The sequence below is a fragment of the Jiangella asiatica genome (assembly GCF_004349065.1).
GTDB classification, from domain to species: Bacteria; Actinomycetota; Actinomycetes; order Jiangellales; family Jiangellaceae; genus Jiangella; species Jiangella asiatica.
This window is the reverse complement of record NZ_SMKZ01000043.1, coordinates 1-57671: the sequence shown is the minus strand read 5'-3', so window position 1 is coordinate 57671 and position 57671 is coordinate 1. Positions and strand designations below refer to the sequence as shown.

The window sequence follows — 57671 nt, the reverse complement described above, 5'->3', positions numbered from 1 at the left end:
GGCCCGGTCGCTGCCGAGCTCCGCGACGAGGACGGTCTGCTCGGTCGACCAGGTCTCCCCGCCGTCCTCGCTGACCACGGCCATCACGCCGAACGGCGCACGCTGGTGACCGTAGGTGGCGAGTAGGCGACCATCGGCCAGGACGAGCAGGTGCGGCGGGCGGCCCCAGACCTCGGTGACGACCGGAAACGTCCAGGTGCGCCCGCCATCGTCGGACCAGCTCGAGAGCAGGCGCCCGTCACCGCCACGCGTGCTGTCCGCCCGCATCAGCATGACGACGCGATCATCACCCACATGAGCCACCGCCGCTTCGCTGCCGGTGAGCCCATCGATGTCCCGCGGTACCGGGAAGATCCGGACGAGGTCCGGCTGGCCAGGCGTGATCCGTGCCGCAAGGAAGCGGCCGTGGCCACCGTCCCATGAGCGCTGCCGCAACGGCAGCAGCACGGTGCCGTCGGCCAAAGTCACATCGCGCGGCAGTCCGAGAGTCCAGCCGGCCGGCGGCAGGTCGATCTCACGCCGAGTCCACGTGAGACCGCGGTCCCAAGATCTCTGGATGAACATGGTGTTGGTTCCGACCCCGATGTGCCCGGGCGCGGGTGTCGTCGGCGTGACGAACCGGTGTTCGGCGACAGCACGTTCACGCTGCTCTTCGGGCCACAGCTGCCAGCCGACCACTCCGGCCGCCCACCAAGTGCCGTCCGGGAGCACACGCGTGGCGCGGTCGTGCCGCTCCCGCGTGGACGACGCAGGCCAGGCGAACGGCACGGTGTCGTCGTCGCACAGCTCCCAGGTCCGGCCGTGGTCGGCGGACGTCTTGACGACCCAGTCGCCGCCCGCGAAGTAGTCGGGGTTGACGTTCTCGGCGAACCCCGCGGCCAGTCGGCCGTCGGCGAGAACTTCCAACCGTGGGTACGCGGCGCTGGACCCGTCGCCGGACAGGACGACGTGGCTCACGTCGACCGGCTCGACGAATTCTCCGGCTCTTGTCATGGCCATATTCCATCAGCCGGAGACCTCCTTCGGCAAGACATAGCAAAGTGTTCCATGTTATTCCCCAGTGGCGGCCGATCATCCGCCGAAGGGTTGACATCACGTGCGCGGCAACCCGAGTATTGCGTGGCATGGCACGAGATTCCGTTTTCCGATTCGTGAATCGCTGCCGCCAGCGCCCCGGGTGGCTCGTGCATCCGACGCCCCGTGATGCGACACAGCTGTCTGGGTCGCCGGGCATTGTCAGCTCTCCATGCGATTCGACGGGAAGGAGCTTTCGGTGATGCGAAAGTTCGTCCGGCGCTCGGCGCCATTGGCTGGAATCGTCGCCACGGTTGTTCTGGTCGCCGCGGGCTGTGTGAGCGACCCCACCAGCAGCGACGACTCCGGCGGCGACGCGACAAGCGCGCTCAACGTGTACCTGTACCAGAAGCCGACACCGAACTTCGGGCCGCTCGCCCAGGTGGCGGGCGGCGACTACGTCCCCAGCACGTTGATCTTCGACTCGCTGGTGGCCTGGGACGCGGACAACAAGCTGGCGCCTCGGCTCGCCGAAGACTTCAGCATCTCCGATGACGGGAAGACGTTCACCTTCACCCTGCGCGAGGGACTGGAATGGAGCGATGGGGAGCCGTTGACCTCACGTGACATCCTGTTCACGTTCAACCTGGTGGCCAATCCCGCGGCCGGGGCGAGCGTGGCGCCCAACTTCGCCGCCGTCGAAGGGGTCGACGCACTGGCGAGCGGCAGCTCCGAGGTGGCGAGCGGGTTCTCCGCGCCCGACGACCGTACGTTCGTCGTCACGGCGTCAGAGCCCAGTATGGGCCTGCTGTCGCTGATCGGGACGACCCTGATCATCCCGGAGCACGTACTCGGCGACATCCCGGTGGAGCAGGTGGCCGACGACGGCTACTTCTCCAGTCCGACGGTGAGCAGCGGTCCCTACGAGTACGTCAGCTACGAGACCGACCAATATGTCGAGCTGACCGCGAACCCGCACTACTACGAGGACGTCTCGGTCGACACGTTGTACCTTCGGACGCTCACCCAAGACGTGGCGACCGCCCAGCTCGGTTCCGGCGAGATCGATCTGGTCCAGATCTCCTCCACGGACCTGGCGTCGGTCGAGCGCATGGAGAACGTCGCTGTGACGTCGGCCGAGGACCCGGGATTCACCAGGCTCGCCGTGAATGTGGAGCAGCCGCGCTTCCAGGACCCACGAGTGCGGCAGGCGATGCTCTACGCCATCGACCGGCAGGGCATCGTCGACACCGTCCTCGGCGGTCACGGAACGGTGGTGAACAGCCCGTTCAAGGGCGAGGCCGTGGCCGACGACCTGAACCCGTACCCGTACGACCCCGACCTGGCACGACAACTGCTCCAGGAAGCCGGTTGGGACAGCTCTCGGCCGGTCACGCTCAGCTATGCTCCCGGGACCCGCGACAGGGACACCACCGCCACCATCGTCCAGGAGAACCTGTCGGCGGTGGGCATCGACGTCCGGCTCTCCCCGGTCCCGCCGGCGGAGAACCTAGCCCGGATCCAGTCCGCCGACCCCGACGACTTCGACATGACCCTGTACGGGGGCGGCAACTACAGCGACCCGGCGAATGTGATCCCAATCGTCAGCTGCGCCACCAAACAGCCGGCGGGCGCGAACAACGGCCGCTTCTGCAGCGAGGAGCTCGACGCCGTCATGGCCGAGGCGAACCGACTCGAGGACGAGTCCGGGCGCACGGCTCTGTATCAGGAGGCGTCGCGCATCGAGAACGAGCAGGTATCGCAGATCTGGCTGTACGAGACGGAGATCCTCTGGGCCCACAACACCAGGTTCGAGGGCTTCGTCCCCGGCGGGGACCTGAGCAGGTCCTCGATGTGGAACGCGGCGCAATGGCGGATGGCCGACTGAGATGGCCGCCTTCGTCGCGCGGCGCCTGGGGATCAGCGCTGCCGTCTTCCTACTGATCAGCATCGGCATCTTCGTCCTGGTGCGGGCCGCGCCCGGTGATCCGGTGAGCATGATGGTCAACCCGGAGGACACGCTCGACGGCGGCCAGCAGTTCGTCGAGGCCAAGCGTCGCGAGCTGGGCCTGGACCAGCCAGTTCCGGTCCAGTACCTGGCCTGGTTGCGCCACGCGCTCACCGGCGATCTCGGATACTCCTACGTCAGCGACCGGCCGGTGCTGGGCGTCCTGGCCGAGCGCCTCCCGCCGACCGTGGAGCTCATGGGGACAGCCCTACTCATAGCGCTGGTGATCGCCGTGCCGCTAGGCATGCTGGCGGCCGTGCGGCGTAACACCGCCGTCGACTACATGATCGCAGCGCTGAGCGTCACCACGATCTCCATCCCGAGCTTCTTCCTCGGCATCGCCGCCGTCTACGTCCTCACCCTCAAGCTCGGTGTACTGCCATCGGCAGGCATGAGCACGCCGGGCCAGGCCGGTGTGCTCGATGCGGTGCGCCACCTGATCCTGCCCGCTCTGATCCTGTCGCTCACGATCGCCGGACCGTTCGTCCGGTACGTCCGCAGCGGCCTGATCGACGAGCTCGATGCCGACTACGTCCGCACCGCGGAGGCGAAGGGCGCGACGACGCTGCGCGTGCTCAGCCGGCACGCGCTCCCGAACGCGCTCATCCCCCTGGTGACGGTCGTCGCGCTGCGGATCCCGCACCTGCTGGCCGGCGCCGTCGTGTTGGAGCAAGTGTTCGCCTGGCCGGGAATGGGACAGCTGGCAGTCAGCTCGATCGGCCGGCAGGACTACCCGGTGATCATCGGCTTCGCGCTCTACGTCGCGGTGCTGGTCCTGATCTGCAATTTGGCCGCCGACCTCCTCTATGCCGTCGTCGACCCGAGAGTGAGGCTGACATGACCGTCGAAGCGCAGGCGCCACCCGTGGCGACATCCAGAGCCACGGTCCACCGGTCGCCCCGGCAGCTGGCGTGGCGGCGGTTCCAGCGGAACAAGCTGGCCGTCATCGGAGCGGCCGTGCTGATCCTCGTGGCGCTCGCGGCGTTGCTCGCTCCGTGGATCGCCCGGCACAGTCCGACGGCGGTCGATCTGACCCAGTTCCGCCAACCGCCGTCCGCGGAGCACTGGCTCGGCACTGACTCCGCCGGCCGCGACGTCTTCGCGCGCCTGCTCCATGCCGGGCGGATCTCGCTGTTCGTCGGGTTGCTTGCATCCGTTCTGGCCATCGCGCTCGGTACGGTTCTCGGTGCGCTGGCCGGGCTCGTGGGCGGCTGGATCGACATGGCGGTCATGCGCTCCGCCGACATAGTGCTGGCGTTCCCGTCGCTGGTGGTCATCGTCGTGTTGGCCGGTGTCATCGGCCCCAGCGTGACCGTCCTGGTGCTGGCGATCGCCGCGTTCGAGTGGCCGACCTCGGCCCGCGTCGTGCGAGCCGTCACGTTGTCTTTGCGAGAGCGGGAGTACCTCCAGGCGGCCAAGTCCGTCGGCGCCAGTCGCTGGTGGCTGATCCGCCAGCACATCATCCCCGCCGCGCTACCGCCCGTGGTCGTCGTCGGTACTGTGACCGTCGCGTCGGCGGTGCTGCTGGAGGCGGCCCTGTCCTTCCTCGGTCTCGGCGTTCCACCACCTCAGTCCAGCTGGGGCAACATGCTCAACGATGCGCAGAATCTCACAATTGTCGAGACGATGCCGTGGCTGTGGCTGCCGCCTGGCATCGCCGTCGCTCTCACGGTCCTGGCCGTGAACTTCGTCGGTGACGGGTTGCGTGACGCGGTCGATCCGCGGCAGCGGACGGCGGCCGGGTGAGCGTGCCCGCGCCCGGAGAACGGGCAGCTGACAGGGGGACGGGAGGGTCTGGCGAGGGCGCGCGGCGGGCCTGTCCGCACCCGAAACGCATCGCCCTGGCCCCGCAGCGCAACCGGGGCGCGCTGAGCCACCTCGGCACGGACGCAGGCGAGGTAGCCGCTGAGCAAGGCGTTCCCCCTTAGACCTGCTCACGCCGGAGCCTGGGAAGGTGCAAGCGCGCCGCCCGGGTTCGGCAACCCACGCTCCGAACCGCCGCTATGAGCCCGGCTCCGGGGCCGCAGGCCCCGCTGCGCCCGCCGCCGAAGTGCACCGGCTGTCAGACGAACCTTGTCGCGTGGGGTCGACTACTGCTACGGCTGCCTGCCCGGCGGCCCGTTCACCCCGCCGCCGTGCACCCGGTGTGGCTCAGCCGACTACTTCAGCCAGGGACTGTGCCCGCGCTGTCATCCGGGCAGTCCCCAACGGCGCGGCGTCTGCAAGGGCTGCCTGGCGTGGGGTGTGTATCGGCGGCACAACTGGATGTGCTGGTCCTGCCGCTGGTGGATCACCCACTACCCGGAAGGCGTCTGCGACTACTGCGGCCGCACTACCCGCATCGGTGAGCAACGCGCCTGCCGGCTGTGCCTGGAGCAGGCCCGGATGCTGCAAGAACCCGGCCGCGCCCTCGACCTGCAGGCAGCGAACCGGCACGGCCAGCAGCTGTTCTTCGCGAACATGCACTTCCACCGCCGCCGCACTCGCCGGCTGGAGCCCGAGCACCGCGGAGTGGGCGGCCCGCCCAAGACCCGATTCGATCCCTCCCAGTGGATGCAGCCAACGCTCATCGACGTCGACCCCGACCCTGAGCTCGTCCGCCAGCGCGCGCTCGTCGAGGACAGCGAGCTCACCCGATACTGCGCCGGAATCGTGCGCGAGCACGCCGAGCGGTTCGGGTGGAGCAAGCGGCAACGCAACGACGTGATCCGCTCCCTGCGGCTGCTGCAGACGCTGCGCGAAACTCCCACCGCGATGATCCACGCCAGCGACGTGCTCCAACTGCCGCGTTACGACGGCAACATCGTCTCCACCCTCGACGTGCTCGACGCCGCCGGCTTGCTCATCGACGACCGGCCGACACGGATCGAGAACTACTTCACCACCACGACCGACGCTCTCCCGGCCGTCATGAGGCAGCAGCTCGAGATGTGGCTGCGGGTCATGCTCGACGGGGCCACCACCGCGCCTCGGCACCGAGCTCGCGACCCGTTGACCGTGCGGATTCACGTGATGGGTATCGCACCGATCCTGCAAGCCTGGGCCGACGCCGGTCACCAGTCCCTGGCCGAGATCACCCCAGCCCAGATCCGCACCGCGCTGCCCGAGAACGGCTCCCAACGCAACTGGGCCGAGTACGGGCTGCGCTCGCTGTTCAAAGCCCTCAAGGCCCGCAAGCTGATCTTCGCCAACCCGATGCGCGGCATGCCGACCACGCCCGTCGCGAGGAACCTTCCGCTGTCGCTGGACACCTCGCTCATCCGGCAGGAGTTGAACTCTCCCGTGCCCGCCGTCGCTCTCGCCGTCGCGTTCGTCGCGTTCCATGCCCCTGACCGCCAAGCAAGTCGCCGACCTGCAGCTCACCGACATCGTCGACGGCCGTCTCACCCTCAACGGCCGCTCCCTCCCGCTGGCCGCACCCGTCCGAGTCCGCCTGGCCGCATGGCTGGACCACCGCGCCCGTACCTGGCCGAACACCCCGAATCCGCACCTGCTCGTCAACCAGCGCACCGCGCCCAAGGCTCCTGCCCGTCAGCGCCCGCTACCCATGGCTGCGCACCACGATCCGGTCACAAGCGCTGCGCGAGGACCGCATCCTCAGCGAGATCCACGCCGCCGGCGGCGACATCCGCCGCATCTGCCACCTGTTCGGCCTCAGCGTCGGAAGCCGCCACCCGCTACCGCGACACCATCGAGCACCCCGACTTCACCATCGACGGCGAACGACAGAACCGAGTTCGAGCGCAGCTTTGCGCACCGTCGCGCAGGTCCATCTGCCAACGGACCAGGGTGATCAAACATGATGATCGGCTCCGTTCCTTCCTCGCGGCCCGCCGGGGCGGGCCAAAGGTCTTGACTCCGTACCTAGGTCCGGGGTCCAGGATTGGGTCATGCGATCCAGCGAGCTGGCCGAACGTGCCAGCGTGAATCCCGAGACGCTGCGCTACTACGAGCGACGTGGCCTGCTGCGGCCGCCACCGCGGACACCCGGCGGGTACCGCGACTACCCGCCCGTTGCGGTCGAGTTGCTGCGGTTCATCAAGCGGGCCCAAGAGCTCGGCTTCACCCTGGAGGAGGTCGAGGAACTGCTGCACCTCAACGCCGGAGGACCCGACAGCTGTGACGCCGCCCGGGAGCTGGCCGAGTCCCGTCGAGCCGACCTCGAGGCGCGGATCGCGGACCTGCAGCGGATGCACGACTCCCTTACCGATTTGATCGCCACCTGTGAGCGCCCCACCGCCGACCGGGCCTGTGCGTTGCTCGAAGCGATCGCGAACCCACCCTCATCGACCACCGGGAGTCCAAGGTGACCGGCTCGAACGAACAGCCCGGCGTGACCATCGAGGTCATCCACGTTCCCGACTGTCCCAACCTGTCGCCGATGCTCCAGCGACTGCGCGAGGTCACCGAGATCCCCGCGAGCACGCACGAGGTCAGCACTGAAGCCGAAGCAGCTACCCTGGGCATGGCGGGCTCGCCAACCCTGCTTATCAACGGCGTCGACCCGTTCGCTCAGGGTGAGTCCTGCGAGTGCGGTATCGCCTGCCGGCTGTATCGAGACGAGAACAACCAGATCGTGCCCGCCCCATCAGCCGACCAGTTGCGGGCGGCCCTGGCCCGGGCCACCGGCCGCGAACAGCCCGAACTGGCCGATCGGTGCGGCGCCACAGAACGGGACTCCGCTGCGGCCGACCTGAGCACGTGGCGGGCCCGAGCGGTCCCCGTCGAGCCCCTCGAACGAGCCATGCACCAGGCCATCTTGCGTAGCTTTGCTGCCAACGGCTTACCTCCTTCCATCGACGACCTGCACCGCGAAACCGGAGCGAGCCTTCGCGCGGTCGCAGATGTGCTGCGCAGGCTGCACGACAGCGACACCATCCGGCTCGACGCGCAGGGCGCGATCGTGGTCGCCTATCCGTTCTCTGCCAGGCCGACCCGGCACCGCGTCCAGATCGGCAACCGCATCGAGGTCCACGCCATGTGCGGCATCGACGCTCTGGGGATATCGGGAATGCTGGGCGAGGACGTACGTATCGACACCACCGACCCGGTCAGCGGAGATCCGATCACCGTTACGAGCATCGACGGACGGGCAACCTGGGACCCCCGTAGCGCCGTGGCGTTCGTCGGTGCCGGCGCCGGCGGCGGCCCGTCCGCAGACTGCTGCTGTGACTACCTGAACCTCTTCACCAGCAGGGCCACCGCGGACGACTGGGCATCGGCCCACTCGAGCATTCCCGGGCAGGTCCTCACCCAGCCCGAAGCGGAGGATCTCGCTACCACACTGTTCGGCGCCATCCTCACGGGCAACGGCGCGGTGCGACGATGAACCCGTGAGCAAGCAGCAGCGGTTCCGGGCCACGGTCGCGGTCGACCGGCGCGGCCGCGCGCAGGTCCTGATCCCGTTCGATCCCGCCCAGACCTGGGGCGTCAAGACCCGCCACCCGGTCACCGGATCGGTCGCCGGCCACAAGATGCGCGGCCGGGGACCGTCTTCGCCGCCCACGGACACTCAACTTGATCAACTGAACTGACGAATCAGGCACGATCAGCAAGTCGCCGGACAGGCCGATCCACGGGTCTTGACTATCTCTCGCGCGACGTCATATGGAATGGGCCGTGCCCAGCACGCCGCCGGCACATGACGAGTCAATGCAAATACTCCGTACTGGCTCGTCTCCGGGGGTCGACACCATTGGATTGCGGTGGTGGGATGTGTGCCGGGTCTCTTGGCAGCTTCCCGAGCGAAGAGCCTGTGGGAGGCATGAAAGTGGGGGGCGTCTCGATGGCTAGTTCTGCTCCGATCCAGGTTGTTCTCCTGGCTGTGGGGAACACGCAGATCTTCAACCTGGCCGACGGCAGTACGGTGATGGTCGTCGCCGTGCCAACCGGTGCAGGTACCGGCGGCGCTGGGCCGAGTGGTGGCGACGTGACTTCCAGCACGGTGCCACTCGACCCACCCACCATCCCAGGAGGCCACATTGCCGCCGTCGTGGTCATCGACCCGATCGATCCCCGCGATGTCCTCGCGACGGACTCGCTTACCTTGCGGTTCGAGCCGTCCGACGCCGCGGAGGCGGCTCCTGGCGTACGCATCGTGAGCGAGGACATCGTCCGAGCTCTACTGAGCGATGGGTCGAGTGAGGTCGTCGTGCGGCCCGACGCCATCAGCGGGGAGCTGTGAGCACCGAGTCGACCAGTGAGGTCTACACCAAGGCCGCGGAACGCCTCCGCGACACTCTCAAGTGGTTTCTCACCTCGCTGGCAGCTGTGGGGGCCGTGCTCATCGCCGGACTGTCGCTGAGCAACATCGGCGAAGCGACCGGGGCGCGGCTCCTCGCGGTGGCGGTGGGTTTGGTTGTGGCGATCGCCGCAGTGATCAGCGCTGCCGCCGTATGTGCGAGCGTGCTCGGCGAGGGAGTGAACCTGTCGGTCTACAACATGCCGACGGATCCTGATCTCACTCGCGACATCTCGCAGGACACCGCCCTGGTGGCGGCGATCGGTGATGGCGGCGTTGCTGGCCTCGGTGAGCAGTTGACGCGGGCGGTCAACGAGCAGCAGGAGGCGTTCAGGGAACACCAGAACGATCCTCAGAACGAGACCAAAAAGGCGGTCTACCGGGCCAAGGACCTGGAAGTTGCTCGTCTCAATGGCATCGCCGACACCGTCGTACGGATGGCTGCCTACCGCTTGATGCGCCAACGGTTCAACGCCGGCGCCCGATGGGTAGCAGGCCTGAGCGTGGTCGCCGGTGTTGGCATCTTCTTGTTCGCTTGGGGCGCCAACGCACCTGACGAGGCCGTTGGCCAGATCCCTGCGGTCGTTGAGACGCCGACCGACGTTGAAGTCCACCTCGACCAAGCCGGTCGGGACCGGCTGCAGGACGAGCTCGGCGAGGCTTGCGTCGCCGACGTCATACCGGCCGTCGTGCTCGAGGACCGCGGCGGCGGCGAGTACCGGGTCGCCGTGGCGAGCACCGATGACTGCGATGCAATTCTGGTTGATCTCGGACCCGCTGACGGTGCCGTCGCGCTACCCGCGGAATGAGGGCGACCCCTCGGCAGCCGCCTACGGCAACATACGCGACCCGATCTCGGCGTCGCGCGGGTGTCATGATCGTGTGTGATTCGTGACGATCTTGCCTGCAAGGCTGGGTCAGACGGGGTGAGGGCGGGTCATGTCGTGCTTTTGAGCTGCGGTGATGCGAGTCCACTTCGGCCGTCGGCGTGTAGGTTCGTTGTTCACACCGAAGAGGTCGCCAGATCCGTGCGCGGGCGATCACGGAGTGTGTGGCTGGGCCCGGCGTCCGTCGGCCGCTCCGCCTTCCCGTCGCCAGGCATGACCTCGGCGGCAGAACCGTGCGAGAGAAGGGCGTGTCACCTCCCATCGATGACGGCGATGCCTGCCGATAGTGATGCCTGGCCACGTGGCGCGGAACGCGCATAGTTGTTGCGGATAGTGCAGTTGGAGCAGATGGGTAGCGGCGATGACTGAGATGCTCGCTCGAGATGTCGAGGCTGTGCATCGTGCTCTGGATGCCGGCGGCGAGGAAGTGCAGGTGTCGCTCTCGCGGGAGACAGCCGAACTGCTCGCGCGCGTCGTCGACCCGCGTGCTCGCGGTCAGCAGGGCTGGTCACACGTGGGCACGCTGAGGTCACCCCAAGCGAGGCGGCGGAGCTGCTGGGGATGTCGCGGCCGCAGGTTCGCAAGCTGATGGACCAGGGCGTCCTCGACTTCCGCAAAAGTCGGTGCTCATCACCGCATCCGGGTCTCCTCGATCCGGGCGTTCCTCGATGCCGAGCGTCCCCGGCGTCAGGCAGCCCTGGAGGATCTTGCCAATCTTCAGGATGAGCTGGGCCTCACGGAGTGACCGAAGGGGATCGACCTGCCCGGCATGGTCCGGGTCGTACTGGTCGACGCCAACGTCCTGTACTCCGCGTCCTGCGTGACTATCTGCTCTATGCGGCTCATGAGGAGATCATCGCCATCGCGTGAGTCGAGAGATCCTCAACGAGGTGACCGAATACCTGGTCGCGAACGTCGCCGGCTTCACCGTCGAGTCCGGTGCGCGCCTTGCGGCCGCGATAGCGCGTTCCCATATGCCGAGATCGAGCCGCCATCGCTGCGACCGCCGTCGTTGTTATCGATCTCGCGATGGGCAGCCCAACTCGTCCCCGTAGTCGCCGTCGAGGCCGTCATCGCCTGGCTCGATGCCGGCCCGGCATCGCGACTGCGGCGCAGTGCGGTGCGGCATGCGATCGGCGGCGTCGTGGCCGCCGCCGAGTACCGGCCGCACGCGATTGGAGAGTAGCTGGGGAAGCGCACGACCACGCGCGCCGGGGGCGACGAGTCGCCCCCGGCGCGGACGCAGGGTCGGTTCGGCGTCAGGGTCGTTCCGGCGCCGGTGCCGGAAGGCTGCTGGCCGGCTGGGTGGCGAGCAGCCGCAGGCGCCGCATGAACCGGCGGCGCCACGGTGTACGGGCCGCGAGTGCGGAAGCGAGATGGCGCCGCTGCGGTGTGTTCCACTGCTGGATCCGCAGCTTGTGTTCGACCGTCACCGCGTACAGTGTGTTCATGATTCCTTCTTCCAGGTGGTGCTGTTCGGTGCGGTACCTGGGAGGGTCAGCCGGGACCGCGGCCGGTTCGGGCTAGTCGGTGGTGACCTCGATGTCGACCGGAACCTGGCCGGTGAGGACGTCGTAGACGGCAGACCGGGCGCGGGACTGCTCGACGAGTTCGCGCAGCTTCGCCGCGGGCGCGTCACCTTTGACGGTGAACCGGACGGCGATGCGCTGGTAGCCGTTGCGGACCCTGGGGTCGAGCCCGAGGATGCCGTTGAGGTCGATGTCGCCGGTCACCGTGGAGCGCACCTCTGTGAGCCGGATTCCGCGGGCGGCGGCGATGTTGGCCAGGCCCGCGGTGAGGCAGGCGGCCAGGGCGTGCAGGACGAACTCCGCCGGTGTGGGCCCGTTGTCCTGTCCGACGAGCACGGCGGGGTGGTCGGCGTCGAACTGGAAGGTGCGCTCGTGGGCGCGTTCCTCGCCGGCGCCGAAGAACCCGTTGATGGTGCCGCGGCTGTGCGTGCCCGAGACCCACTGGTTCTCGGCTCGGAACTGGAAGGCGGCCGCCGGGGGTGCGGCCTTGACCGCGTCGAGCGTGGCGAACAGGGCGGCGGTGTCGACTCCGTTGCGGACGGAGCCGTTGACGTCGGTGGTCATGGTTGTTCTCCTTCGATCGAGCACTACGCGGGTGCGCGGTGCGGACGGGTGGCTCGCACTCGACGGCGAGCGCTTCAGATCCGGGCGAGCTTCCGCTCGCCGGGAACGGGGCGTGCGGCCATGTCGGCCGATTGGGCGTCGATCGCCCGGCCGAGCTGCTTCTGCATCTCGACGAACTCCGGAACCGGTGGGTAGGTGGCCAGCGCGCAGGTCAGTTCGAAGACGTCGCGGAAGGCAAGGTCGCGTTCTGCCTGGTAGCCGGCTAGGGCGACCTGCTCGTCCAGGTCTTCGGAAAGGGCGTCGTGCAAGGCGGCGGCGAGCAGTTCGGCGTCCCGGTAGGCGTCGCTCATCCCGTAGCCCGTGACGGCGTCCCGGTGGACGGCGGCGTCTCCGACGAGTGCCCAGCCCGGCCCGTACGTCTGGCGCACCATGTTGGGCATACGGAGCATGCCGGTCACGGGCGAGGTGCGGCGACCATCGCGAAGTCGCACCGCGAGCTCGGGCGCGGCCCGGCTCAGTAGCGCGGTGTAAGCGTCGGCGTGGGCGGATGACCGACGGCGTGAGGCCCGGGCTTCCGTCGTCGGTGTACACACCCAGACACAGGCCTGCCCGTCGTGGGTCGGGAAGACGCCGGCAAGGGCGCGGTCGGCGGCGACGAGCTCGATGCCGGTCCACGGCAGGCCGTCGAAGTACGCGTACTGCGCCGCGCCGGCGTGGTGGCGGCGCTCGACCAGGCGCGCACCGACCGACCGCGCCAGCCGGGACCCCAATCCGTCCGCGCCGATCACGAACCGTGCGTCGATCTCGAGCGCAGCGCCGGTGCGGTCGTGCCCATACACTCCGACGGCGCGTCCCGAGGTGTCCAGGCGCACGCCGTCGATGTTCACCCCGAGCCGCACGTGGGCGCCCGCGGCTGCCGCCGCGTCTGCCAGGAGGCTGTCCAGGATGTAGCGTCGCGGCGCGACCAGGAGGTCCACGCCCGCCTTGTCTTTGACGGATCGGGTGACGGACTCGGCTGCCGCGGTGAAGGTGACCTGGCGGATCGCCGGCGCCCCTGTGGCCAGCACGTCCGGGAGCAGGCCCCACCGATGCAGCGCCAGTACGCCCGTTCGGGCGAGCTGATGCGTCGACAGTGTGTCCGCTGGGAAGACGGCGCGGTCGACGACCACTACGTCGTGGCCGAGCCGAGCGAGCAGGAGTCCGACGGCCGCACCGGCGGCACGCGCGCCGACGACGACCACATCGTGGCGGTGACGGTAGATCGGCATGGCGGTGAGGCCCTTTCGGTGGCGCCGTCGGCGGCTGCTGGCGGCTGCGGCTCGTCTCACCCAGCCTCTGGGGTGCCGGGCGGGAACTCATCCGTGCGATCCACGGGTCTTTCCACGGACGCCGCGTCAGTACCGGAGAACGCCGAGCTGACGCACAATGCGTAGATGGCACGTCAGGACGGCGGCCTCGCCGAGCAGCTGGCTCGCAACGGCGTCACCGAGCGTGAGGCCGAGGTGCTGTCGGCGGTGTCCGAACGTCTCCGCAACCGCGCGATCGCCGAGCGGCTCCACATCTCGGTGCGGACCGTGGAGAGCCACGTCGCCGCTCTCATGCGCAAGTTCGGTGTCACCGACCGGGCGGCCCTCGGGGAGATCGGCGTGGAATTGCGCCGCAGCGCCGTCCTCGATGTCACGCTGCCCGCCCCGCTCACCAGTCTTGTCGGGCGGGCGGATGAACTGGCCGAGCTCACCGTGCTTGCCGGCGCCCATCGCCTGGTGACACTCATCGGGCCGGCCGGCGTGGGCAAGACCCGGCTCGCTCTTCATGTCGCCTCACAGCAGGCGGCTTCCACGCCCGACGGTGTGCGGCTCGCCGACTTGGCGCCGGTCGGGCCGGAGCTGGTGGGCGACACGGTGGCGCGAGCGTTGGGTGTCGTGCCGCAGCCGGGATGGCCGCTGCGTGACGTCCTGCGCGAAACGGCCGGCGCGATGCGCTGCCTGTTGGTGGTGGACAACTGTGAACACGTCATCGCGGAGGCCGCCGAGATCGTCAGCGACCTCCTCACCGCGGGCAGCCGCCTTCGCGTGATCGCCACCAGTCGCGAACCGCTCGGTGTGCCCGGTGAGGTTACCTACCAGGTGCACCCGCTGCCGGTGCCCGACCCGCCGGCCGCGCGCTCAGCCGGCACCGCGGGAACCTACGCAGCCGTGCGGTTGTTCGCCGACCGTGCCGCTACGGCCGCACCCGGGTTCGCCCTCACCGACGCCAACGCCGCCAGCGTCGCCGCGCTGTGTCAGAGGCTCGATGGGCTGCCGCTCGCGATCGAGCTGGCCGCCTCCCGCGTGCGCAGCTTCGACCCGGCGGCGCTGGTGGAGCACCTCGACGAGCGCTTCGAGCTCCTCTCCGCCGGTACCCGTACCGCCCTGCCGCGGCAGCAGACGCTGCGTGGTGCGATCGACTGGAGTTACCGGCTGCTGGACCACGACGAAAGGGCACTGTTCGACCGGCTCGGGGTGTTTCCCGCTGACTTCGACTACGCGGCCGTCGCGGTCGTGTGCTGGGTGGACGCCCCCAGTGCTGCGGCCGTGATCACGCTGCTACCGGCGTTGGTCGACAAGTCTCTGGTGAGCGCCCTGGGTCGCGATGCACGCCGTTACCGGCTGCTGGAGACGATCCGGTTGTACGCGGCCGAACGTCTGACCGCGTCCGCCAGCGAGGCCGTCACCAGGCAACGGCACGCCACCCACTACCTCGCCTTCGCCGAAGACGCGGCCGAGCGGCTCCGGACCACGGAGCAGCGCGCCTGGCTCGACCGATTGACCACCGAGCAGCCGAATCTGCGTGCCGCGCTGGACCGCTGCATCGTCGACGGCGACATCGAGTCCGCCTGGCGATGGATCGCCGCGTTGGAGCGGTTCTGGGACATCAGCGGACAGCGCCGTGAGGCTCAGGAGTGGGTCCAGCGGGCGCGGGCTCTCGGCCATCCGCCCGCCACCCGTCAGGTCGTCGCGGGAGTCGCCGCAGCAAGCGCGCTCCTGCAACCCACGGACGCTCGAGCCGCGTTCGACCTGGCGGACCAGGCCGCGGACCTCGCCGTGGACCTGGACGACCTCACCCGTGCACGGGCCGCGCGCGCGGTAGGGATGGGCGCGATCTGGGTCCAAGGAGAGCTGGTGCTGCCCGCGTTGAACGATGCCCTGGCCTTTCTCGGGGAGGATCACCCGTGGGAGGCCGCTCTCATCATGCAAGGCCTCGCGCAGGCGTCCCACAACCTGCCGGAAGCGCTCGACTGGGGGCGGCGGAGCGTGGCGTTGTTCCGCAGCGTGGGCGACCAGATGTACGCGGCCAACGCGCTGTTCATCATGGCGCAGCGGGCGATGTACGCGGGCATCGCCGACGACGAGGTGGAGGCGTGGCTGTCCGAGAGCCGGGCGCTGGCCGGAGCGGCCGGCAGCGAGGGCGACGAGGCACACGCGGCCGTGGGATTCGGGCAGCTCGAATGGCTCCGAGGCAACCACGACCGCGCCACCGACCTGATGGCGGGCTGCCTGCCGACGCTTCGCCGGCTCGGTGACCAGCGCTGCACCGGGCGAGCGCTGTACGTGCTCGGCGCGCGAGCCTACGAGCGCGGCGACCTCGGCGCCGCGGAGCAGCACCTTGCCGCGAGCGTCGACGCCATCGCGGTGGCCGGCCAATCATTCGTCCTCGTGAGAGCGCTCGAGAGCTTGGCCGCTGTCCTCGCCGACCAAGGTCGCTGGCGACCTGCAGCGGTGCTGCTCGGCGCCGCCCACACCGCTCGCGACTCGGCCAGCACCCACATGCGCCCCACTCAGGCGCCCGACGACGACCTGCGTCGCTCGCTCGTACGACACCTCGGCCGAGCCGGCTTCGAGGCGGCCAACCGCGAGGGCGAGCGGCTGACCCCGACGCAGGCACTCCAGGCCGCCTCGTCCGGCCAGCGCGACCTCCCCGCACGCGGCGGGGCGTGACCGTGACCCGAACGTGTGCCACGTGATCGTGGCGTCGAAGCCGGCCCCGGCGAGGAGGTTGGTCGCGCCATCGAGCGCATCGACGACGCGCTGGTGGAACGGACTGGTCGGGCGGCGCGGCGAAGAGGCCGAGGAGATTACCGGCGGTCGATCGCTGCCAGGCCGACGGCATCGACGCGCTGGGCCCGCTGCCCGTCCGCCGAGACCGCGTTCTCCTGGCCGGACGCGGCGGCCACGACCGCATCGTCGCCATGGACGATCAGGGCCGAGCCCGTCGCGAGCGAGGTGGGGATGACCGATCGGCTGAACGCAGGCGAACGGCTGAACGCGCGCGATCGGCGCCGGGCCATCGCCGACCTCGCCGACGCGCGAATCTGCTGGACGCGATGGGCGATGACAGCGCAGGCGCCAGGACCGTTCAGTGGGCTAGAGCCGCTCAGCTTGCCATCAGGACCGCTGGGTACTCGCTGACCAGCAGGTACCTGGCGGGCGCGTCCTCGTCCAGCGTGGGGTAGCGCGGCGACGGGTCGAGGAAGAGGTTGTCGTGAACGTCGTCGTTGACCGATGAGACCTCGCCGGCCAGCACCACGCCGCCGTCGGCCCAGAATCGGTGGTAGACGCCGGCCCGCACCTGGATGCTCTGTCCTGGATCCAGCCGTACCGGCTCGCCCGCGCGGACCGACCGCTCGAACCCGTCGACCAGGGTCACGACGGCGTCGGTGTCGCCCTGCTCGGGCCGCAGCTCGACGACCAGCGCCGCGCCGCCGCGGTTGATGATGTCCTCGGTCTTGCGGCGGTGCAGGTGCATGGGCGTCTCCTGGCCGTCCTGGGCGACCAGGAACTTCTCGGCGTACGTCTGCCCGACGGCGCGGTCGCGATCGGCGAGCGTGCCGTTGCGCAGTGTGCACAGCACCAGGCCGACGCGGTCGAAGTCGCCGCGACCGAAGTCGGTGACGTCCCAGCCCAGGCCGCGCTCGAGCGCCGATCGGGCCCGGGAAGCGTTCGCGTGCCACTCGTCCCGGCTCCAGGCGGTGAAGCCGGGCAGAGCGATGCCCGAGTTGGCGGCGAGACTGCGGGCACCGTCTATGGCGGCGTCGACGTCGGATCGCTTCACGTCACTCTCAATCGTGTCTCGTAGGGCAGGCGGGAGCGGCGGCTACCGTGGGCTCGGTGGGGCGGTGCTGTCGCGGACCAGCAGCTCGGTCGGTAGCGCGGTGTCGTGGTCGGCCGGGCCGGCAGCGGGGACGCCGGTCCGGGCTGCCTCGATCTGCTCGACCAGTTGGCGACAGGCCAGCCGGCCTATCTGGCGTGTCGGCTGCGACACCGTCGTCAGCTTGGGCCGGGTGAGCTCGGCCCAGGGCACGTCGTCGAACATGACGACGGAGATGTCCTGCGGGATCGCCAGCCCCAGCTGGTCGGCGGCGAGCAGCGTGGCCTCGCCGAGCAGGTTGTTGGTCGCCAGGATCGCGGTTGGCGGGTCGGGTTGCCGGAGAAGTTCGAGGGCGGCTTCGGTTCCGTGCTCGCGCTTGTACGAGTTCGAGACGACCAGCCGCGGGTCGTAGGCGATGCCGGCGTCGTGCAGCGCGAGCCGGTAGCCCTCGAGCCGCTCGCGGGCGGTGCTGATCTGCGTCGGGCCGACCAGCGTTGCGATGCGGGTGTGGCCGAGCTCGACCAGGTGCCGCACGGCGGTCCGGGCGCCGTCGACGTTGTCGACGCGGACGATGTCGACGTCGTCGAGCCCGGGGACGTCGCGGTCGATGAGCACGACCTTCGCTCCGACATCGGCTACTTGCTGCCAGGCCCGGGTGTTCGCGCCGGTGGGCACCGCGACGATGCCGTCGGCCCGCGACTCCATCAGCAGGTCGAGGCACTGCCGCTCCAGTGCCGGGTCCTCGTCGCTGGCCAGGACCACGACACGGTAGCCGGACTCGCGCGCGACCTCCAGCACGCCGTCGGCCACGAACGAGTAGAACGGGTTCGTGATGTCGGCGATGATCAGCCCGATCGCATGAGTGCGCTGCAGCCGCAGGTTGCGGCCCATGACGTTCGGCTTGTAGCCGAGTGCGCGGGCCGCCTCGAGCACGCGGTCGCGCAGTTCCGGGCTGACGTAGCCGTCGCCGTTGAGCGCCCGGGCCACCGCCGACTTGGACACGTCCGCGAGCCGCGCGATGTCGCGGATGGTGGGCGGCCTGCGGGTCCCTGCCGGCTTGCCCGCGGTCCGGTCATCTGGGTTCGTCGACGCCATCCTCTGCACCTAGCCCTTGACGGCGCCCTGCATGATGCCGCGAACGAACTGTCTCCGAGCGATCAGGTACGCGACAAGAGGGATGATCGTAGCAATCGCGAGGGTCGCCATCTGCGGTCCCCATTGCACACCCTGCCGGCTCTGGAACGACAGGATACCGATGGGCACGGTGAGGTCCTCGGTTCGCTGGAGGTAGACCAGTGGATACACGAAGTCGTTCCATACCCACAGGAACGTGAAGATCGTGACGGTCGCGATGCCCGGCCGCGCCAGCGGCAGCAGCACTCTCGTCAGGATCTTCCAGTGGCTGGCGCCGTCCATGCGGGCTGCCTCGATGATCTCCTTGGGGACGGCGTCGAAGAAGCTCCTCATCACCAGGATGCCGAACGACGACCAGCCGCCGTAGGTCAGGATCAGCGCCAGGATACCGCCGATGCCGAGCACGCTGATCCACTTGAAGCCGGCCACCACGAGCGCGTGCGCCGGCACCATCAGCCCGACCAGCATGAACACGAACAACAGCTCCCGGCCACGGAACCGCAGCTGCGAGAACGCGTACGCGGCCAGCGCCGAGACCACCAGGATGATCGCGAGCGAGATTCCCGTCACCAGGACGCTGTTCTTGACCCAGATGAGCATGTCCTGCAGCACCGCGTCGAAGTTGCCGAAGTAGAGCGTGGTCGGCGGGGCGAACACGTCGCGCAGGATGTCCTGGGTCGGCTTGATCGAGCTGTAGAGCATCCACAGCACCGGGAAGATGGTCGTCAAGGCGACCAGGGCCAGGACCGCGTACGTCACGACGCCTCCGACCCGGCCGGCCGCGCGGCGGGAGCCGCGTGCGGTGGGCGTGCTCGTCGGTGCCGGGCTAGGCGAGGTCATTCTGGGCCCTCCGGTTCGAACGGACCTGCAGCACCGACAGCGCGAACGTGAGCAGCAGGAGCACGACCATGATCGCGCTGCCGTAGCCGACGTTGTTCGCCGAGAAGGCCTGGAAGAAGCCCCAGGTCGACAGCACTTCGGTCGCGTGCGACGGTCCGCCGCGGGTCATCACGTAGATCGTCGCGAAGATCTTGAAGCTCTCGATGCCGGCCAGCAGGAACACGACGCCGATGGCGGGGCGCAGCATCGGGATGACGATGTGGCGGTACTCCTGCCACGTCGTGGCTCCGTCGACCCGGGCCGACTCGCGCAGCTCGCCGGGGATGCCGGCCAGACTGGCGATCAGGATGGTCATGTGCAGGCCGAACGTGTGCCACACCTCGACCACGACGATCGTCGGGAGGGCCCGGCCGGTGTCACCGAGCCAGTCGCCGGTCAGGCTGCTCAGGCCGATCGCGTCGAGAAGTGGGTTGACGAATCCCAGGGTGGGGCTCAGCGCCAGCGAGAACACCACGCCAGTGACCACCAGGCTGACCACCGCCGGCATCAGGTAGACGGTCTGGAAGAACCTCGCGAAGCGCACGTTGTTGTCCAGGATGATCGCCAGGGCGAGCGCGATCACCGTCTTCAGCACGGCGGCGGCCACGACCAGGATCAGGTTGTGGCGTACCGCGGCCCAGAAGACGTCGTCGCCGGCCATCTGCCGGTAGTTGTCCAGGCCCGTCATCCGGAGCTGGTCGAACGTGAAGCCCTCCCAGTCGGTGAAGCTGAGGAAGAGCGTGCCGATCAGCGGGATGATCAAAAACCCGATGTAGAAGAAGAGCGCCGGGGCGAGGAAGACCAGGGCGAGGCGGCCGTCGCGGCGCTGGGGTGGACGCCGTGCGCCCGGACGCTGGAGCGCGATGCCCGGCTGCACGTCGATGTGTGTGGTCATGCGAGGAGCCCTTCGTGCCGGGAGCGCGCTGTGGCGCTTCCGCGTCGAGTCGACTAGCCGGCGGCCGCTTCGGCCGCTGCCTGGACCTGCTGCATCCACTCCTGACCGGTCAGGTTCCCGGCCGCGACGGCGGCGGCGCCGTTGTACAGCGCGTCCTCGCCGACCGCCGGCGGCAGCTCGTTCTCCAGGAAGGGCAGGAACGCCTCGGCCGAGGTGAAGGCCTCGAAGACCTGCTTGATCGCGTCGGTGCCGTACTGATCGGTGACCCCGTCGATCGGCGACAGGTTGCCGCCCTCGGCCCAGATCCGGCCGGCCTCGGGGGTGGTGAAGTAGCGCAGCAGCGCCTTGGCGTCCTCCTCGTGGTCGGTCTGCGAGGAGATCCCGATGGTGTGGCCGACGGTGCCTTGGATGACGTTCGGGAACGCCGCGTCGGACCACGCCGGAAACGGGACGATGCCGACGTCGAACGGCGGCGGGGAGTCGGTCCAGGAGCTGACGAACCACTGGCCGGTGTTCATCATCGCCGTGCGGCCGGAGAGGAACAGCGCCGTCATGGCGTCGTAGTCGGAGCTGGCGACTCCTTCGTTGAACATCCCCTGGCTCGCCAGGTTCTCCAGGTCCGTGGCGGCCTGGACGAAGCAGTCGTCGGTCCACGCCGCGCCATCCTGGTTGATCGCCTGGTAGACGACGTCGTAGCCGCAGCGGTGGCCGACGAAGACGTTGAACCAGTGGTTGGCGGGCCAGCCGTCCTTGGCGCCGAGCGCGATCGGAGTGATCCCGGCGTCCTTCAGCGTCTCGCCGGCGGCGACGAGCTCCTCCATGGTCGTGGGGGGTTCGACTCCGGCCTGCTCCAGCAACGTGGGGTCGTAGAAGACCTGGTTGACGGTGGAGAGGCTCCACGGCAGGCAGTAGACCTTGCCGTCCACCTCGCAGGCGGAGACCAGGCTGTCCGAGAGCAGGTACTGGTCCTTGACGTCTTCCCAGATGTCCGTGACGTCGAGCAGCTGGCCGGCTCCGGCGAAGTCGCGGGTCTGCTGGTAGCCCTCGAACTGGATGACGTCGGGCGGTGTGTTGCCGGACAGCCCGGTGCGCACCGCGGTGAAAAAGTCCTCGTTGCCGATCGCCCGGTGTGCCACGGCGATGTCCGGGTTCTTCTCCTCGAACTCGGCGAACAGTGCGTCGGCCGACGCCTGGTAGCCGCCGGACCACTCCGTCCACATGGACAGCTCGCCGCTCGAGGCGGAGTCGCTGGCGCCGCCGAGCGCGCCGCAACCGGTTAGGACGAGGGCCGTGAGGGCGGCACCGACGGCCAGGTGCCGTCGGTGATGAGGGAGAACGCTCATGATTCTGTGACCTCCATTGGTCGGGGTGCGCTCAGGCGCCCAGAGTGGCCTGCAGCACCGCGTGGCTGGTGATCTCCGGCAGGACGACGCGGACACGGTCGCCGTCGAGGCGCTGCGGCCACAGCCGGATGACGGGCGTGCCGGGGGAGCGGAAACTCACCTCGCCGGCCGGCGAGGTGAGCTCCACCTCCAGGTCCCGGATGGGGCGCAGCTCGGCGACCGCCTCGTCGAGCTCGTAGTTGACCAGGTGGAGGACGAGGCTGCCGTCGTCGACCCGGTGCGTGTTGACCCCGACCGAGAAGGCGGTCGAGACCGTGAACGGCTGGTACTGCCGGAGCAGCTCGGCGGCCGCCGCCGGCGTGTCCACGTGCGCGACGCCGGGCGCCGCAGAGGTCCAGTTCGAGGTCCCGACGACGACCACATGGCCGCCGGCGGCGACGTACTCGTCGAGGACGCCGTGCGCCCACGGCTCCAGGGCGGTGCAGCCGGCCAAGGCGAGCGCGCGGTAGCGCCGCAGGTCCGCGACCGTGAACCTCCAGGCCGGCACGAGGCTGTCGTTGGCCGGGACCGCGTCGTAGCACAGCCGCCGCTCGGACAGCGTGCGCAGCAGCTCCCAGTACGGCGCCGCGACCGGGTCCTCGGTCATGTTGAAGCGGTTGTCGGCGAAGATCTCGCGGCGCAGAGCGATCTCGCAGTTGGCCGCGATGTCGTACAGCACGCCGATCGGGTTGGTGGAGTGCTGCGACGTGACGGCGTCGATCTCCTCCAGGTAGGACTGGATCTCCGTGGCGAGCCGGTCCGGCAGCGAGAAGCTGTCCTGGACGATCGAGCCCATCCACGCGCCGTAGGGCAGTGTCATGTTGGCGCCCATGGCCGCGGCCTCGTAGGCCAGCAGCCGGGCGGCGTCGTGGCCGTGACCCTCGTCGAGGTCGCGGACCAGCTTTTGGATGACGCCGCCGTACGGGTTCTCGACGACGACCAACTCGCGGCCGAGCGCCATACCGAGGGAGTTGCGGTACCACTCGGGCTGCCTGTAGGTGAGGTTGCGGGTCTCGCTGATGACGACGTCGACGTGATCGATGATCCCGTTGAAGTACGGGAACATGTTGTAGATGTTGCCGCTGACCTTGACGGTGCGGCCCTGCGACCGCGCGTACTCGCGGGCGTAGTCGGCCAGCTCGTTGAACGTCTCGTTGACCGACTTGCGCATGTAGTCGAAGTAGGCCAGGAACAGCGGGGTGTCGGCCTTGGTGACCAGCGGGTCCGCGCCGAGGGCGCGCAGGTACTCGGCATAGTCGAACGTCTGCAGGTCCAGGTGCTCGCCGCCGGTCGCCTGGGCCAGGGCGTCTGCGTCGAGGGACTTCAGATGCTCGCGGAACCCGAGGACGCAGTCACGGGTGAAACAGGCGCCGTACTGCATGGTGCCCAGCGGCGTCGACGTCTCGTCCAGCTGCACGCCGTGGACACCGGAGTCGATCTGCAGCCGGATGATCGCTTTGAGGTACTCGCGCCAGACCGGGTTGTTCCGGTCCATGTAGAAGCACTCCTGGTCCGCATCCGGCGACTCGACCCAGCGTGCGTGGTACGGCGTGCCGTCCAGACCGCGGGCGACGCACTCCTCGATGAGGTCGGTGACTTTCTCGCCGGCGCTGTTGACCAGGCCCTCGGGGAAGTAGTCCTCGAACGGCCGCCACAGCCCGGGGTAGCGGTTCTGGGTGAACTCACGCAGCCCGAGGGTGGCGCGCCGGCCGGTGCCGCGCAGCTCGTTGAAAGCCAGGATCTCCGTCTCGTCCTCGTTCAACTCGACGCCGAACTCCCAGCCTTGCGCCTCGAAGACGATCCCGTAGACGTCGATGCCGCGCTGGCCACACTCGGCGATGAACTCGCGGTCGGTCAGGCCGCCGTAGAACCGGTCGCGCGGCGACACCGGCCCGTCGATCTCCTGCTCGAGGTACGGCAGCGAGATCGAACCGCCGCCCATCGCGGACCAGACCAGCATGGTCGCGCGGTAGCGCTCGAGGTCACGCACCTGTGACAGCCGCCGCTGCGGGAGGCTCGGGTGATAACAGTGATGCCCGCGATACCACCCGTCGAAGTAGATGCCACGCTGCATTCTCGATATTCCCTTCGTGGACCGGTCCCATATGGGCAAATGATGACAGTTCTTGGAAGTGGATGACTTGTGGCGGAATGAAGGCCATGATCAGCAGGGTGGCCTCCCGTCGTACATCGGTGACCGGCGGTGTGTGCCGCATACGCCAAGGCGATTTCGTGGACCGGTCCCACATACAAGCACGCGGGCCCGGAAGTGTCAATGCGGAAGGCCGCTCAGTGGCTCCGTCTGGCCCGCCGCGGGGGAGCGGGTCGGGCCGGACCCGCGTCTGCACGCCCGCCTCCCCGCGAGCGCCACACCCCGGGTCCGATGAGCGGTGGACCAAGATAACGAAGCGGTAACGGCCGTCGCGAGCCTCTTGACGATGTGAGCGTGTGCGCACCTAACCTCGGCCGTGTAATCGATTACATGCTTGCTCGAGACCGAGTCGGGAGGGCCGACGGCGCTCCGTGCATCCGCAGCCGACTACGACCGATCCACTTCCGAGAGGAAGCACAGCATGAGATTCGCACCACTGATCATCGGAGCCGGCGTGAGCGTGCTCGCGCTCGTGGGTTGCTCCGCCGGCGAGGGCGGCAGCGGCGAAGGCGCCGGCCACACCGTGGGCGCCACGACGTACAGCCGCAGCTTCGAGTTCTACCAGGACATCGAGACCGGCATGGACGAAGAGGCCGCCGGCGAGATCGAGTATCGGTTCCAGGACCCGAACGGCGACCTCGCGGCGCAGACCGCCGAGATCGAGGACTTCGTCTCCTCCGGCGTCGACCTGGTCACCATGGTCCCGATCGACTCCGACGCCGCCGAGGCAGCCGGCCGCATGGTCACCGACGCGGGCATCCCGCTGATCACCGTCGACATCGCCATCACCGCCGACGTGGGTCAGATCGCGCACATCGCCTCCGACAACCACGAAGGCGGCGCCGTCGCGGCCGACAAGATGAACGAACTGCTCGGCGGCGCCGGCGAGGTCGTGGTCATCAACAACCCCGCCATCACCTCCGTCGTCGACCGCGAGACGGGGTTCACCGACCGGCTCGCCGAGGTCGCGCCCGGCATCTCCGTCGTGGCCAGCCAGAGCGGTGACTCCGAGCGCGAGCAGGCACAGGCGGTGGCCGAGGACCTGCTGCAGGCGCACCCGGGCGTGACCGGCATCTTCGCCGTCAACGACGAGATGGCGCTCGGAGCCCTGCAAGCGGTGATCGCCGCTGGCCGCGAGGACACCATCAGCATCATCGGCTTCGACGCCAGTAGCGAGGGCATCGCCGAGATCGCCTCCGGCGACTCCGCGTTCAAGGCCACCGTCGCGCAGGACCCGGTCGAGATGGGCCGTACCGTCACCCGCACCGCGCTGGCCGTTCTGAACGGCGAGGACGTCGACGCGGACATCCCGGTGCCGGTGACGCTGGTCGACGACACCAACCACACCGAGTACGCCCAGTAGGAACGCGCCGACCATGACCGAAACCACACCCCTGCTGGAACTGCGGGAGGTGACGAAGCGGTTCCCGGGCGTCACCGCGACACGCAAGGCCAGCATCGCCTTCTTCCCGGGCAGGGTGCACGCCCTGCTCGGGGAGAACGGCGCCGGCAAGTCCACCATCGTCAAGATGATCAGCGGCATCTACCAGCCGGACGAGGGCGCCATCGTCGTCGATGGGCAGCGCGTGAGGCTGCACTCGCCGGCGGACGCCGAGGCCGCGGGTGTCGCCGTCGTACACCAGCACCGCACGCTGGTCGACGAGCTCACCGTCGCCGAGAACCTGTTCCTGGGCCACCTCGGACGCGCCTGGGCCCGCTTCCGGCGCAGGACCTGGGAGGCGAAGGCGCGCGAGCTGCTCGGCCGCGTCCGGCTGGACGTCTCGCCCGGCGCCTTCGTCGGCGATGTCGGGCCGGCCGCCCAACAGACCATCGAGATCGCGCGCGCCATCGGTCGCGACGCCCGCTTGATCATCTTCGACGAGCCGACGACCTCTCTGACGCCGCCGGAACGCGAGGTGCTGTTCGATCTCGTCCGCGACCTGCGCGACCAGGGCATCGCCGTCGTCTACATCAGCCACGACCTCGGGGATGCGCTCGCGCTGAGCGACGAGGTCACCGTCTTGCGCGACGGCGCCGTGGTCGCGCACGAGCGCAGCGGGTGGGACGTCCAGACCGTCGTCCGGCACATGATCGGCCGGTCGCTCGACTCCGGCTTCCCGCGCACCCGGCGAATCGGTGCCGAGACCGTGCTGGACGTGCGCGACCTGCGCTCGCCGCACCTGCGCGGCGTGAGCGTGAGCGTGTCGCCCGGTGAGATCGTCGGTGTCGCCGGCCTGGTCGGTTCCGGCCGCACCGAACTGCTGCGCGCCGTCTTCGGGCTCGACCCCGTCGACGGCGGCCAGATCCTGCTCGACGGCCGGCCGTTCCGGCCGCGCTCGCCCCGGCATTCGATCGCCGCCGGCATCGGCTTCGTCACCGAGGACCGCAAGGGTCAAGGCCTGGTGCTCGACCTGAGCGTCTCCGACAACGTGGTGCTCGGCAACGAGCGGCCGCTCGCGAGCGCCGGGCTGATCGCCACCCGCCGCCAGAACACCACCGTCGACGCGACCATCCGCTCGCTGCAGGTGAAGACGTCGTCGCGCGGCGTGCCCGTCGGCACCCTGAGCGGCGGCAACCAGCAGAAGGTCGTGCTCGGCCGCTGGCTGGCGCGCAGCACGCGGCTGCTGCTCATCGACGAGCCCACCGTCGGCATCGACGTCGGCGCCCGGGGCGAGTTCTACAAGCTGCTCGACGACTACGCCGCAGCGGGCGGTGCCTGCCTGGTCGTCTCCTCCGACCTGACCGAGATCCTCGGCCTGGCCGACCGCGTCGTCGTGCTGCGCGCGGGCGCGTCGGTGGCAGAGATGAAGGGATCAGACATGAACCGTGAAGCCGTCCTCCGCGCCATGGTGGCAGCGGCATGACCGCCACAGCCACACGCACCAGCGACCAGGACACCGCGCGTCGGTCCGGACTCCGGACAGTACTGAGCAAGAGCGACGCGTTCGGCGGGACGGCGCTGGTCGCGCTGCTGATCATCGTCACTGTCTTCGCGATCCTCGAACCGCAGTTCCTGACCACCAGCAACCTGCTCAACGTGGGCCGGCAGGCGGCGGTGCTGATCATCGTCGCGTGCGGTATGACCCTTGTGATCATCTCGGCCAACATCGACCTGTCGGTCGGGTCGACGGTCGCGCTCTGCGCGGTCGTCGGAGCCAGTTTGAGCGCCACGCACGGCGTGGGCGGCGTTCTCACGGTGGCCGGCGTGGTCGCTCTCGGCGCCCTGATCGGCGCGGTGAACGGTGCCCTGGTCGCCTGGGCGAAGATCAACGCGTTCATCGTGACGCTGGGCATGATGACCGTGGTCCGCGGCGCCGCGCTGACGTACACCGACGGGTATCCGATCTCTGGGGTGCAGGACGACGCGCGCTACCTCGGGTTCGGGACCGTCGGCCGGATCCCCGTGGCGCTGATCGTGACCGCGGTCGTCTTCGCGGTCGTCGCGATCGTGCTGGCAAAGTCCGTCGCCGGCAGGCACGTGTACGCCGTCGGCGGCAACGAGACGTCGTCGCACATCGCCGGCGTCGCCGTCGCTCGCACCAAGTTCTTCGTCTTCGTGGTCAGTGGGGCGCTGTGCGGGCTGGCCGCCGTCGTGCTGCTGGGACGGCTCGGCGCCGGGCTGCCGACGTCGGCGCAGGGATTGGAGCTGGACGCGATCGCGGCGGTGATCATCGGCGGCGCCAGTCTGTTCGGCGGCCGCGGCAGCGTCTTCGGCACGTTCTTCGGCGCGCTGATCCTGGCGGTGCTGCAGAACGGGCTCAACCTGCTCGGTGTGAACTCGTTCGTCATCCAGATCCTCTCCGGGGTGATCATCATCCTCGCCGTGCTGCTTGACCGGTTGCGCAACAGGACGCGCAAGTGATCGTGGACGACGAGTGGATCAAATCGGCCCTCGAGCGCCTCGTCGCCATCAGCTCCCCGTCCGGGGGCGAGCGGCCGGCCCTGGAAGAGGTGGAGCGTCTGATGATCGAGGCGGGCGGCCGGGTGCGCCGGGTCCCCGTCGACCGCGACCGGCTGCGTGACGGCTACGGCTTCGAGTCGCCGACGGCAGCGGCCGACATGTACGCCGTCGTCGGCAGCTGGGGAGCCGACGGCGCGCGACCGTTCGTCGTGCTGAACGGTCACGTCGACACCGTCGAGCCGGCCGGCGCCTGGCGGGTCCCGCCACTGGAGCCACGGATCGTCGACGGCTGGCTGAACGGGCTGGGCTCGGCGGACATGAAGGCCGGGCTGGTCGCGGCGATCGCCGGCGCGGCGCGCGCGGCCGGCACCGGACATCTGACCGGGCTGGTCGAGGTCCAGGTGGTCCCGGACGAGGAGGCCGGCGGCGGCACCGGCACGCTGGCCTGCGTCGACGAGCTGCTCCGCGCTGGGCGTCGGCCGGACCTCGCCGTCGTCTGCGAGCCCACGTCGCTGGCGGTGGCGACGGCACAGGTGGGCAGCCGGGCGCTAGCGCTGCGCGTGACCGGGGTCGAGGCGCACGCCAACAGCAAGCACCTCGGGCTCAATGCGGTGGAGCTCGCGCTCGACCTGGCCGGTGAGCTGATGAGCTGGGTCGACCGGCCGGACCGGACTTCGCACCCGCTGCTCCCTCCCGCTTCAGTGAACATCGGCCGCATCGGCGGCGGCACCGGCGCCACGACGGTGGCCGCCGAATGCCTGCTGGAGGTGTGCTTCACCTACCACCCGGCCGACGCGTCGACGCTGGTGGCTGACGTCGACGAGATCGTCGTCAAGTGGCGGGCCCGCCAGGATCCACAGGCCGGCGTCGAGCTGCGTGAGCTGCACGACGTGCGCCCGTTCCAGACCGACCCGTCGCTGCCCGCAGTCGCCGCGCTCAACACGTCGCTCGGCCGCAACGCGAGGGCTCACATCGGATTCCACGCCGGGTCCGACGGGCGCCTTCTCGACGGCGTGCTGGGCACGCCGACGCTCATCTGCGGCCCCGGCGACATCCGCCGCGTGCACCGTGCCGACGAGGCGGTCGAACTGCGCGAGGTGTCAGCGCATGCCGCGGCGCTGGAGCGCTTCCTGCCGAACCCCGGCATCACCCTGAGAGAGGAACCGATGACATGACGGTACGAGTGCTGCTGGCCGGCGAGAGCTGGAACACCTACGCCGTGCACACCAAGGGCGCCAGCGCCTACACGACCGCCGGCTACGAAGAGGGCGCCGACCAGCTGATCGAGGTGCTGGGTAGGGCCGGCCACGACGTCACGTACCTGCCGAACCACCGGGTGGTCGAGGAGTTCCCGTACACCGCGGCCGAGTTGGCGACGGCGTACGACGTCGTCGTGCTCAGCGACCTGCCGGCTGATTCGCTGCTGCTGCCGCGTGCGGTCTTCGTCCAAGGCGAGCGCCGTCCGAACCGGCTCCGGGAGCTCACCGAGTACATCCACGGCGGCGGTGGCCTGTTGATGGTCGGCGGGTACATGTCGTTCGCCGGGTTCGAGGGCCGCGCGCGGTACGCGGCGACGGCGCTGGCGGCGGCCCTGCCGGTCACCATCGCCCACCATGATGACCGCGTGGAGGCGCCGGAGGGTGTCGTTCCGGTGGTCGAGCGGGATCACGCGGTGCTCGACGGCGTCACGGACTGGCCGTACTTCCTCGGCTACAACCGGGTCAGGGCCGGTGACGGCGTGCTGCTCAGCGCGGACGGCGACCCGCTCCTCGTTGTCGGCGCGCACGGTGCCGGGCGTACCGCGGCGTTCGCGTCGGACTGCTCACCGCACTGGGGCAGCCCGGCCTTCATGGCCTGGCCGCACTACGCGCGGTTCTGGTCGCAGCTCGTAACCTGGCTGGCCGGAAAAGATGCAACGGCCAACTAGAATTCCCGTGGCCCGGGCAGGGACAGCGCACCGGCCGGCGCGCGGAGCCGGCCGATCCGATCCGAAGCTGGTGCAGTCATGGTGACCATGCGGGACGTCTCGAGGGCGGCGGGCGTGTCCTCAGCGACGGTCTCGCGCGTCCTCACGGGGTCGGCGGAGGTCGACCCCGCCACCCGCCAGCGCGTGCTGGACGCCGTACGGCAACTCGACTACCGCCCCAACCTGGTGGCCCGCGGCCTGCGGCGGCAGGTCAGCCAGGTGCTCGCACTCGTCGTCACCGACATCGAGAACCCGTTCTACACCGCCGTGTGCCGGGGCGTGGAGGACGCCGCCCGTCTCAAGGGCTACTCGGTGATCCTGTGCAACGCCGACCGCGACATCGACAAGGAGCGCGAGTACCTGCGCGTCGTCGCCGACCAGAACGCATCCGGAGTCGTCATCAGCCCGGCGTCGGCGCAGAACACCGACATCGGCGCCCTGGTGGCCCGCGGGATCCCGGTGGTCGCCGTCGACATGCCGCTGGAGCAGGCCGCCGGCTCCGTCCTCGTCGACAACCGGGCGGCCGCGGCCATGGCCACCCGGCACCTGCTGGCCGGCGGGGCGCGCCGGATCGCCTGCATCACGGGCCCGAGCGACAACGCGACTGCCAGCGATCGCCTCGACGGCTACATGCGCGCGCTGCACGAGGCCGGGCGCCCAGTCGACCCCGAGCTCGCGATCTACTCCAACTACCGCGAGTCCGGCGGCTACGAGGCGACCAACCGCCTGATGGACCTCGCCGACCGGCCCGACGCATTGCTGGTCACGAACAACCGCATGATCGTCGGGACGCTGCGAGCGCTGCAGAGTCGTGGTGTCAGCATCCCCGACGACGTCAACGTGGTCAGCTTCGACGAGCTGCCATGGGCCCTGGAACTACATCCGCACCTCTCCATGGTCCGCCAGCCCGGCTACCTCATCGGGCAGAAGGCCGCCGAGCTGCTGATCGAGCGGCTGGCCAGCCCGACCACGCCGCAGCACATCGTCATGGAGGCCGAGCTCATCGCCAAGGACGGCCGGGCGCGGACACCGTCGTCGGCCATATGAGCGACGGAGGGAGACGTCGTTGTCCCGGGCAGCCGAAGCAACTGACCTCGACGGCTCAGCGATGACGCACGTCATCGGATTGCCGGGCGTATCGTGAACGCGGGTCACACTGGGTGTGGTGAGGTGGACGGACGCATGCTGACTCGCACGGCCGGCCCAAGGCACGGATCGGCCACTGAAGCCGAGTGGCGGGCAACCATCGCCAAGGCGTTCGCGGACGTCGGTTTCGAGCGGCGTGCCGCGCGTCGCGAATCCATCTACCTGCAGGGCGATCCGGCTACGGCGGCGTTCGCCGTGAAAAGCGGCTGCGTCGAGCTGGCCCGATCGAGCTCGTCGGGCCGAGAGGTGACCCACGTCGTCCATTTCAACGACGAGGCATTTGGATTCGCCGATCTGCTGCTGGGCAAGCCGCGGACGTTCAACGCCACCGCGCTTGCGGACACCGTGATCTGGGTTGTCCCCGCCCAGCCGTTCATGGGGCTGCTCGATCGGGACCCGGGCGTTACCCGGGCCATGCTCAGCATGGTGCTTTACCGCAACATGACCCTGGCGGAGCGCAAGCCGCAGCTCATGGGCACGTCGGCCGAGCGCAGGGTCGTCGCTGCGTTGGAACGGTTCGCTGTCGTCTCGTCGGAGGCCAGCGAGGACGTGCCTGTCGTGAAGCTCACCCATGAGCAGATCGGGCGGCTGTGTCACCTCACGCGGCAGACGGTCACCGGCGTACTCGCGAAGCTCACTGACCAGGGACTGCTCCGGATCCGTTCACGGCACGTCGAGCTGATCGACCTGGCAGGACTGCGGGAAATGATGGATCTGGCGGATTGATGGGTGCCGGGGTTCACCCCGGCGAAATGTCATCGCGCCGCTATTTTACCCCGCTGAAATTTCCTACCTTCGGGCTGTCACGACCGGATCGGGAAGGGACGAAACAGCGGTGTCCTCCGAGCACAGCGACTTCAGGGGTGCAGTTCGGCGCATGGCGGCCGCACACGTCGGCCCCATTGCCGACGCCATCGACCGCGGCGACGCGATCCCGTCCGGTCTCGTGGACACCTTCGCCGACATGGGCCTCGTGCAGTTGCCGGTGCCCGTGGAATACGGCGGCCCCGGCGGCGACGTGATGTCGGCGGTGATCGCCCGGGAGGAGATCGCTGCCGCAGGCTCGATGGCAGCTGCCCAGCTGGCCAACCAGAACGGCACGCTGGCCGGTGCAGTCGCCCGGCACGGTAGTGACGTACTGAAGGCGGAGCTCCTGCCGGACCTCGCCACGGGCCGCCACCTCACCGCCATCTGCATGACTGAGCCGGAGGCCGGCTCCGACCCGTCTCGCATGACCACTCGTGCGGTTCGCGACGCAGGGGACTGGGTCATCGACGGTTTGAAGAGCTTCATCTCCTGGGGGAGTCAGGCCGACTTCGCCCTGGTCTTCGCGCGGACGAGCGAGGCCGAAAGCGGAGGTGGAATCGGCGCCTTCGTCGTCGACACCGCCGACCAGGGCTGGAAGGTGGAACGTGTCAACGACATGATGGGCGCCCGCGGCGTGCCCAACTGCGATATCCGGCTCGACGGCCTGAGGGTGCCGGCCCGCCGAATGGTCGGCGATCAGGATGGCGGATTCGCCGCCGCGATGGACGCTGTCCAGCGCAACCGTCCGGTGGTGGCGGCCGCCTCGGTCGGCTGTGCCGTCGCGGCGATGTCGTATGCGGCTGAGTACGCACGGGAGCGGTACCAGTCGGGCCGGCCGATCGCGCAGTTCCAGGGCATCCGGTGGAAGCTCGCAGACATGGCGACACGAACCGAGGCGGCCCGCCGGCTCGTGTACGCCAGCGCAGAGGCATTCGACGCCGGCGCCTCTCGGGCCGAGACGGGCCGGCTGGCATCCATGGCCAAGCTGGTCGCCTCGGAGACCGCTGTGGACGTGACCCGCGAGGCGGTGCAAATCCTCGGTGGCCACGGCTACTTGCGTGATCACCCGGTCGAGCGATACGTGCGAGACGCGATTCTCGGAACGCTGTACGAAGGAACCAGCGAGATCCAGCGCAACATCATCGCCAAGGCGGTACTGCCATGACACCGGCACCTACCTCCTCGGCCGCCGAGCTGACGGCCACTTTGAGTTCCGGCCGGAGTCTGCCCTTGCTCGGTTTCGGCACATACCAGCTGCACGGTGAGTCCGGCCAGCAGGCGATCGGGTGGGCCGTCGACGCCGGGATACGGCATTTCGACACCGCTACCTCGTACGAGAACGAGGGCGACCTCGGGCTCGCCCTGGCCCGGTCCGGGGTTCCGCGGGGCGAGCTGTTCCTCACGTCGAAGCTGCCTCTGCGTTGCATCGGCCGCGAGCGCGAAGCGTTGGAGCGCACACTCCAGCAGCTGCAGATTGAAAGGCTCGACCTGTGGCTCATGCACTGGCCGGTGGAGGGCCCTGGGCTAGTGCCGTCCTGGGAGGCGATGATCCAGCTCCGTGACGCGGGGCTGGTCGCGGACATAGGAGTGAGCAACTTCGCGGTCGGACAGATCGACCAGATCGCCACCGCCACAGGTGTTCCGCCGGTGGTGAACCAGATCCGGTGGAACCCCTTCCTGTACGACGCCGACGTGGCCCGAGAGCTCGCTGTGCGTGACGTGCTGATCAGCGCCTACACGCCGCTCCGGCGGGCCAGACTGGACGATGCCGTGCTGCTGGCGGTGGCGTCGGAGACGGGCGCAACACCGGCGCAGGTCATCGTCCGATGGCATCTGCGGCGTTCCTGGTCGATCCTCTTCCGCTCGTCGGCGCGCGACCGGATCGCGCAGAACATCGACGTCGACCACGTCGAGCTGACCGATGAGCAGATGGTGCGGCTGGACGGGCGCGCAGGGACCTACCACTTCGATTGATCGGATCGCCGGGCGCTCATCGTAGCGACCCGCCGGCCGATGGCTTCGAGCATCGGAAGAAAGAGGAACCATGCGACTCATCAGAGGACTCGCGGTTTTACTCATCGGGAGCGCGTTGCTGACCGCATGCGCCAGCACTGACTCGGGTGCGGACGGCGGCGACGGTGCGATCAGCAGCTCGAACTGGCCGGCTGAGCCGATCACCTATCTCATCGGGTTCGCTCCCGGCGGCGGCAACGACCGGCTGGCTCGGCTCCAGCAGCCGATCCTGCAGGAACTGCTTGGGCAGAACGTGAACATCGAGTACATGGAGGGTGCCGGCGGCGCGGTGGGCTGGAAGGCCATCGCGGACGCTTCGGCCGACGGCTACATGATCACGGTCTCCAGTCTCCCGCAGAACATCGTCCAGCCGCTGCTTCCTGACGCCCTGTACACGGCGGACGACATAAAGACCGTCGCCATCGTCCAGGGTTCCGCCCTGGGCCTGGTCGTGCCGCCGGACAGCCCGTACACCAGCCTCGACGAGCTCCTGGCGGCGGCGCGGGCGAACCCCGGCACGCTGACCATCGGCGGCACGGGCTCGTTCACCGCTTCCAACCTGCTGACGCTGCGGCTGCAGGAACTGACCGACACCTCGTTCGAGTACGTGTCGTTCGAAGGCGGCTCGGCGCAGATCACGGCGTTTCTGGGGGGTCAGGTCGACGCCATCGTCACCGATGCCGGCGACTTCGCCGCGTACAAGGACGAGGGGACCATGCTGGCGATCTCGTCCGAGGACAGCTACTTCTACTACCCGGATGTGCCGACCTTCACAGAGCAAGGCGTCGAGCTCGTGCAGTACACGGAGCGCGGCCTCGGTGTTGCCGCCGACACCCCCGACGAGATCGTCGCGAAGCTCGAGGAGGCCGTGCTGGCGGCGGCGAACGACGAGTCGGTCAAGGCCGCCATCGAGGAGCAGGCGGGGTTGACGTTCACGCTCGGCGCCGACGATGCGGCGGAGCGGATCGCGGAGGAGACGGCGATCTACACGCCGCTGGTCGAAGAGGCGCTGGAGCAGTGAGCGTGGACGACCAGGCCGAGACCGTGCCGGACGACAGCGCAGAGCCGCGGAACGTCATCGCCAGACGGACGGCGGACATCGCCGCGGGCGCGGGGCTCGCCGTCATCGGGACCCTGGTGTTGAGCCAGGCTGTCAGGAGCCGGCCCGGGCTCTCCGAGCGGCTGGACCCGCGCACGGTACCTGTCTTCCTGTCCGCGGCTCTGGTCGTCTGCGGTCTCGGACTGATCGTCGCCGCGCTGCGGTACAAGGGGGCCGGAGGCGTCCTGGACTGGCCGACGGCCAAGGGCTGGAGGCGGGTGGGTCTTGCCACGGCGGCCTTCGTCGCCTACGCCCAGGTGCTGGTTGGATTCGGCATGGCGGTGGCGACAGCCGTGTTCGTGGCCGGAGTCGAATGGGCGCTGGACCGGGGTTCGATCCTGCGCGCGGTGGCGTGGGGGCTGGCCTCCGGCGTGGCCGGCTCGCTGGTGTTCGTCGCTCTTCTGGACGTCCAGCTGCCCGCCGGGCCGGTCGACAACCTCATCGCCTCGTTGGTCGGGGGGTAGGCCATGGAGCTGCTGGACGGTTTCCAGGCCGCGCTCTCGCCAGAGAACCTGCTGTACGCGGTGATCGGTGCGATCCTCGGCACGCTCATCGGCGTCCTGCCGGGCATCGGCCCGACCGCTGGGATCGCCGTTCTCATCCCCTTGACCACGGTGGTCCCACCGGCCGGCGCGATCATCATGATGGCGGCGATCTACTACGGCGCCATGTACGGCGGGTCGACCACGGCCATCGTGGCCAACATCCCGGGCGAGGCGACGTCGGTCATCACGGCCTTGGACGGGTACGAGCTGGCCAAGAAGGGCCGCGCCGGGCCGGCGCTGGCTGTGGCGGCGATATCGTCCTTCGTCGCCGGCAGTATCTCGCTGGTCGGGCTGTCGGTCTTCGCGCCGGCACTCGCCCGGTGGGCGCTCGAATTCGGGCCACCCGAGTACTTCGCCCTGTTGATGGTGGCGTTCAGTCTGGTGATCACGCTGTCGGGGCGGACGCTGCTGAAAGGTGTCGCCAGTGCCGCCTTGGGCATGCTGGTGGCGCTCATCGGCGTGGACGCCTACTCCGGCGGCACGCGGTTGACGTTCGGGATCGACGCGGTGTCTGCCGGCCTGAACTATGTCGCGATCATCATCGGCCTGTTCGCCGTCGGCGAGGTGTTGTTCAACGTCGAGAAGGACGTCAAACGGATCTACGAGATGGCGGTCACCCGATGGCTGCCGACGCGCCACGACCTCAAGGAGTCGGCTGCACCGGCCCTGCGGTCGTCGGTCACCGGCTTTTTCCTCGGCCTGCTGCCGGGTTGCACCCCGGTCGTCAGCACGATGATCGCCTACGACGTCGAGCGCAGGGTCTCGAAGCGAGGGAAGAACTTCGGCAAGGGCGAGATCGCCGGAGTCGCGGCTGCGGAAGGGGCCAACAACGCGGCGGTGAGTGGCGGCTTCGTGCCGCTGTTCGCCTTGGGAATCCCGTCCGGTGCCACCATGGCGGTCCTGCTCGGCGCGTTCATGATCTATGGCATCCAGCCGGGTCCGAGGATGTTCACCGAGCACCCCGACATCCTGTGGGCCCTGATCGCCAGCATGTACATCGGGAACGTCGTTCTGCTGATCCTCAACCTTCCCCTAGTGGGCATCTGGGCCAGGCTCGCGAAAATTCCGTTCCCGGCACTCGCCGGGCTGATCGTCGTCTTCTCGATCATCGGCGCCTACAGCGTCCGCAACTCGATGTTCGACGTCTGGGTCATGCTCATCTTCGGCGTCGTCGGATACCTCATGCGCAAACTCGAGATCCCATTGGCCCCTTTGGTGCTGGCAGCTGTCCTGGCCCAGCTGGTGGAGTCGTCGCTGCGCCAGTCCCTGGCCACGTCGCACGGTGCGTACACGATCTTCTTCACCCGGCCAATCTCGGCCGTCCTGATGATCGCGGCGATTGTACTCATCGTGCGCGGCGTGTGGGTGTACGTCCGCAACCCCGAACGCAAGTCCGCCGTCCTGGAGGACGTGGATTGACCGGCCCGAACACAGGCGTCGACCCACATGACAGAACCGAATGAGAGGGGTGCCCCGGTGACCGACATCCAACGAAAGGCCGAGGGCCACGTGCTGTGGCTCACGATCGACCGGCCTGAGGTCATGAACGCCATCCGGCCGCGGACCCAGACCGAGCTGGTCTCAGCGGTCCGCGAGGCCGACGGCGACGACGACGTGTGGGTGATCGTGGTCCAGGGAGCCGGCGACCGCGCATTCTGCGCCGGCTGGGACCTGAAGGAGGAGGCCACGGCCGCTGCGGACTTCGCCTCCTATGAGGACCGCCGCCGGGCGGGACGGCGGGACCCGTTCGGGCATCTGTCGAACATGAACTCCGGCGACCTCCCTCAGGGGGTGTGGAAGCCGATCGTCGCCAGCGTCCGTGGCTACTGCCTCGGCGGCGGGTTCGAGCTGGCGCTGAACTGCGACTTCATCGTCGCCGCCGAGGACGCCTCATTCGGACTGCCGGAGGTGACCCGCGGCTGGCCGGCCGGGTCGAGCCACTTCACGCTGCCGCGCAAGGTGCCGCAGAACCTGGCCATGGAGATGCTTCTGCTGGGGCAGTCCATCGACGGTCGCCGGGCGTACGAGATCGGACTGGCCAACCGGGCCGTAGTGGCCACCGAGCTCTCAGGGGCCACTGCGGAGTTCGCCGATCGGTTGGCGCGAAACGCCCCGCTGGCCGTGCAGGCGGCGAAGGAGTTGGCGGTCCGGGGCATGGACATGCCGCTCAACTACCCGCCGCTGGCATGGCACCTCTACGACCCGGTCAAGCGGCGCGTCGACGCCTCGGCCGACCGGGCGGAAGGCATTGCGGCCTATGCGGAGAAGCGCCCACCACGGTTCACCGGCCGCTGACGTCATGGCAGGAAGGAACAGACGATGAACCGCCCGCTCGACGGAATCCGCGTCCTCGACCTCTCGATCTGGATGTTCGGGCCGATCTGCACGCAGGTCCTGGGGGATTTCGGCGCCGACGTGATCAAGGTCGAGGCGCCGTCCGGGGAGCCCGGACGAGGCAACGAGACGCACCCGCGGTGGCGCGGCTTCAGCACGCGGTTCCTCTCCCGCAACCGGAACAAACGCAGTATCGCGATCGATTTGCGCAGCGAGGCGGGGCAGGACGTACTGCTGAGACTCGTCCAGGACGCCGATGTGGTCGTCCAGAATTTCCGCCCCGGCGTGGCCGAGCGGCTGGGTCTGGACTACGAGACATTGCGGAGCCGAAACCCTCGGGTGATCTACGTCGCCGGATCCGGATACGGCCGGACCGGCCCCTATGCGGCGCTCGGCGGGCAGGACCGGGTGGCGCAGGCGATGTCGGGGTTCGTGTTCGGCAACGGCGACCCCGGAACGAAGCCGTTCCCCGCCCGGACGTCGATCATGGACTCCTTCGGCGGCATGGTGATGGTGCAAGGCATTCTGCTTGCGCTGATCGCCCGGCACGCGACCGGTGTGGGCCAACGGGTGGACCTGTCGTTGTTCGACGCAGCGATCTTCTCGAACATCGAGTCGTTCACGACCCACCTCAACACACGCGAGCCGGTGGGTCAGATTCACGACCCGCTGATGTCCATCTACCGCACCGCCGACGGTCTCCTGCAGTTGGTCATGGTCTTCGTGCGCGACGACAATCCGCTCGGGCTGCTGTGCCGGATCCTCGGCATCGATGACCTCAGCGGCGACGAGCGATTCGCGACGAAGCAGGACCAGGCCCGGCACGGGCGGGAGCTCGTCGACCTGCTCGAGGAAGCGTTCCGCACCCGCCCCACCGGCCACTGGCTGGCCCGACTGCGAGAGCACGACGTGATCTGCTCGCCCGTCTACGACTACGCGGACCTGGCGGCGGACCCGCAGGTGGCGGAGAACGACATGATCCAGGAGGTCGCCGACGGCGCCGGGCACACCGCTGCGCTGGTCGGGCAGCCGATCAAGCTCAGCGCGACTCCGGCGTCGATCGACCGGTTTCCACCTACCGTCGGCGAGCACACCGACGACATCCTCCGCGCCGCCGGTTTCGACGACGCCGGGATCCGGGAGCTGCGGGACTCCGGAGCGGTCCGGTGACCGCGCTCGGCGGGATCAGGGTGGTCGACTTCTCGATCTGGATGTTCGGCCCCGCCGCGACGCAGGTGCTCGGAGATTTCGGCGCCGATGTCGTGAAGGTGGAGCCGCCCGGCGGCGAGCCCGGTCGCGGCAAGGGCATGGGCCACCCCCTACACCACGGCATGAGCACCCGCTACATCTCGCGCAACCGGAACAAACGCAGCGTGTGCGTGGATCTGACGACGGCGGAAGGGGGACGGATCGCACGTGCGCTGATGGCGGGCGCCGACGTCGTCGTGCAGAACTTCCGGCCCGGCGTCGCGGAGCGTCTCGGCATCGACTACCGGAGCGCGCGAGAGTGCCGTCCGGACGTGATCTACGCTGCCGGCTCGGGCTACGGACAGACCGGGCCATACGCGCACCGTGGCGGACAGGACCGTGCTGCTCAGGCGATGTCCGGGTTCATGAGCGCGAACGGCGACCCCGGGCAGCCGCCCACGGGTGCGCGGGTGTCCGTCATGGACTACCTCGGCGGGATGATCCTGGCCCAGGGAGTCCTCGTGGCCCTGGTGGCGAGGCTGCGGACGGGGCGGGGCCAACGCGTGGACCTTAGCCTGCTGGACGCGGCCGTCAGCGGCAACACCGAGGGCATGACGACGTACCTCAATACCGGTGAAGCGCTCGTCCAGCGATTCGACCCGTTGATGCGGGCCTACCAGACCGCCGACGGCGCTCTGCAGATCGTGACGGTGTTCGCAAAGACGAAGAACCCTATGAAGGAACTGGCCGAGGCGGTCGGCCGGCCGGAGCTCGCCGAGGACCCGCGGTTCACCTCGGACGAGGCGCGGGCCACGCACGAAGCAGAGCTCGCGGACCTCCTGCAGGCCGCGCTCGCAGCCCGGAGCACCGCCGATTGGCTGGCGATCTTCGACGCGCACGGCATCATCAGTGCCCCCGTGTACGACTACGCGCAGGTAGCCGCCGACCCACAGGTGCGGCACAACGAGCTGATCGTCACCGGCGAGCATCCGGAGATCGGCGAGGTGGCGATGGTCGGCCAGCCGTTGCGGTTGTCCGGAACGCCGTCGGAGGTCACCCGAATGCCACCACTGCCCGGCGAGCACACCGACGAAGTGCTGACCGATCTCGGCATCCACCGACCGGATCTCGCGCGCTGGCGAGACCAGGGAGTGATCGCATGAGCGCAGTGCCCGACGCACCGAGGGTTCCGCACTACGTCCGCGACCCGGCCTGGACCGCCGTCGGAGACGGCCTCGGCTTCCGCGAGATCGCGGACGTGGCCGTGGATACCGACGGAGTCGTGTACGTGTACGGCCGCGAGGACGCCGCGGTGGTGCGGCTGGACCGCACGGGCCGGGAGCTCGACCGGTGGGGCGTGGGCGCGTTCATCCGGCCGCACGGCCTCACGGTCAGCCCCTACGAGGACGCGGTGTTCCTAGTCGACGACTACTCGCACTCGGTGCGCAAGTACACCAAGGGCGGCACTCACCTGATGACCATCGAGGCCGAGGTCACACCGGACTTCACAGGCTACGTCCGGGGTGACTCCACGTCCGTCCGCCGGGCCGGGCCGCCGTTCTGCTATCCCACCGCCCTAGCGTTCGACGGCCCGGACGAGCTGCTCGTCACCGACGGTTACGGCAATGCACGCGTGCACCGGTTCACCGCCGACGGGCTGCGGCTGGCTTCGTGGGGCGAGCCCGGCTCCGGCCCTGGCGAGTTCTCCTTGCCCCACGGCCTGCTGGTCGACGCGGACCGGATCCTCGTCGCCGACCGTGAGAACGACCGGGTGCAGGTCTTCGACCCGGCCGGCGGCTACTTAGACGAGTGGGCCGACTGCCGGCGTCCTGCGAACGTGCTGAGGATCGCAGGCGGGGTCTATGCGGTGGCCGAGCTCGGCCGGGTCAACCGGGCGGAAGGCACCGAACGCTCCATCGAACCCGAGGCGCCGGCGGGCCGCATCTCGATCCGGGACGCCGACGGCCGGCTGCTCTCGGAGTTCACCCCCCAGGGCGAGGGCGAGCGGGACACCTGGTTCGCGCCGCACGGAATCGCCGTCGACGGGGCCGGCGACCTGTATGTGGCCGAGACCTACGTGACGTTCTTCCGAGGCCACGCGCCACGGCGTCCCACACTGCACAAGTTCACCGCGGCTCCAACGTGAGCGTGTCGGCGGCCCGTTTCCGCAGAGAGGTTTCCATGGTTGACACGATCGAGACCGACGTCCTCGTCGTCGGTGCGGGCGGCGCGGGAATGCGCACCGCCCTCGAAGCACACCGTGCTGGTGCCAGGGTGGTCGTGGCCGTCAAGGGCCGGTTCGGTGCCATTGGGACGCGGGGCGCCGGAGCCACGGCAGCGGGCTTCTCCGAGATCGGTCTCATGCGGCTGATCGGCTACGACGACGCGTGGAGTGGAGAGTGGGACGGCGCCCAGACCCGTCAGGGGCAGGTCTTCGGCGACATCCTCCAGGCCGGGTTGGGCATGGCCGACCGCGAGATCGCCAGGGTCGTCGTCGAGGAGGCGGCCGCCGCACGGCACGACCTCGACGAGTGGGGCATGGTGCCGACCTTTGCCCACGGCTACGGGGTGAAGACGCACGGCGTGCCGATCAAGATCGTGCTGGAGTCGCTGGTACGGCGCAGTACTGTCGACGTCCGGGAACGCCTCGCTGTAGTGCGGGTCCTCACATCGCCGGCGGGCGAGGTGGCCGGGGCGGTTGCAGTGGACGAGAAGAGTGGCAAGGTCGTGCACATCCGGTGTTCGTCCGTGATCATCGCCGCCGGCGGCATGGGCCGGTTGTTCACCCACAGCTTCCACCCATCATGCGTGACCGGCGACGCCTATGCACTGGCGCTACACGCCGGCGCGGAGCTGATGAACATGGAGTTCCACCAGATTTTCGTCGGCACCACTAGTCCGAACACCAACCTGGTCGGGAGCTGGCTATGGCGCCACCAACCACAGTTGACCAACGTCGACGGCGAGGAGTTCGTCCACCGATACCTGCCGTCCGGCCGCACCGTCGAGGAGGCACAGGACGAGCGGCGCCGACACACGCCCTTCAGCACGCGGGACGAGATCTCCCGTTACATCGATGTCGCCATGCACCGGGAGATCCGGGCAGGCCGTGGGACGGCCTCGGGTGGCGTACACGTCGACGTGGTGGTCACCGATGAGAAGAACGGGCCGTTCTCCGACGTAGGTGAGTGGTACCGGTACCGCGGCGTGCATTGGGACCGCGGTTCTGTCGACGTTGGGCTGTTCCACCACTGCTCGAACGGCGGGGTCCGGGTCGATGTCAACGGAGAGTCTCGCGTGCCGGGGCTGTTCGCGATCGGCGAGGCCGCGGCCGGTGCCCATGGGGCGGACCGGCTCGGCGGGATGATGCTGGTCTCCTCCCAGGTGTTCGGTATTCGCGCCGGACGGCTGGCGGCCAAGCGGCGCGGATCGCCCCCAGCGGCCGACTTGGCGCCGCTGGACGAGATCGTCTCCGTTGTCGACCGGCTCCGATCCGGCACTGTCGCGCCCGGTCCGGCGATGGCCGGGCTGGCTCGGGTGATGTGGGAGGAACTGCTGGTCGAAAGGACCCCCGCCGGCCTGAAACGGGTGTTGCAAACTCTGGACGAGATCGAGGCGGACGCGCTGCCCAAGCTGGGTGCCTCGGACCCGCTGCAGGCGGTGCGCGCCTTGGAGTTGCGCAATGCAACCGCAACCGCTCGTGCCGTCGGGCTCGCCGCGCTGACGCGCACGGAGAGCCGGGGCGGGCACTATCGGGTCGATCACGAGTTCCGGGACGACGCCAGCTGGCTCGACGCCCTGCTCGTGGGTTTCGAGGACGACACGATGACCGTTCAGCGGTTGCGGGTCGACCCCGAGTGGAAGCCACGGCGGGCTGACATGTGGGGCACCAAGTGGGGCTGACCGGGGAACCGCTGCGGGGCATCATGTTCGGCGCCGGCAGCATCGCACCGCATCAAGCGCTGGCTTGGCGCGCCGTCGACGAGGTGCGGATCGTCGGCGTTGTCGACCGGGAACCGGACCGGGCGCAGCGCCTCATCGACGAGATCGGGCTGACCGGAGCCGTGGCCTCAGCGAGCCTCGACGACGCCTTGGCGGCCGTCGGGGACTGCGCTGACTTCGTCGACGTCGCCACGCCTCCGGAACTGCATGTGGAGCACGTGGCGGCCGTGGCGCGCCGCGGCCTCCACGTGCTCTGCCAGAAGCCGTTCACCCCGACGGTTGCCGAGGCGCGGCAGGTCATCCACATCTGCGAAGAGGCGGGAGTCCGTTGTGTGGTCAACGAGAACTGGCGGTGGAGGGACTGGTACCAGGAGGCGGCGCGAATCCTGGCAGAAGGGGTGGTGGGCTCGCCGCGGTTCGCGTCCTTCACGTGCCACCGCGACCTGGTCCTCCCGTCACCCGACGGCGGGCTTCCTTCGTTGCTCGTCCGCCAGCCGTACACGCGCACCATGGAACGTCTCATCGTCTTCGAGTGGGGCATTCACCTGATCGACGTGCTGCGCATGCTTCTGGGGCCGGTCCGCTCCGTCTACGCGGTTGTCGATCGGACCAGCCCACTCGTCGTTGGCGAGGACCGGGCGGTGATCCAGTTGGAGCACGTCTCAGGGGCGCGGTCGCTCGTCGACATCAGCTGGGGCTCCGTCACCCGGACGGACCGCCGTCTGATCCGCGGGAACGTCGAGCCCTTCGTGTTGGAGGGTGACGCCGGCACGCTGGAGCTCGACCCCTTCGCCGGTGATCAGTTGTCGGTGACGACCGCTTCCGGCACGTCGGTCGCTGACGCGCGCCGCGGGCTGCCGCCGGCCGAGGCCTACCAGCGCAGCTTCGAGTCGTGCCAACGGCACTTCGCGCAGTCCTTGCTCGCTGGGGTGCCCGCCGTGAACGAGGCTGCGGACAACCTCCAGCCACTCGCGGCGGCGCTGGCCGTCTACGAGTCGGCGGCTGTCGGACGGCCGGTGGCGCTGTGAGCGGTGTCGCGGGGCTGATCGACCTGCATGTGCACAGTTCCCCGGATGTCAGGGCGCGCTACGCCGACGACCTCGGCGTAGCCCGCGACGCTGCCGGCGCGGGTATGGCAGCGATCCTGCTCAAGTGTCACGTTCTGCCGACGGCTGACCGGGCCCGGATCGCCGACGACGCGGTCGACGGGGTGCGGGTCTTCGGTGGCGTTGTGCTCAACGAGCCGGTGGGCGGGTTGAACCCAGCCGCAGTACGGGTGGCCCTCGAGATCGGCGGGCGGTGCGTGTGGATGCCCACGGAGGACGCGGCCAGCCATCGGCGTCGCGCCGGCGGCTCGGGCGGCCTGAGGGTCGTGGACGGTCTGGGCCGGATCACGCAGGACGTCCGGCGGATCCTCGACCTGGTGGCGGCCCACGACGCCATCCTCGCCACCGGTCATCTGTCGGTGTCCGAGACGGTGCGGCTGGTCGGGGAGGCGGTCTCGGCCGGAGTCACCCGCGTCCTGGTCAACCACCCTGACGCCGCCCAGGTGGCGATGCCGGTCGACGTTCAGCGTGAGCTGGCGGCCGTCGGTGCGCTGATGGAGCGCTGTGCTGTCGACACCACGGACAAGCCCGGGCGGGTTCCCGTGCACGAGCTCGCCGAGCGCATCGGCGAGGTCGGCGTCGCATCGAACGTGCTCACGTCCGATCTCGGCCAGGCGCACAACGGCCGCCCGGTGGACGGCTTCGGCCGGTTCATCGGCGCGCTGCGCGAGTGCGGTCTTTCGGAGAAGGACGTCCATCGGATGGCGGCGACCAATCCCGCAGCCCTGCTGGATCTCGAACTGGAGAGCACATGACGGACTACCTCGAGGACCTTGCGGTCGGCGACGAGTTCACGACCCCCGGACGGACTGTCACTGAGCACGACATTGTGGCCTTCGCCGGCCTTACGGGCGACTACGCCGCGATCCACACGAACGAGGTTCACGCCGCGGCCAGCATCCACGGCCGGCGGATCGCGCACGGCCTGCTGGGCCTGGCTTTCGCTCAGGGCCTCACCTGGCGGGCGAGTTCCGCGGAAGGTGCTCGGCTGGCATCGCTGGGCTGGGACGAGTGGAGGTTCCTCGAACCGATCTTCATCGGTGACACCATCCACGTCCGATGCCGGGTGACGTCGACACGGCGCAGCCGCACGAACCCCTCGCGCGGGGTCGTCGTCGAGGAGCTGGCGGTGGTGAACCAGCACGGCGAGGTGGTTCAGTGCGGCCTGCACACCACGCTCGTCCCGGTACGAGGAGCCGAGGCATGAGCGTCGTGGACCGCTTGTGCTATGCGATCGCCAGCCCTGACGTCGATGTTATGCCGATCGCCTGGACCGGCCCGGCCGGTGGGGTCTGTGCCGCCTTGGCCGAGCTTGGTTACGGCGGCGTCGAGGTTCAGGTGCGCGACCCGCGCGGGTTCGACACCAGCGACTTCGCCCGGGTGCTCGCCGACCATGGACTGGATCTCGTCAGCGTGTCGACCGGGCCGGCCGCGGCGGACGGGCTGGTGTTGACCGCGTCGAACGAGAACAACCGCCGGGCCACGGTCGAGAGACTGAAGCGCATCGCCGACTTCGCCGCGGAGCATGGTGCGACGGTGGCGATCGGCAGCATCCGTGGGGGCTCGAAGGCGGCGGGGAGCCGGGATCTCGCGCTCGAACGCTTGCACGAGACTGTGAATGTCCTGGTCGAGCATGTCGCGGGCACCGGCGTAACCTTCCTGCTGGAGCCGCAGTCTCGAATGGCCACCGACCTGCTGAACACCGTCGAGGAAGTGCTGGACTTCGCCGCCGGGTTCCCCAGCTCGGCTCTGGCCCTGGAGGTCGACACCTTCCACATGATGGGGGAGGAAGGCAGCCTGGGTGGGCCGCTGGTCGCGGCGCACTTGGCGGGGCGCCTCGCGCATGTGCAGGTGGGGGACTCGCACCGGCGCTGGCCGGGCAGCGGGCTGGTGCCCTGGCCGGAGGTGCTGGGTGTGCTCGGCGCCCTCGGCTACCAGGGCTGGTTGTCGGTCGAGATCGAGCAGAAGCCGTCGAGCCCGGTGGCGGCGGAGCGGGCGCTGCGCTTCCTGCGCAGCATGGCTGGTCGGGCATGAGGGCGACGCATGCTCTCGGCTGCATCGCCGACGACCTGACCGGATCGGTCGACCTGGCTGGCCGACTGGTTCGCGACGGCGCGACCGTGGCCCTGCACGTCGGCGTGCCCGATCGGAGCACAGCGACGGACGCGGACGCAGTGGTCGTCGCGCTGAAGTCCCGATCCATTGCTCCGAAGGAGGCGATCGAGCAATCATTGCGCGCGGCCCGATGGCTGCGCGCCGCTGGATGCGAGCGGCTCTACCTCAAGTACGCAGCGACATTCGACTCGACCGCACGCGGCAACATCGGCCCGGTCGCCGACGCGCTCATGCGGGAGCTCGGCGTCGCCTACACGGTTCTTGCACCCTCGCTCCCGGAGCACGGCCGGACCGTCGTGCACGGCACCCTGTTCGTCCACGGCGTTCCGCTCGCCGAGAGCGCGATGAGGAACCACCCGATCAATCCGATGCGCGAATCGGATCTGCGGACGCTGATCGGTCGGCAATCGAGGGGGCGCGCAGCGGTCGTGCCGATCGACACCGTGCACGAAGGGCCGGATGCGGTGCAGCGGGAGCTCGAGGTGTCGGCTGCGTCGGGGGCGACCTATGTCGTCCTGGACGCGGTGTCCGACGACGACCTGGCCGTGCTCGGCCAGGCGTGCGCTCCGTTGCCGCTCTCGACCGGCGCGTCGGCCCTTGCCGCTGAAATTCTCAGACAGCTGCTGGCGGTCCGCGACAACCCGGAAGCTCCCGACTCCCGCCGCGCCCCGGCGGTCGAATGTGCGGACCCGGGCCGAGCCGTCGCGCTCGCCGGCAGCTGCTCGGCGGCTACGGCTGCGCAGGTGGCCGTGTTCCGCCAGTCCGCGAGGTCGTTCCCACTGGCCCTGGCGATGAAGGCCGGCCGACCTGCGGCCGTCGCAGAGGCCCTTGCGTGGGTTCGCTCGCAACCAGCCGAGCCGCTCCTCGTCTATTCGACTCCGCAGGCCGGCGGCGAGCACTCGACGGTGAATGTGGACAGCGCCGAGGTCGAGGCCGCCTTCGGCGAGCTGGCCGCGGCCCTTCTGCACGACGGCTTCAGCCGGTTCGTCGTCGCCGGCGGGGAGACGTCAGGAGCGGTGGTGCAGGCGCTCGGAACGCGGGCCCTCGACATCGGCGCCGAGGTACAGCCCGGCGTGCCGGCTGCCTTCGGCCTGACGCCGACGGGGCGGCGCGTCGGTGTCGTACTCAAGTCGGGCAACTTCGGCTACGAAAACTTCTTCGCCGCCGCGCTGGAGGAAATCTCGTGATCGACGAGGACTCGGCCCGGCAGGCGTTGGTCGCCACTGGCCGGATGCTGCACGATCTGGGTCTGACACCGGGCACCTCGGGCAACCTGAGCGTCGTGACCTCCCGGGGCGTGGTCGTGACGCCGACGAACTCACGGCTGGGCCGGCTCGAACCAGATGGTCTCTCACTGGTCCGAATGGACGGCCAGCACCTGGCTGGGCCCCGCCCGTCCAAGGAGGCGGTTCTGCACGCGGCGGTGTATCGGCGGCGTACCGACGCCGGGGCGGTGGTCCACCTGCACTCGACCGCAGCCGTCGCCTGGTCGATGCTCCAGGGTCTGCCAGGCGACGATGCGCTGCCACCGCTGACGGCGTATTCGCTGATCCGGCTCGGGATCGTTCGCCGGATCGGGTTCCATGCGCCGGGTTCGCCGGCGCTCGTCGAGGAGGTCGAACGAGCGATCACCGGGCATCGAGCCCTGCTGCTCGCGAACCACGGTTCGATTTTCGCCGACGAGACCATCGAGGCAGCCTGTGCCGGAGCCGAGGAGCTCGAGGAGACCGCGCGGCTTGCCCTGTTGCTCGGGGAGCGCAGCCATTGTCCGGTGCCCATGGCCGCTCGCGCCGCTCTGCTGCGCGACGGCGAAGCTGACCTCGCCGGAAAGGACGTCCCCTCATGACCGAGAACCTGAGAGTGACACTCATCCACGCCGTCGTCCCAGCGATGGAGTCCACCGCTCGCTACTTCGGGGAGGCTGCGGGTGTGGTGCCGACCCACCTTCTCGACGAGTCTTTGCTGCCGCTGGCCCAGCAACGCGGCGGCGTCGATGACTTCTGCGTTGAGCGCCTTGCCGATCTGGTGGAGCTGGCCGTCGCTGCCGGCACCGACGCCGTCGTCGTGACGTGCAACGCTTACTCCGCGGCCACTGCGCAAATCGCCGCGCGCCGCCCAGCCTTGCCGGTACTGAGCATCGACGAGGTCCTGGTCGAGACCGCCATCGGACTGGGCGAGCGAATCGGCTTGATCGGCACAGTCGCTGTGGGCCTGCGCCAGCAGACCGAACTGTTCTCTGTCGTTTCAACCCGACTCGGCGCGGAAATCGCCCTGGCTCCGCGACTACGGGAGGACGCCTTCGCGGCGCTACGGGCAGGTGACCGGTCCGGGCACGATGAGCTGATCGCTGATGAGGCAGAGGCCATGACCGGCGTCGACGTCATCGTCCTGGGTCAGGCGAGCATGGCCCCTGCCGCCGATCTGATCGAAAGCCGTGGATCGGTGAGGGTTCCCGTCCTCGCCAGTCCGCAGCTCATGGTGCGTCGGCTCCGGGACCGGGCGTCGCCTGTGTGAACCCATCGTGTGGCAACGCGTCGGCCCGGACGGCGACGCGTTGTCATGCGGATGACAACAGTGGCTGCACCCGGCTCCTGCCGTCACTGATGAGCCGCGAGAAGTTCCAGCACGGCGCGGTACTAGCCGGTCAGGCCGTGCCGCAGGTCCGCGCCGCTCTCCTCGTCGATGCACCAGGCGCCGTCGTACCCGGACGAGGTCAGCGCGTCGACGAGCGGTGCGAAGTCGAGCTCGCCTTCCCCGACCAGCGCGAACGTCCCGCGGCCACGTCCTTGAGGTGCACGTTGTCGATCACCGGCGCGAACGCATGGGCCACAACCAGCGGCTTGTCCTCGTCACCGGGCGGTGCGGCGGCGGTCACCATGCCGGCGATCGCGGCCGCGGCGTTGGCCAGGAGGCGCCGCGAGATCCGGTTGACTTCGGCCACGTCGACGACGCTCGGCATGAGCACCACATCGGCAGATCACCGACGGCGAGCCCCCGTGCCCGCCGCGGTCGCTGCCGGTCGACAGCGCAGCCCAGCCCGTGGCTGGCCGCCGTACGTCTGCTGGCTCGGACGGCGGCGGACGTCGACTGGGTCGTCGATCTCGCCGCTAGGCGTCGCGAACGCATCGCGAACGCATCGCCGGATTCGCGGCGAGATTCTGGAGGCCCGCGCCGGACGCGGTGAGCGCACACCGGGCCCATCTGACCGACCTGATCCAGTCGGCCGGTGTGCTCCGACGAGCCGGGCGATCATCGAATCAGTCGAACGGTAGCTGGAGTAGTCGTGACGAGACGACGGGGCCGCACGCCTTGCGATGGGTTCGCTCAGCGGGGCCGCCGGTCCACGGCGTACGCCGCTCCGCCGATGCCGGCGAAGCGGTCGAGGAGGTCCTCGTTCACGGTCACGCCGAGCCCCGGCTTGGACGGCGGGCGCACCAGCCCGCCGACGACATCGAGCTCGGCTGTGATCAGCTCCTCGTGGAACTGGTTGTCGTGGCTCGCGTCGGCCTCGTAGACGTAGGACGACGGCAGCGCCGACATCACGTGCAGTGTGGCGGCGTGGTTGAGGCGGGTGTGTGAGGTGTGCGGGGCGAAACGCAGTTGGTGGGTCGCGGCTAGGTCGCCGATCTTCTTGAGCTCGGTGACGCCGCCGGTCTTGCTGCAGTCGGACTGGACCACGTCCAGGGCCCGCCGGCCCAGCCAGTGCTTGAGCTCGAGCCGTCCGTACAGGTTCTCACCGGCCGCGATGGGCACCCCGCTTCGCCGGCGCATGTCGGCATAGCCGTCGATGTTGTCGCGGGTGAGTGGTTCCTCCAGCCAGGTCACTGCGTTGTCGGCCAGGCCCGGCAGCAGCCGGTAGACCTCCGAGTACGTGTAGCCGAGGTTGGCATCGCCCATGATCTCCAGGTCGCCGCCGAAGTGCTCGCGAACCCGCTCGACGCGCAGAAGGTCGTTCTCCACGGTGTCGCCGAGCCGCAGCTTCACGGCGGTGAATCCGTGCGACTCCCGGAGCCGCTCGATCTCGTCGATCAGTTCTTCCGGGGGCTGGAATCCGAGGTTCAGGCCTCCGGCGTAGGCGCGGAACTCTCGTCGGCGACCTCCGAGGAGGGTGTACGCCGGCACGCCCAGCGCCTTGCCGCGCACGTCCCACAGAGCCATGTCCAGGCCGCTCAAGGCATGGAGCACGGCAGCACCCAGGCCCGCGCCGATGAGGTAGCGCATGTACACCTTGAATGAGATGCCCTCGACGTCATGCACGTCCTCTCCCAGCACGGCCTCGCGGAGCGTCGTGTTGACGAAGTCGGCGACCGTGGTCGGCGCGTGCCCGTGGTAGGACTCGCCGTAGCCGACGACGCCCTCGCTCGATGTCAGCTTCACGAGAACCATGTCCCGCTTGACCGCGCTGCCTCGGCTCTGCGGCCGCGGGGGTAGCCGGAACCGGTGGGAGAGGTGATACGCCCGGACGTCGACGATGGTGTGGTTCACGATCATCCTTTCGCGGCGCCAGCCGTCAGCCCGGAGACGATCCAACGTTGCACGGCCAGCGTGAAGGTCACGACGGGTGCCATGACCACGACCGTCGTCGCGCCCAGTTGTCCCCACGCCACGCCCTCCTCCTGGCGGACCTGGGACATGAACGGTGGGAGGGTCACCGCCTCGCGCAGTGTGAGCGGCAACGCCAGGACCATGTCGTTCCAGGCCAGTACGAAGCAGAAGACGCTGACGGCCGCGATTCCCGGGCCGGCCAAGGGCAGCATGACTCGGAAGAAGGCCGCGACCTGTCCGCAGCCGTCGATCATCGCCGCCTCCTCGAGCTCCTTCGGCAGGTCCATGAAGAAGCCTTGGAGCATCCAGGTGGCGAGGGGGATGTTGATCGCGATGTAGGGAAGGATCAGCGCGAGGTGAGTGTCCAGCAGACCGCTCTGCGAAGCGATGAGGTACAGCGGCACCACGAGACCGACGGGCGGGAGCATGCGCGACGTCAGGATCAGCAGGCTGAGCTGTGCGTGCCCGCGTGGCCGGATGCGTGCGATGCCGTAGGCGGCCAGCACGGCGAGAAAAACCGCACAGATCGTGGAGACAAGCGTGACGATGATCGAGTTCACCAGGTACGTCGTGATGGCCTCGCGACCCGACCCGAAGATCTCCCGGAAGTGCTCCAGCGTCGGCGTGAAGAAGAGAGTGGGGTCGGACCGCATAATGAGGTTGCTCGGCATCACGCTGGTCAGGACGAGCCAGAGGATCGGGAACACGGCGATGAAGATCAGCGCCGCCAGCACGACGAAGGCCCAGATCCTGCCGACGTTCAGCCGTCGCCTTCGCGTTGTGTCAGACGAGTGGGTCACGCTTCAACCACCTGATGTAGAGGATCGTGATTCCGAGGCTCAGGAGCAGCAGGCACCACGACAGCGCGGCGCCGAGCCCGACGTCGTAGCTCTGCAGCGCGGCCCGGAAGACATCGATGGCCAGCAGCGACGTCTCATTGCCCGGACCGCCCTCGGTGAGCAGCCAGATGGTGCTGAAGGACCGGATCGCGAACATCGTCTGGAACATCAGCACCAGTAGGAATGCGGGCTGGATCATCGGCATGATCACCGACCGGACCTGCTGCCAGCGCCTCGCCCCGTCAATGGAGGCCGCTTCGAGCAGTTCCGACGGCAGGGTCTGCATCGCGGCGAACAGCACCAGGGTGACGAACGGGGTGTTCTGCCAGATGTCGACGGCGACGACGCTCCAGAACGCGCGCCCGGGCCCGAGCCAGAACACCGGGTCAATTCCCACCAGCCCCAGGAACCAGTTGAACAGACCGCCGTTGAAATTGAGCAGCAGGCGCCAGATGTTTCCGACGACGACCTCTGAGATCATCATCGGCATCAGTAGCAGCATGCGGGCGACCTTGGCGTTCGGGAAATGCCGGTGCAGCAGTAGCGCGATGAGGAACCCCAGCAGGACTTGGGCCGACACCGTCAGGACGACGTAGAGGCCGGTGCGCAGCAAAGTGTTCCGCCATCGGGGCGTCTGGAGGATCTCCACGTAGTTGTCCAGGCCGATGAACCGCGGCGCCTCGTCACCGACGAGACTCCACTCGTGCAAGCTGATCCACGCATTGTTGGCGATAGGAATGAGCAGAACCACGACCATGAACGCGACCGGACCGACGATGAACGCATAGCCGAGAGCGTTGCGTCCACGCCACCACGGCCTCCGGTTCCCGGCCGGTCGCCCAAGATCGGGCGCGGGGCCGGTAGCCGTGCCACCGGGTTTGGTCCCGGCCCCGGTGCGCGTACGAGTCATGCGGCGTAGACCCCGTTCTTTGTCGGTGTCAGGATTCCGCGAGGATCGTGTTGACCCTCTCCTCGGAGTTCGCGATCGCCTCCTCGGCCGGGATCTCACCGAGGTACGCGCGCTGGAACTCCTCGCCCATAGCGTTCTGGATCTCGTCCCACATCGGTGTCTCCGGGAGCGTCCGGGCATTGAGCAGGCTGTCGTGGAGCAGGTCGATCTGGCCGTCCGGGAAGATGCTCAATGTGCCCTCGTGCTGGAACCCCGGTTCGGAGACGGGCCGGACGAGCTGGTCGATCTCGGCTTCCGGCGCCGGGTCGATCGTCCGTTCGTCGAGGTACGTCAGCAGGGCGCGGGCGTTATCGGCGTTGTCGCTGTACTCGGAGAGGGCGAAACCCCAGCCTGTAGCGAGCGACTGCGGGGTGTCGACGCCAGGGCCCGTGGGCATCGACGCGATCTTGAAGTTGCCCGCGTGCGGTGACTCCTCCGGGTCGTTCAGGCTGAGGAAGAACGATGTGGGCAGGACGGTCATCGCGGCGCGGCCCTCCTGCATCGCCACGAGGACGCCGTCGTGCTGCATCTCGATCGAGTCGACAGGCATGAGCCCGTCCGCGTAGAGGCGCGCCATGAGGTCCAGGGCCTCGATGCCCGCGTCGGTGTTGAACGCGGCCTTCTCGTTGTTCTCGTCCAGAACGTTCTCGAGCCCGAAGTTGTAGGCCAGAGCGGTCCAGACCGAGACGTGGCTGGTGGCCCGGCCGTAGGGACCGACGAAGCCGTACGTGTCGCCGTCGGTCAGCGCCTTCGCCGCGTCGTACATCGCCTCGGGCGTCGTCGGAGGCTCCAGCCCGGCGGCGTCGAACAGGTCGGACCGGTAGATGAGCGGGCGGATGCTCACGCCGAGCGGCGAGGCGAAGCGATCGCCGTCGATCGTGAACATGTCGACCAGCGGCTGCAGATAATCCGCGTCAGTATCGGCCTCGGGGTCCCCGAGCGGAACGAGGTGCTCACTCACCTGGGTGAGCCAGGTCATGCCGTCGAGAAGAACGAGGTCGAGCTCGCCGGTACCGTTGGTGAGGTCGAGGATCTGTCGCGACCGCGCGTCCTCGGCCGGCATGGCGATCGGCTCGACTTCGATCCCGGTCTCGGCCGTGAAGTCCTCGAGCATCGGCATGGTCGTGCGTTCGAACGCGCCGGAGGGCAGCAGCAGGGTGATCGGCTCGTCGCTGCCGCCCCCGTCTCCGGGCGAAGCCTGGCCGGCGGGCTCGTCGTCGCCGGTGTCGCCGGAGATGCACGAGCTGAGCAACGACGCGCCGACGATCGACGACACGAGCGCAAGGGCCTTTCGACGTGTGATCATAGGAGTCTTCCTCCGCGAGTTGGTACGCCGTTGTCCGATGGTGCGGTTCTGCGTCGACCAGGTGTTGCCGCACCCCGCGGCGCCAACGTCAGTTCACGAGGTGCGTCGCGAGCGTGCTGCGGGCCTTGTCGATCATGAGGGTGAGGTGGCCCGGATCGACCAGGAGGCGTGCGTAGTGCCGGTAGCCGTTGCGGGCGTCACGCTTCTGCGTCGTCGTGCGCACGTCGGCGAGGCGTTCGACCGACCTGCGCAGCGCCTCGTCCTCCGCCTGGGTTAGGTCGCGCGTCTCCGCCGCCTTCACCAGCACGACGATCTCAGCAGACGCGACGAAGGCCCGGACGTAGAGCGACGACCATTCCAGCACGTCGCCGACGCCGGACGGGTCCGGCAGCCGTAACGCTCCGGAGGCCTGCCACTCGCGCATTCGTCGATCCCACGCCACATAGTCGGCGAGCGCGTCGGCCTTCTCCGCGAGGAGATCCGCCACGACCAGCGGATCGGCGACCTCGAGCGACCCGATCTGCGGGCCGTCCCAGCCGCGCATGCCGCCCAGCATGTGCATGTACGACCAGCCCTGCGCGACGCCGTTGGGAATCATGCTGGAGGTGTTGTAGACGTTGCCGGCGACGTACAGGACGCGCAGCGCGATCGGGTACAGCTCCAGCCAGAGGGCAGCCAGCTGCTCCAACTCGCGCGCGCCGACGTCCGCGGACACGACGCCGGTCGTCCTGAGCGCCGCGGCGAGGAGTGCGTCGGCGTCGGCGTCGGTGTCACGCGCCGCCTGGACAGCGGTCGCGAGGTTGACCTGGCCGAACGTGTCCAAGGCCCACAGGGCGTTGATGCGTTCCCAGTCGATCCGGAGTTGGACCACGGAACAGCCCGCGGCGCTTGCGCTGCGGAAGCGCGCCAGCTCGTCCGTCACGACCGGCAGAGGGAAGATGCCCCAGCCGAAGTACTGCCCGTGGACGTCATACTCGAGCCATTTCGTACGGTCCGGGACGGCACCCAAGGCCGGGTTGTCCGGCCACGGCAAGTAGTAGTCGCGGGCGTACGGCTTGACCATGTACTCCACCGTGGCCGGCAGGCGGCTCAAGCCGGCGACGACTGCCTCCTGATCCTGCGGGTTGTAGCTGAACTCCCGTACGACCAGGCGCCGGCCGAACCGCGTAGTGACGGCCTCGATGGCCCCGACGACGGTGCGGTACCACTCGACCTCGTTCGTGGTCGCGCATCGACTACAGGAGCAGCGTCGAGTGGTCAGTGACGCGCGCCCCTCCAGCGTCCCGACGCTGACGATGAATCCCGCCAGGCCCGGCAACAGCTCGCAGACCTCGCCGTACCGACGCTCGAGCAGCGCCGGCCAGGCCGGGTGCGTAGGGCACACCACTCCGTTCACGACGACGTCTGGGGTGTCTTCCAGGAACTCGTCCGGATAGCCGAGCTCCTTGGTCTCGAGGAAGAACGCGATGCCGCGGATCTCACACCTGCGCACGACGTCGGCGAGGTACGCCCGGTTGTTGACGATCGCCCAGACGCCCCTGCGGCGGGTTCCCTTCCACTCCGACGTCCCCGAATCGAAGTTCGAGGGGTAGACGACCTTGGCCAGGATGTCCGCCTCGTGGAAGACGAGGCCGTCGAGGCCGAGCTGCTCCGCCGTCGCGAGGGCCGTGTCGACCTTGACCGGGTCCCACATCGCATCCCCGGTCAGTTCGAGCGTCAGCCTCTCGAACGCCTTGCCCATATGGAACCTCCTCCGGCGCTACCAAGGCTGCGGAACACCGCCTCAAGTTGTGGCATCGATTGCTATCATGTTGCAGAACCGAGGGTCAAGCAACCGCTCCACCATCGCGTGGGAAAACTCGTCGACGAACGAACGGCAACGATTCGGGCCGCCCGAGTCGCCAAGTCTCTGCTGAGGGCGTGTAAGCCTGCGCACCTGCAAACCTTTGCGATGATGGGTTGCAGCTGGTTCCTGTTATGAGCAAGGGCCCTTTGACAACGATGGTGCAACGAGTTAGAAACACCGCAACACCATCACGCCTGGGACAGCCACGTCCGGCATCCGAAGAGAGCGCGGCCGGGCCGACTCCGCCTGGGTGTCCGAATCGCGGCCCGCCGACACGACGAGATGGATGGTTCAGGATGACATTCGAGGTCCGGGCGCTGGAGTTCAACGGCCGAGAGAACGTGTGGAAACCGGCGCGGGTGCTGGCGGCGCTGGACTACATGGTCCGTACAGGCCTCAACACCTTCGTCCTCAACGACATCTCCATCGCAGAACGCCTCGTCTACCCCGGACGATACTTCGGGTCCGGTGAGGGCGACACCAACGTCCATGCCCGTTACGCACGCTCGTTTCGAGCGCTTTACGAGTACATGCCCGGTGGCCGGTCGCGGCGGTACAAGGACGTCGAGTATGTCCGCTGGGTGATTCGCCGTGCGACCGAGCGCGATATCGACGTCTATCTCAACAACAAAGAGATCTTTTTCCCCGACGCCATCCTGGAGCTGCGGCCCGAACTCCGGATCGACGGCGTCGTGTGCCCGACCCACCCGTTCTGGGGCGAGTTCCTGAGCACCAAGTACACGGAGCTCTACCAGGACCTTCCCGGCCTGACCGGCATGATCACGTCGCCGGCCACCGGGGAGAGCCGGGTGAGCATCGCGCACAATCACTGCCCGTGCGATCGGTGCGCGGCGATGTCGCCGTCCGAGTGGTACGAGTGGATCATCACGAGCATGTACGGGCCGTCCGCCGAGTACGGCAAGCGCCTCGTCGTGCGTGACTTCGTCTTCGACCGCAGGACGCAGAACGACCTGGCCGCCGCGTGGAAGGCGCTGCCGGGCGACATCGTCGTCTGCCTGAAGAACACCCCGCACGACTACTACCCCACGTTCCCGCACAACCCGCGCATCAGCGCGGACCAGGGCCGCGAGCAGTGGGTGGAGTTCGACTCGATGGGCCAGTACTTCGGCTGGGGCGTGGCGCCGGCGATCATCATCGACGACACCCGAAGGCGGTTCGGGCACGCGGCGGCCAACGGTGTCACCGGCGTGCTCAACCGGGTCGACTGGGAGGCACAGCACGGGCACAGCTGCTTCGAGACGCCAAACATCCTCAATCTCTACGCCTTCGCCGCCCTCTCCCTGGAGGCGGCGACGACGGACGAGGACATCTTCCGGGCGTGGCTGGCGGACGCCGACGCGGTCGCACCAGGTGGCGACGTCGAGCGCTGCGTCACGTGGCTCACCGCCACCCTCGGGCAGAGTTGGCCCGTGGTGGCCGGGGCACTGTACGCGCACGGCTGCGTCTTCAGCGACAGCAGCACGTTCCCGGTGAGTGTCGAGCACGCCTTCTGGCTCGGTGAGGAGAAGAACAGCCGGCGCGACTGGGACCCCGTGGCCTTCGATGCGCTGGCCTCGGATCCTGCCAACGTCCGCTCGCTGCTGGCCGAGAAGGACGACGCAGTCGCGCTGGTCCGACGATTGCGGGCGCGGGTCGAGTCGGAGAATCCGGGCCTGACCGTGGAGTTCTACGACGACCTCGTCGAGCGTTTCGGCGTGTTCGAGCTGTACATCACCGGCTTCTGGCACGCGATGCGGTGTGCCGCTCTCGGCCGGCACCTTCGCGATTTCGGCCGCGACGCCGATCCCCAGTTGGCCGGAATGCTGGACGAGGTGCTGCGTGGGACCGCCGAGTACTGCGATCGACTCGACACCCACGCGGTCGGCGACACCTACCCCGCCTGCCTCCTGCTGAGCGGTCAGCGACTCCGGGCACTCCACGACGACGTCAGCCGGGTGGCGGCCGGGTGAGCGCCGGACGGCGCCGGCAATCGGGCCAGCGGGGCGTCAAGCTTCCATGAAAAGCGCGGACCGGCGAAATCGTCCTGATCACCTCGCGGGCAGGCCGCGTTTCGGAGCGACCCGACGGCGCGTAGGGGACGTTTGTGCACGCCCTTCGTCACGACGTCGTACGGGCCCTGCTGCGGCACCAGTTGCTCACCACGCGCCTGTCGCGCGGCGCGACGCCGAACACGCCCCACCGGGGCCCGGCC

Annotated in this window: 52 protein-coding genes (1 of these 52 running past the window's edge); 35 read left to right on the top strand and 17 right to left on the bottom strand. The window is 68.8% G+C overall.

What is annotated here, in order from left to right; genetic code table 11:
* Positions 1–993, bottom strand: partial view of an exo-alpha-sialidase gene (locus E1269_RS23785; RefSeq protein WP_162606600.1) — the 5' portion only. It extends 135 nt beyond the left edge of the window; only the first 993 of its 1128 coding nucleotides appear in the window; it begins with the start codon at positions 991–993; the stop codon falls past the left edge of the window.
* Between the two features lie 283 nt (positions 994–1276).
* Between E1269_RS23785 and E1269_RS23780 the strand changes: the two genes are divergently transcribed.
* The 9 genes from E1269_RS23780 to E1269_RS23740 all read left to right on the top strand — a co-directional run bounded on the left by E1269_RS23780 (position 1277) and on the right by E1269_RS23740 (position 10072).
* Positions 1277–2902 (top strand): ABC transporter substrate-binding protein, encoded by a 1626-nt coding sequence (locus E1269_RS23780; RefSeq protein WP_162606599.1) that lies wholly within the window; start codon positions 1277–1279, stop codon positions 2900–2902.
* 1 nt (position 2903) lies between these two features.
* Positions 2904–3863 carry an ABC transporter permease gene (locus E1269_RS23775; protein ID WP_131899241.1) on the top strand — a complete coding sequence of 320 codons (960 nt, stop codon included), beginning with the start codon at positions 2904–2906 and terminating at the stop codon, positions 3861–3863.
* A gap of 23 nt (positions 3864–3886) precedes the next feature.
* Complete coding sequence (opp4C, locus tag E1269_RS23770; protein ID WP_203434013.1) at positions 3887–4768, top strand: oligopeptide ABC transporter permease; 882 nt, start codon at positions 3887–3889, stop codon at positions 4766–4768.
* A 327-nt stretch (positions 4769–5095) separates the two neighbouring features.
* The gene (locus E1269_RS23765; protein WP_203434012.1) at positions 5096–6949 is read left to right on the top strand and encodes a hypothetical protein; all 1854 of its coding nucleotides are present in this window, start codon (positions 5096–5098) and stop codon (positions 6947–6949) included.
* Entirely contained in the window at positions 6913–7332 is a 420-nt protein-coding gene (locus tag E1269_RS23760) for a MerR family DNA-binding protein (RefSeq protein WP_131899237.1), read from the top strand. The genes E1269_RS23765 and E1269_RS23760 overlap by 37 nt, the downstream gene beginning before the upstream one ends.
* Positions 7333–7355: 23 nt before the next feature.
* Complete coding sequence (merB, locus tag E1269_RS23755; RefSeq protein WP_131899235.1) at positions 7356–8351, top strand: alkylmercury lyase family protein; 996 nt, start codon at positions 7356–7358, stop codon at positions 8349–8351.
* Between the two features lie 4 nt (positions 8352–8355).
* Entirely contained in the window at positions 8356–8556 is a 201-nt protein-coding gene (locus tag E1269_RS23750) for a DUF1905 domain-containing protein (protein WP_131899233.1), read from the top strand.
* Positions 8557–8786: 230 nt separating this feature from the next.
* The gene (locus E1269_RS23745; RefSeq protein WP_131899231.1) at positions 8787–9206 is read left to right on the top strand and encodes a hypothetical protein; all 420 of its coding nucleotides are present in this window, start codon (positions 8787–8789) and stop codon (positions 9204–9206) included.
* Entirely contained in the window at positions 9203–10072 is an 870-nt protein-coding gene (locus E1269_RS23740) for a hypothetical protein (RefSeq protein ID WP_131899229.1), read from the top strand. The genes E1269_RS23745 and E1269_RS23740 overlap by 4 nt, the downstream gene beginning before the upstream one ends.
* Positions 10073–11409: 1337 nt before the next feature.
* Here E1269_RS23740 and E1269_RS23735 read toward each other — a convergent pair.
* The 3 genes from E1269_RS23735 to E1269_RS23725 form a co-directional block, all read right to left on the bottom strand.
* Entirely contained in the window at positions 11410–11601 is a 192-nt protein-coding gene (locus E1269_RS23735; RefSeq protein ID WP_131899227.1) for a hypothetical protein, read from the bottom strand.
* Positions 11602–11673: 72 nt separating this feature from the next.
* Positions 11674–12243 (bottom strand): OsmC family protein, encoded by a 570-nt coding sequence (locus tag E1269_RS23730; protein ID WP_131899225.1) that lies wholly within the window; start codon positions 12241–12243, stop codon positions 11674–11676.
* A 74-nt stretch (positions 12244–12317) separates the two neighbouring features.
* Positions 12318–13511, bottom strand: a complete 1194-nt coding sequence (locus E1269_RS23725) for an NAD(P)/FAD-dependent oxidoreductase (RefSeq protein WP_131899223.1) — start codon at positions 13509–13511, stop codon at positions 12318–12320.
* A gap of 165 nt (positions 13512–13676) precedes the next feature.
* Here E1269_RS23725 and E1269_RS23720 point away from each other — a divergent pair, with 165 nt between their 5' ends.
* Positions 13677–16220, top strand: a complete 2544-nt coding sequence (locus E1269_RS23720; RefSeq protein ID WP_131899221.1) for an ATP-binding protein — start codon at positions 13677–13679, stop codon at positions 16218–16220.
* A gap of 137 nt (positions 16221–16357) precedes the next feature.
* Here the strand turns inward: E1269_RS23720 and E1269_RS23715 are convergent, their stop codons facing one another.
* The 7 genes from E1269_RS23715 to E1269_RS23685 all read right to left on the bottom strand — a co-directional run bounded on the left by E1269_RS23715 (position 16358) and on the right by E1269_RS23685 (position 23734).
* Complete coding sequence (locus E1269_RS23715; RefSeq protein ID WP_131899219.1) at positions 16358–16570, bottom strand: hypothetical protein; 213 nt, start codon at positions 16568–16570, stop codon at positions 16358–16360.
* Positions 16571–16656: 86 nt separating this feature from the next.
* Positions 16657–17334: a D-lyxose/D-mannose family sugar isomerase gene (locus E1269_RS23710; protein WP_131899217.1), complete on the bottom strand. Its 678-nt coding sequence runs from the start codon at positions 17332–17334 to the stop codon at positions 16657–16659.
* A gap of 42 nt (positions 17335–17376) precedes the next feature.
* Positions 17377–18465 (bottom strand): LacI family DNA-binding transcriptional regulator, encoded by a 1089-nt coding sequence (locus E1269_RS23705; RefSeq protein ID WP_131899215.1) that lies wholly within the window; start codon positions 18463–18465, stop codon positions 17377–17379.
* Positions 18466–18474: 9 nt separating this feature from the next.
* The gene (locus tag E1269_RS23700; protein ID WP_162606598.1) at positions 18475–19263 is read right to left on the bottom strand and encodes a carbohydrate ABC transporter permease; all 789 of its coding nucleotides are present in this window, start codon (positions 19261–19263) and stop codon (positions 18475–18477) included.
* A 67-nt stretch (positions 19264–19330) separates the two neighbouring features.
* Positions 19331–20278: a carbohydrate ABC transporter permease gene (locus E1269_RS23695; protein ID WP_131899211.1), complete on the bottom strand. Its 948-nt coding sequence runs from the start codon at positions 20276–20278 to the stop codon at positions 19331–19333.
* 53 nt (positions 20279–20331) lie between these two features.
* Positions 20332–21621, bottom strand: a complete 1290-nt coding sequence (locus tag E1269_RS23690; RefSeq protein ID WP_131899209.1) for an ABC transporter substrate-binding protein — start codon at positions 21619–21621, stop codon at positions 20332–20334.
* Positions 21622–21652: 31 nt separating this feature from the next.
* Entirely contained in the window at positions 21653–23734 is a 2082-nt protein-coding gene (locus E1269_RS23685; RefSeq protein WP_131899207.1) for a hypothetical protein, read from the bottom strand.
* A 499-nt stretch (positions 23735–24233) separates the two neighbouring features.
* Between E1269_RS23685 and E1269_RS23680 the strand changes: the two genes are divergently transcribed.
* From E1269_RS23680 to E1269_RS23565, 24 genes are all read left to right on the top strand, one after another.
* Positions 24234–25175 carry a substrate-binding domain-containing protein gene (locus E1269_RS23680; protein ID WP_131899205.1) on the top strand — a complete coding sequence of 314 codons (942 nt, stop codon included), beginning with the start codon at positions 24234–24236 and terminating at the stop codon, positions 25173–25175.
* Positions 25176–25188: 13 nt separating this feature from the next.
* Positions 25189–26676: a sugar ABC transporter ATP-binding protein gene (locus tag E1269_RS23675; protein WP_131899203.1), complete on the top strand. Its 1488-nt coding sequence runs from the start codon at positions 25189–25191 to the stop codon at positions 26674–26676.
* Positions 26673–27674, top strand: a complete 1002-nt coding sequence (locus E1269_RS23670; RefSeq protein ID WP_131899201.1) for an ABC transporter permease — start codon at positions 26673–26675, stop codon at positions 27672–27674. Before E1269_RS23675 ends, E1269_RS23670 begins: the two co-directional genes overlap by 4 nt.
* Positions 27671–28888, top strand: a complete 1218-nt coding sequence (locus tag E1269_RS23665) for a M20 family metallopeptidase (RefSeq protein ID WP_131899199.1) — start codon at positions 27671–27673, stop codon at positions 28886–28888. The genes E1269_RS23670 and E1269_RS23665 overlap by 4 nt, the downstream gene beginning before the upstream one ends.
* Positions 28885–29640 carry a glutamine amidotransferase gene (locus tag E1269_RS23660; RefSeq protein WP_131899197.1) on the top strand — a complete coding sequence of 252 codons (756 nt, stop codon included), beginning with the start codon at positions 28885–28887 and terminating at the stop codon, positions 29638–29640. Before E1269_RS23665 ends, E1269_RS23660 begins: the two co-directional genes overlap by 4 nt.
* A 78-nt stretch (positions 29641–29718) precedes the next feature.
* Positions 29719–30726 carry a LacI family DNA-binding transcriptional regulator gene (locus E1269_RS23655; RefSeq protein WP_131899195.1) on the top strand — a complete coding sequence of 336 codons (1008 nt, stop codon included), beginning with the start codon at positions 29719–29721 and terminating at the stop codon, positions 30724–30726.
* A gap of 135 nt (positions 30727–30861) precedes the next feature.
* Entirely contained in the window at positions 30862–31551 is a 690-nt protein-coding gene (locus E1269_RS23650; RefSeq protein ID WP_131899193.1) for a Crp/Fnr family transcriptional regulator, read from the top strand.
* Between the two features lie 109 nt (positions 31552–31660).
* Positions 31661–32797, top strand: coding sequence for an acyl-CoA dehydrogenase family protein (locus E1269_RS23645; RefSeq protein WP_275264628.1), 1137 nt, complete (start codon positions 31661–31663; stop codon positions 32795–32797).
* On the top strand, positions 32794–33606 hold the full coding sequence (locus E1269_RS23640) for an aldo/keto reductase family protein (protein ID WP_131899189.1): 813 nt from the start codon (positions 32794–32796) through the stop codon (positions 33604–33606). Before E1269_RS23645 ends, E1269_RS23640 begins: the two co-directional genes overlap by 4 nt.
* A gap of 70 nt (positions 33607–33676) precedes the next feature.
* Positions 33677–34666 carry a tripartite tricarboxylate transporter substrate binding protein gene (locus E1269_RS23635; RefSeq protein WP_131899187.1) on the top strand — a complete coding sequence of 330 codons (990 nt, stop codon included), beginning with the start codon at positions 33677–33679 and terminating at the stop codon, positions 34664–34666.
* A gap of 2 nt (positions 34667–34668) precedes the next feature.
* Positions 34669–35208 carry a tripartite tricarboxylate transporter TctB family protein gene (locus E1269_RS23630; RefSeq protein ID WP_162606597.1) on the top strand — a complete coding sequence of 180 codons (540 nt, stop codon included), beginning with the start codon at positions 34669–34671 and terminating at the stop codon, positions 35206–35208.
* 3 nt (positions 35209–35211) lie between these two features.
* Positions 35212–36708, top strand: coding sequence for a tripartite tricarboxylate transporter permease (locus tag E1269_RS23625; protein WP_131899183.1), 1497 nt, complete (start codon positions 35212–35214; stop codon positions 36706–36708).
* Positions 36709–36765: 57 nt separating this feature from the next.
* Positions 36766–37584: an enoyl-CoA hydratase-related protein gene (locus E1269_RS23620; protein WP_162606596.1), complete on the top strand. Its 819-nt coding sequence runs from the start codon at positions 36766–36768 to the stop codon at positions 37582–37584.
* 24 nt (positions 37585–37608) lie between these two features.
* On the top strand, positions 37609–38793 hold the full coding sequence (locus E1269_RS23615) for a CaiB/BaiF CoA transferase family protein (RefSeq protein WP_131899179.1): 1185 nt from the start codon (positions 37609–37611) through the stop codon (positions 38791–38793).
* The gene (locus E1269_RS23610) at positions 38790–39974 is read left to right on the top strand and encodes a CaiB/BaiF CoA transferase family protein (protein WP_131899177.1); all 1185 of its coding nucleotides are present in this window, start codon (positions 38790–38792) and stop codon (positions 39972–39974) included. Before E1269_RS23615 ends, E1269_RS23610 begins: the two co-directional genes overlap by 4 nt.
* Entirely contained in the window at positions 39971–40957 is a 987-nt protein-coding gene (locus E1269_RS23605) for an NHL repeat-containing protein (RefSeq protein ID WP_131899175.1), read from the top strand. The genes E1269_RS23610 and E1269_RS23605 overlap by 4 nt, the downstream gene beginning before the upstream one ends.
* A gap of 35 nt (positions 40958–40992) precedes the next feature.
* Positions 40993–42714 (top strand): FAD-binding protein, encoded by a 1722-nt coding sequence (locus E1269_RS23600; protein WP_131899173.1) that lies wholly within the window; start codon positions 40993–40995, stop codon positions 42712–42714.
* The gene (locus E1269_RS23595) at positions 42705–43781 is read left to right on the top strand and encodes a Gfo/Idh/MocA family protein (protein ID WP_131899171.1); all 1077 of its coding nucleotides are present in this window, start codon (positions 42705–42707) and stop codon (positions 43779–43781) included. Before E1269_RS23600 ends, E1269_RS23595 begins: the two co-directional genes overlap by 10 nt.
* Positions 43778–44614, top strand: a complete 837-nt coding sequence (locus E1269_RS23590; RefSeq protein ID WP_131899169.1) for a DUF6282 family protein — start codon at positions 43778–43780, stop codon at positions 44612–44614. Before E1269_RS23595 ends, E1269_RS23590 begins: the two co-directional genes overlap by 4 nt.
* The gene (locus tag E1269_RS23585) at positions 44611–45066 is read left to right on the top strand and encodes a MaoC/PaaZ C-terminal domain-containing protein (RefSeq protein ID WP_131899167.1); all 456 of its coding nucleotides are present in this window, start codon (positions 44611–44613) and stop codon (positions 45064–45066) included. The genes E1269_RS23590 and E1269_RS23585 overlap by 4 nt, the downstream gene beginning before the upstream one ends.
* Positions 45063–45893 carry a sugar phosphate isomerase/epimerase family protein gene (locus E1269_RS23580; protein ID WP_131899165.1) on the top strand — a complete coding sequence of 277 codons (831 nt, stop codon included), beginning with the start codon at positions 45063–45065 and terminating at the stop codon, positions 45891–45893. The genes E1269_RS23585 and E1269_RS23580 overlap by 4 nt, the downstream gene beginning before the upstream one ends.
* Positions 45890–47161 carry a 3-oxo-tetronate kinase gene (gene otnK / locus E1269_RS23575; protein WP_131899163.1) on the top strand — a complete coding sequence of 424 codons (1272 nt, stop codon included), beginning with the start codon at positions 45890–45892 and terminating at the stop codon, positions 47159–47161. The genes E1269_RS23580 and otnK overlap by 4 nt, the downstream gene beginning before the upstream one ends.
* Positions 47158–47820 (top strand): class II aldolase/adducin family protein, encoded by a 663-nt coding sequence (locus E1269_RS23570; RefSeq protein ID WP_203434011.1) that lies wholly within the window; start codon positions 47158–47160, stop codon positions 47818–47820. Before otnK ends, E1269_RS23570 begins: the two co-directional genes overlap by 4 nt.
* Positions 47817–48488: an aspartate/glutamate racemase family protein gene (locus tag E1269_RS23565; RefSeq protein ID WP_131899162.1), complete on the top strand. Its 672-nt coding sequence runs from the start codon at positions 47817–47819 to the stop codon at positions 48486–48488. Before E1269_RS23570 ends, E1269_RS23565 begins: the two co-directional genes overlap by 4 nt.
* Before the next feature lie 199 nt (positions 48489–48687).
* Here E1269_RS23565 and E1269_RS23560 read toward each other — a convergent pair whose 3' ends face one another.
* The 6 genes from E1269_RS23560 to E1269_RS32475 form a co-directional block, all read right to left on the bottom strand.
* On the bottom strand, positions 48688–48939 hold the full coding sequence (locus tag E1269_RS23560; protein ID WP_338033589.1) for a Tm-1-like ATP-binding domain-containing protein: 252 nt from the start codon (positions 48937–48939) through the stop codon (positions 48688–48690).
* A 359-nt stretch (positions 48940–49298) separates the two neighbouring features.
* Positions 49299–50459: a mandelate racemase/muconate lactonizing enzyme family protein gene (locus E1269_RS23555; protein WP_162606595.1), complete on the bottom strand. Its 1161-nt coding sequence runs from the start codon at positions 50457–50459 to the stop codon at positions 49299–49301.
* A gap of 2 nt (positions 50460–50461) precedes the next feature.
* Complete coding sequence (locus E1269_RS23550) at positions 50462–51319, bottom strand: carbohydrate ABC transporter permease (RefSeq protein ID WP_131899157.1); 858 nt, start codon at positions 51317–51319, stop codon at positions 50462–50464.
* On the bottom strand, positions 51303–52115 hold the full coding sequence (locus E1269_RS23545) for a carbohydrate ABC transporter permease (RefSeq protein WP_162606594.1): 813 nt from the start codon (positions 52113–52115) through the stop codon (positions 51303–51305). Before E1269_RS23545 ends, E1269_RS23550 begins: the two co-directional genes overlap by 17 nt.
* Before the next feature lie 181 nt (positions 52116–52296).
* Complete coding sequence (locus E1269_RS23540) at positions 52297–53613, bottom strand: ABC transporter substrate-binding protein (RefSeq protein WP_131899153.1); 1317 nt, start codon at positions 53611–53613, stop codon at positions 52297–52299.
* An 88-nt stretch (positions 53614–53701) separates the two neighbouring features.
* Complete coding sequence (locus E1269_RS32475) at positions 53702–55354, bottom strand: hypothetical protein (protein ID WP_162606593.1); 1653 nt, start codon at positions 55352–55354, stop codon at positions 53702–53704.
* Between the two features lie 401 nt (positions 55355–55755).
* Here E1269_RS32475 and E1269_RS23530 point away from each other — a divergent pair, with 401 nt between their 5' ends.
* Positions 55756–57429, top strand: a complete 1674-nt coding sequence (locus E1269_RS23530) for a hypothetical protein (RefSeq protein ID WP_131899149.1) — start codon at positions 55756–55758, stop codon at positions 57427–57429.
* Positions 57430–57671 lie beyond the last annotated feature (242 nt).

Coding starts and splice junctions, on each gene's coding strand:
- E1269_RS23745 (WP_131899231.1), top strand. CDS start 8,787: ATGAAAGTGGGGGGCGTCTCGATGGCTAGTTCTGCTCCGATCCAGGTT.
- E1269_RS23650 (WP_131899193.1), top strand. CDS start 30,862: ATGCTGACTCGCACGGCCGGCCCAAGGCACGGATCGGCCACTGAAGCC.
- E1269_RS23605 (WP_131899175.1), top strand. CDS start 39,971: ATGAGCGCAGTGCCCGACGCACCGAGGGTTCCGCACTACGTCCGCGAC.
- E1269_RS32475 (WP_162606593.1), bottom strand. CDS start 55,354: ATGGGCAAGGCGTTCGAGAGGCTGACGCTCGAACTGACCGGGGATGCG.
- E1269_RS23715 (WP_131899219.1), bottom strand. CDS start 16,570: ATGGCCCGGCGCCGATCGCGCGCGTTCAGCCGTTCGCCTGCGTTCAGC.
- E1269_RS23690 (WP_131899209.1), bottom strand. CDS start 21,621: ATGAGCGTTCTCCCTCATCACCGACGGCACCTGGCCGTCGGTGCCGCC.
- E1269_RS23530 (WP_131899149.1), top strand. CDS start 55,756: ATGACATTCGAGGTCCGGGCGCTGGAGTTCAACGGCCGAGAGAACGTG.
- E1269_RS23730 (WP_131899225.1), bottom strand. CDS start 12,243: ATGACCACCGACGTCAACGGCTCCGTCCGCAACGGAGTCGACACCGCC.
- E1269_RS23635 (WP_131899187.1), top strand. CDS start 33,677: ATGCGACTCATCAGAGGACTCGCGGTTTTACTCATCGGGAGCGCGTTG.
- E1269_RS23565 (WP_131899162.1), top strand. CDS start 47,817: ATGACCGAGAACCTGAGAGTGACACTCATCCACGCCGTCGTCCCAGCG.
- E1269_RS23580 (WP_131899165.1), top strand. CDS start 45,063: ATGAGCGTCGTGGACCGCTTGTGCTATGCGATCGCCAGCCCTGACGTC.
- E1269_RS23640 (WP_131899189.1), top strand. CDS start 32,794: ATGACACCGGCACCTACCTCCTCGGCCGCCGAGCTGACGGCCACTTTG.
- E1269_RS23655 (WP_131899195.1), top strand. CDS start 29,719: ATGGTGACCATGCGGGACGTCTCGAGGGCGGCGGGCGTGTCCTCAGCG.
- E1269_RS23660 (WP_131899197.1), top strand. CDS start 28,885: ATGACGGTACGAGTGCTGCTGGCCGGCGAGAGCTGGAACACCTACGCC.
- E1269_RS23615 (WP_131899179.1), top strand. CDS start 37,609: ATGAACCGCCCGCTCGACGGAATCCGCGTCCTCGACCTCTCGATCTGG.
- E1269_RS23775 (WP_131899241.1), top strand. CDS start 2,904: ATGGCCGCCTTCGTCGCGCGGCGCCTGGGGATCAGCGCTGCCGTCTTC.
- E1269_RS23720 (WP_131899221.1), top strand. CDS start 13,677: ATGGCACGTCAGGACGGCGGCCTCGCCGAGCAGCTGGCTCGCAACGGC.
- E1269_RS23705 (WP_131899215.1), bottom strand. CDS start 18,465: ATGGCGTCGACGAACCCAGATGACCGGACCGCGGGCAAGCCGGCAGGG.
- E1269_RS23625 (WP_131899183.1), top strand. CDS start 35,212: ATGGAGCTGCTGGACGGTTTCCAGGCCGCGCTCTCGCCAGAGAACCTG.
- E1269_RS23545 (WP_162606594.1), bottom strand. CDS start 52,115: ATGGTCGTGGTTCTGCTCATTCCTATCGCCAACAATGCGTGGATCAGC.
- E1269_RS23725 (WP_131899223.1), bottom strand. CDS start 13,511: ATGCCGATCTACCGTCACCGCCACGATGTGGTCGTCGTCGGCGCGCGT.
- E1269_RS23760 (WP_131899237.1), top strand. CDS start 6,913: ATGCGATCCAGCGAGCTGGCCGAACGTGCCAGCGTGAATCCCGAGACG.
- E1269_RS23780 (WP_162606599.1), top strand. CDS start 1,277: ATGCGAAAGTTCGTCCGGCGCTCGGCGCCATTGGCTGGAATCGTCGCC.
- E1269_RS23695 (WP_131899211.1), bottom strand. CDS start 20,278: ATGACCACACACATCGACGTGCAGCCGGGCATCGCGCTCCAGCGTCCG.
- otnK (WP_131899163.1), top strand. CDS start 45,890: ATGAGGGCGACGCATGCTCTCGGCTGCATCGCCGACGACCTGACCGGA.
- E1269_RS23600 (WP_131899173.1), top strand. CDS start 40,993: ATGGTTGACACGATCGAGACCGACGTCCTCGTCGTCGGTGCGGGCGGC.
- E1269_RS23675 (WP_131899203.1), top strand. CDS start 25,189: ATGACCGAAACCACACCCCTGCTGGAACTGCGGGAGGTGACGAAGCGG.
- E1269_RS23585 (WP_131899167.1), top strand. CDS start 44,611: ATGACGGACTACCTCGAGGACCTTGCGGTCGGCGACGAGTTCACGACC.
- E1269_RS23540 (WP_131899153.1), bottom strand. CDS start 53,613: ATGATCACACGTCGAAAGGCCCTTGCGCTCGTGTCGTCGATCGTCGGC.
- E1269_RS23735 (WP_131899227.1), bottom strand. CDS start 11,601: ATGAACACACTGTACGCGGTGACGGTCGAACACAAGCTGCGGATCCAG.
- E1269_RS23685 (WP_131899207.1), bottom strand. CDS start 23,734: ATGCAGCGTGGCATCTACTTCGACGGGTGGTATCGCGGGCATCACTGT.
- E1269_RS23670 (WP_131899201.1), top strand. CDS start 26,673: ATGACCGCCACAGCCACACGCACCAGCGACCAGGACACCGCGCGTCGG.
- E1269_RS23680 (WP_131899205.1), top strand. CDS start 24,234: ATGAGATTCGCACCACTGATCATCGGAGCCGGCGTGAGCGTGCTCGCG.